Source organism: Betaproteobacteria bacterium, from assembly GCA_016194905.1.
In the GTDB taxonomy this organism is placed as follows: Bacteria; Pseudomonadota; Gammaproteobacteria; order Burkholderiales; family JACQAP01; genus JACQAP01.
This window is the reverse complement of the sequence record JACQAP010000005.1, coordinates 56,983-114,653: the sequence shown is the minus strand read 5'-3', so window position 1 is coordinate 114,653 and position 57,671 is coordinate 56,983. Positions and strand designations below refer to the sequence as shown.

Annotated in this window: 54 protein-coding genes and 3 pseudogenes (2 of these 57 only partly in view); 40 read left to right on the top strand and 17 right to left on the bottom strand. The window is 60.9% G+C overall.

Annotated features, from left to right (window positions below; all coding sequences use genetic code 11):
- The 5 genes from HY067_01735 to HY067_01715 all read left to right on the top strand — a co-directional run.
- A protein-coding gene (locus HY067_01735) for a bifunctional proline dehydrogenase/L-glutamate gamma-semialdehyde dehydrogenase (protein MBI3526669.1) crosses the window boundary here: on the top strand, positions 1 to 2,295 show its 3' portion. Its footprint begins 585 nt before the window's first position; 2,295 of the gene's 2,880 nt are visible here — the last part of the coding sequence; its start codon lies off the left edge, out of view; it ends in the stop codon at positions 2,293 to 2,295.
- A gap of 42 nt (positions 2,296 to 2,337) precedes the next feature.
- Positions 2,338 to 2,808, top strand: coding sequence for a YbaK/EbsC family protein (locus HY067_01730; protein ID MBI3526668.1), 471 nt, complete (start codon positions 2,338 to 2,340; stop codon positions 2,806 to 2,808).
- A 128-nt stretch (positions 2,809 to 2,936) separates the two neighbouring features.
- Positions 2,937 to 4,082, top strand: a complete 1,146-nt coding sequence (locus HY067_01725) for a mandelate racemase/muconate lactonizing enzyme family protein (GenBank protein MBI3526667.1) — start codon at positions 2,937 to 2,939, stop codon at positions 4,080 to 4,082.
- A 78-nt stretch (positions 4,083 to 4,160) separates the two neighbouring features.
- Complete coding sequence (locus tag HY067_01720; protein ID MBI3526666.1) at positions 4,161 to 4,433, top strand: high-potential iron-sulfur protein; 273 nt, start codon at positions 4,161 to 4,163, stop codon at positions 4,431 to 4,433.
- A gap of 106 nt (positions 4,434 to 4,539) precedes the next feature.
- A complete protein-coding gene (locus HY067_01715) occupies positions 4,540 to 5,058 on the top strand; it encodes a hypothetical protein (protein MBI3526665.1) in 519 nt (172 codons plus the stop codon).
- Between the two features lie 491 nt (positions 5,059 to 5,549).
- On the opposite strand, the gene HY067_01710 is transcribed toward HY067_01715, so the two are convergent.
- From HY067_01710 to HY067_01700, 3 genes are all read right to left on the bottom strand, one after another.
- Positions 5,550 to 5,801 carry a MerR family transcriptional regulator gene (locus HY067_01710; protein ID MBI3526664.1) on the bottom strand — a complete coding sequence of 84 codons (252 nt, stop codon included), beginning with the start codon at positions 5,799 to 5,801 and terminating at the stop codon, positions 5,550 to 5,552.
- Positions 5,802 to 5,917: 116 nt separating this feature from the next.
- On the bottom strand, positions 5,918 to 6,178 hold the full coding sequence (locus HY067_01705; GenBank protein ID MBI3526663.1) for a hypothetical protein: 261 nt from the start codon (positions 6,176 to 6,178) through the stop codon (positions 5,918 to 5,920).
- A gap of 325 nt (positions 6,179 to 6,503) precedes the next feature.
- Positions 6,504 to 7,343 (bottom strand): HDOD domain-containing protein, encoded by an 840-nt coding sequence (locus tag HY067_01700; protein MBI3526662.1) that lies wholly within the window; start codon positions 7,341 to 7,343, stop codon positions 6,504 to 6,506.
- Positions 7,344 to 7,766: 423 nt separating this feature from the next.
- On the opposite strand from HY067_01700, the gene HY067_01695 reads away from it, so the two are divergent.
- Together HY067_01695 and HY067_01690 are read left to right on the top strand one after the other, a co-directional pair.
- Positions 7,767 to 8,897, top strand: coding sequence for a polymer-forming cytoskeletal protein (locus HY067_01695; protein MBI3526661.1), 1,131 nt, complete (start codon positions 7,767 to 7,769; stop codon positions 8,895 to 8,897).
- 35 nt (positions 8,898 to 8,932) lie between these two features.
- Positions 8,933 to 9,643 (top strand): hypothetical protein, encoded by a 711-nt coding sequence (locus HY067_01690; GenBank protein MBI3526660.1) that lies wholly within the window; start codon positions 8,933 to 8,935, stop codon positions 9,641 to 9,643.
- A gap of 302 nt (positions 9,644 to 9,945) precedes the next feature.
- Here the strand turns inward: HY067_01690 and HY067_01685 are convergent, their stop codons facing one another.
- A complete protein-coding gene (locus tag HY067_01685; GenBank protein ID MBI3526659.1) occupies positions 9,946 to 10,413 on the bottom strand; it encodes a DUF4440 domain-containing protein in 468 nt (155 codons plus the stop codon).
- Between the two features lie 137 nt (positions 10,414 to 10,550).
- Positions 10,551 to 11,528 (bottom strand): hypothetical protein, encoded by a 978-nt coding sequence (locus HY067_01680; GenBank protein ID MBI3526658.1) that lies wholly within the window; start codon positions 11,526 to 11,528, stop codon positions 10,551 to 10,553.
- A gap of 280 nt (positions 11,529 to 11,808) precedes the next feature.
- Here HY067_01680 and HY067_01675 point away from each other — a divergent pair, with 280 nt between their 5' ends.
- The 4 genes from HY067_01675 to HY067_01660 all read left to right on the top strand — a co-directional run bounded on the left by HY067_01675 (position 11,809) and on the right by HY067_01660 (position 15,338).
- Positions 11,809 to 12,258 carry a nuclear transport factor 2 family protein gene (locus tag HY067_01675; GenBank protein MBI3526657.1) on the top strand — a complete coding sequence of 150 codons (450 nt, stop codon included), beginning with the start codon at positions 11,809 to 11,811 and terminating at the stop codon, positions 12,256 to 12,258.
- A gap of 46 nt (positions 12,259 to 12,304) precedes the next feature.
- On the top strand, positions 12,305 to 12,502 hold the full coding sequence (locus tag HY067_01670; GenBank protein MBI3526656.1) for a DsbA family protein: 198 nt from the start codon (positions 12,305 to 12,307) through the stop codon (positions 12,500 to 12,502).
- Positions 12,503 to 12,708: 206 nt separating this feature from the next.
- Positions 12,709 to 13,452 carry an EAL domain-containing protein gene (locus tag HY067_01665; GenBank protein MBI3526655.1) on the top strand — a complete coding sequence of 248 codons (744 nt, stop codon included), beginning with the start codon at positions 12,709 to 12,711 and terminating at the stop codon, positions 13,450 to 13,452.
- A 242-nt stretch (positions 13,453 to 13,694) separates the two neighbouring features.
- The gene (locus HY067_01660; protein MBI3526654.1) at positions 13,695 to 15,338 is read left to right on the top strand and encodes a hypothetical protein; all 1,644 of its coding nucleotides are present in this window, start codon (positions 13,695 to 13,697) and stop codon (positions 15,336 to 15,338) included.
- A gap of 95 nt (positions 15,339 to 15,433) precedes the next feature.
- Here HY067_01660 and HY067_01655 read toward each other — a convergent pair whose 3' ends face one another.
- From HY067_01655 to HY067_01645, 3 genes are read right to left on the bottom strand one after another with little or no spacing between them, the layout of a single operon-like run.
- On the bottom strand, positions 15,434 to 16,903 hold the full coding sequence (locus HY067_01655; protein ID MBI3526653.1) for an efflux transporter outer membrane subunit: 1,470 nt from the start codon (positions 16,901 to 16,903) through the stop codon (positions 15,434 to 15,436).
- Positions 16,904 to 16,914: 11 nt separating this feature from the next.
- Entirely contained in the window at positions 16,915 to 18,111 is a 1,197-nt protein-coding gene (locus HY067_01650) for an efflux RND transporter periplasmic adaptor subunit (protein MBI3526652.1), read from the bottom strand.
- Positions 18,112 to 18,134: 23 nt separating this feature from the next.
- Positions 18,135 to 21,431, bottom strand: a complete 3,297-nt coding sequence (locus HY067_01645; GenBank protein ID MBI3526651.1) for an efflux RND transporter permease subunit — start codon at positions 21,429 to 21,431, stop codon at positions 18,135 to 18,137.
- Between the two features lie 180 nt (positions 21,432 to 21,611).
- Here HY067_01645 and HY067_01640 point away from each other — a divergent pair, with 180 nt between their 5' ends.
- The 7 genes from HY067_01640 (at position 21,612) to HY067_01610 (ending at position 28,440) form a co-directional block, all read left to right on the top strand.
- Positions 21,612 to 22,238, top strand: coding sequence for a TetR/AcrR family transcriptional regulator (locus HY067_01640; GenBank protein MBI3526650.1), 627 nt, complete (start codon positions 21,612 to 21,614; stop codon positions 22,236 to 22,238).
- Between the two features lie 702 nt (positions 22,239 to 22,940).
- On the top strand, positions 22,941 to 23,744 hold the full coding sequence (locus HY067_01635; GenBank protein MBI3526649.1) for an EAL domain-containing protein: 804 nt from the start codon (positions 22,941 to 22,943) through the stop codon (positions 23,742 to 23,744).
- 167 nt (positions 23,745 to 23,911) lie between these two features.
- On the top strand, positions 23,912 to 24,070 hold the full coding sequence (locus HY067_01630; GenBank protein ID MBI3526648.1) for a hypothetical protein: 159 nt from the start codon (positions 23,912 to 23,914) through the stop codon (positions 24,068 to 24,070).
- A gap of 204 nt (positions 24,071 to 24,274) precedes the next feature.
- Positions 24,275 to 24,475, top strand: coding sequence for a type II toxin-antitoxin system VapB family antitoxin (locus HY067_01625; protein ID MBI3526647.1), 201 nt, complete (start codon positions 24,275 to 24,277; stop codon positions 24,473 to 24,475).
- Between the two features lie 347 nt (positions 24,476 to 24,822).
- A complete protein-coding gene (locus HY067_01620) occupies positions 24,823 to 26,343 on the top strand; it encodes a sugar ABC transporter ATP-binding protein (protein ID MBI3526646.1) in 1,521 nt (506 codons plus the stop codon).
- 55 nt (positions 26,344 to 26,398) lie between these two features.
- On the top strand, positions 26,399 to 27,394 hold the full coding sequence (locus tag HY067_01615) for an ABC transporter permease (protein MBI3526645.1): 996 nt from the start codon (positions 26,399 to 26,401) through the stop codon (positions 27,392 to 27,394).
- 101 nt (positions 27,395 to 27,495) lie between these two features.
- Complete coding sequence (locus HY067_01610) at positions 27,496 to 28,440, top strand: ABC transporter substrate-binding protein (GenBank protein ID MBI3526644.1); 945 nt, start codon at positions 27,496 to 27,498, stop codon at positions 28,438 to 28,440.
- A 358-nt stretch (positions 28,441 to 28,798) separates the two neighbouring features.
- Here the strand turns inward: HY067_01610 and HY067_01605 are convergent, their stop codons facing one another.
- From HY067_01605 to HY067_01590, 4 genes are all read right to left on the bottom strand, one after another.
- Positions 28,799 to 28,975 (bottom strand): hypothetical protein, encoded by a 177-nt coding sequence (locus HY067_01605; GenBank protein ID MBI3526643.1) that lies wholly within the window; start codon positions 28,973 to 28,975, stop codon positions 28,799 to 28,801.
- Between the two features lie 166 nt (positions 28,976 to 29,141).
- Positions 29,142 to 29,684, bottom strand: coding sequence for a hypothetical protein (locus HY067_01600; GenBank protein MBI3526642.1), 543 nt, complete (start codon positions 29,682 to 29,684; stop codon positions 29,142 to 29,144).
- Positions 29,685 to 29,773: 89 nt separating this feature from the next.
- Entirely contained in the window at positions 29,774 to 31,081 is a 1,308-nt protein-coding gene (locus HY067_01595) for an amidohydrolase (GenBank protein MBI3526641.1), read from the bottom strand.
- A 298-nt stretch (positions 31,082 to 31,379) separates the two neighbouring features.
- Positions 31,380 to 32,378, bottom strand: coding sequence for an NADP-dependent oxidoreductase (locus HY067_01590; GenBank protein MBI3526640.1), 999 nt, complete (start codon positions 32,376 to 32,378; stop codon positions 31,380 to 31,382).
- 132 nt (positions 32,379 to 32,510) lie between these two features.
- Between HY067_01590 and HY067_01585 the strand changes: the two genes are divergently transcribed.
- The 3 genes from HY067_01585 to HY067_01575 all read left to right on the top strand — a co-directional run bounded on the left by HY067_01585 (position 32,511) and on the right by HY067_01575 (position 34,417).
- Positions 32,511 to 32,837, top strand: coding sequence for a DUF1330 domain-containing protein (locus tag HY067_01585; GenBank protein ID MBI3526639.1), 327 nt, complete (start codon positions 32,511 to 32,513; stop codon positions 32,835 to 32,837).
- Between the two features lie 28 nt (positions 32,838 to 32,865).
- On the top strand, positions 32,866 to 33,801 hold the full coding sequence (locus HY067_01580; protein MBI3526638.1) for a 2-hydroxyacid dehydrogenase: 936 nt from the start codon (positions 32,866 to 32,868) through the stop codon (positions 33,799 to 33,801).
- Positions 33,802 to 34,045: 244 nt separating this feature from the next.
- Positions 34,046 to 34,417 (top strand): cupin domain-containing protein, encoded by a 372-nt coding sequence (locus HY067_01575; GenBank protein MBI3526637.1) that lies wholly within the window; start codon positions 34,046 to 34,048, stop codon positions 34,415 to 34,417.
- A 7-nt stretch (positions 34,418 to 34,424) separates the two neighbouring features.
- Here the strand turns inward: HY067_01575 and HY067_01570 are convergent, their stop codons facing one another.
- From HY067_01570 to HY067_01550, 5 genes are all read right to left on the bottom strand, one after another.
- Positions 34,425 to 34,985, bottom strand: a complete 561-nt coding sequence (locus HY067_01570; GenBank protein ID MBI3526636.1) for an outer membrane beta-barrel protein — start codon at positions 34,983 to 34,985, stop codon at positions 34,425 to 34,427.
- Positions 34,982 to 35,428 carry an SRPBCC family protein gene (locus HY067_01565; protein ID MBI3526635.1) on the bottom strand — a complete coding sequence of 149 codons (447 nt, stop codon included), beginning with the start codon at positions 35,426 to 35,428 and terminating at the stop codon, positions 34,982 to 34,984. The genes HY067_01570 and HY067_01565 overlap by 4 nt, the downstream gene beginning before the upstream one ends.
- A gap of 10 nt (positions 35,429 to 35,438) precedes the next feature.
- Complete coding sequence (locus tag HY067_01560; GenBank protein ID MBI3526634.1) at positions 35,439 to 35,879, bottom strand: SRPBCC family protein; 441 nt, start codon at positions 35,877 to 35,879, stop codon at positions 35,439 to 35,441.
- Positions 35,880 to 36,112: 233 nt separating this feature from the next.
- Positions 36,113 to 36,943, bottom strand: a complete 831-nt coding sequence (locus HY067_01555; protein ID MBI3526633.1) for a phosphoenolpyruvate hydrolase family protein — start codon at positions 36,941 to 36,943, stop codon at positions 36,113 to 36,115.
- Between the two features lie 18 nt (positions 36,944 to 36,961).
- Complete coding sequence (locus HY067_01550) at positions 36,962 to 38,155, bottom strand: Tm-1-like ATP-binding domain-containing protein (protein MBI3526632.1); 1,194 nt, start codon at positions 38,153 to 38,155, stop codon at positions 36,962 to 36,964.
- 181 nt (positions 38,156 to 38,336) lie between these two features.
- Here HY067_01550 and HY067_01545 point away from each other — a divergent pair, with 181 nt between their 5' ends.
- The 19 genes and pseudogenes from HY067_01545 to HY067_01455 form a co-directional block, all read left to right on the top strand.
- The gene (locus tag HY067_01545) at positions 38,337 to 39,086 is read left to right on the top strand and encodes a TetR/AcrR family transcriptional regulator (protein MBI3526631.1); all 750 of its coding nucleotides are present in this window, start codon (positions 38,337 to 38,339) and stop codon (positions 39,084 to 39,086) included.
- Positions 39,087 to 39,211: 125 nt separating this feature from the next.
- Positions 39,212 to 40,525, top strand: coding sequence for an extracellular solute-binding protein (locus tag HY067_01540; GenBank protein ID MBI3526630.1), 1,314 nt, complete (start codon positions 39,212 to 39,214; stop codon positions 40,523 to 40,525).
- A gap of 122 nt (positions 40,526 to 40,647) precedes the next feature.
- Complete coding sequence (locus tag HY067_01535) at positions 40,648 to 41,541, top strand: sugar ABC transporter permease (GenBank protein ID MBI3526629.1); 894 nt, start codon at positions 40,648 to 40,650, stop codon at positions 41,539 to 41,541.
- A 1-nt stretch (position 41,542) separates the two neighbouring features.
- Entirely contained in the window at positions 41,543 to 42,502 is a 960-nt protein-coding gene (locus tag HY067_01530; protein MBI3526628.1) for a carbohydrate ABC transporter permease, read from the top strand.
- Between the two features lie 118 nt (positions 42,503 to 42,620).
- Entirely contained in the window at positions 42,621 to 42,812 is a 192-nt protein-coding gene (locus HY067_01525) for a hypothetical protein (GenBank protein ID MBI3526627.1), read from the top strand.
- Positions 42,812 to 43,966: a Gfo/Idh/MocA family oxidoreductase gene (locus HY067_01520; protein MBI3526626.1), complete on the top strand. Its 1,155-nt coding sequence runs from the start codon at positions 42,812 to 42,814 to the stop codon at positions 43,964 to 43,966. The genes HY067_01525 and HY067_01520 overlap by 1 nt, the downstream gene beginning before the upstream one ends.
- 23 nt (positions 43,967 to 43,989) lie before the next feature.
- Positions 43,990 to 45,099 (top strand): annotated as a pseudogene (locus tag HY067_01515) (ABC transporter ATP-binding protein).
- A 5-nt stretch (positions 45,100 to 45,104) separates the two neighbouring features.
- On the top strand, positions 45,105 to 46,205 hold the full coding sequence (locus HY067_01510; protein ID MBI3526625.1) for an ABC transporter ATP-binding protein: 1,101 nt from the start codon (positions 45,105 to 45,107) through the stop codon (positions 46,203 to 46,205).
- Positions 46,198 to 47,472: an amidohydrolase family protein gene (locus tag HY067_01505; GenBank protein ID MBI3526624.1), complete on the top strand. Its 1,275-nt coding sequence runs from the start codon at positions 46,198 to 46,200 to the stop codon at positions 47,470 to 47,472. Before HY067_01510 ends, HY067_01505 begins: the two co-directional genes overlap by 8 nt.
- 361 nt (positions 47,473 to 47,833) lie before the next feature.
- Positions 47,834 to 48,040: a type II toxin-antitoxin system VapB family antitoxin gene (locus tag HY067_01500; protein ID MBI3526623.1), complete on the top strand. Its 207-nt coding sequence runs from the start codon at positions 47,834 to 47,836 to the stop codon at positions 48,038 to 48,040.
- A 238-nt stretch (positions 48,041 to 48,278) separates the two neighbouring features.
- Positions 48,279 to 50,266, top strand: a pseudogene (locus tag HY067_01495) (SAM-dependent DNA methyltransferase).
- Positions 50,263 to 51,471, top strand: a complete 1,209-nt coding sequence (locus tag HY067_01490) for a restriction endonuclease subunit S (protein ID MBI3526622.1) — start codon at positions 50,263 to 50,265, stop codon at positions 51,469 to 51,471. The pseudogene HY067_01495 and the gene HY067_01490 overlap by 4 nt, the downstream one beginning before the upstream one ends.
- A complete protein-coding gene (locus HY067_01485) occupies positions 51,468 to 52,610 on the top strand; it encodes an ImmA/IrrE family metallo-endopeptidase (GenBank protein ID MBI3526621.1) in 1,143 nt (380 codons plus the stop codon). Before HY067_01490 ends, HY067_01485 begins: the two co-directional genes overlap by 4 nt.
- Positions 52,610 to 53,104 carry a DUF4411 family protein gene (locus tag HY067_01480; protein ID MBI3526620.1) on the top strand — a complete coding sequence of 165 codons (495 nt, stop codon included), beginning with the start codon at positions 52,610 to 52,612 and terminating at the stop codon, positions 53,102 to 53,104. Before HY067_01485 ends, HY067_01480 begins: the two co-directional genes overlap by 1 nt.
- Positions 53,101 to 56,118, top strand: a complete 3,018-nt coding sequence (locus tag HY067_01475; protein ID MBI3526619.1) for a type I restriction endonuclease subunit R — start codon at positions 53,101 to 53,103, stop codon at positions 56,116 to 56,118. The genes HY067_01480 and HY067_01475 overlap by 4 nt, the downstream gene beginning before the upstream one ends.
- Before the next feature lie 329 nt (positions 56,119 to 56,447).
- Positions 56,448 to 56,663: a hypothetical protein gene (locus HY067_01470; GenBank protein ID MBI3526618.1), complete on the top strand. Its 216-nt coding sequence runs from the start codon at positions 56,448 to 56,450 to the stop codon at positions 56,661 to 56,663.
- A 12-nt stretch (positions 56,664 to 56,675) separates the two neighbouring features.
- The gene (locus HY067_01465; GenBank protein ID MBI3526617.1) at positions 56,676 to 57,029 is read left to right on the top strand and encodes a type II toxin-antitoxin system RelE/ParE family toxin; all 354 of its coding nucleotides are present in this window, start codon (positions 56,676 to 56,678) and stop codon (positions 57,027 to 57,029) included.
- A complete protein-coding gene (locus HY067_01460; GenBank protein ID MBI3526616.1) occupies positions 57,026 to 57,379 on the top strand; it encodes a helix-turn-helix transcriptional regulator in 354 nt (117 codons plus the stop codon). The genes HY067_01465 and HY067_01460 overlap by 4 nt, the downstream gene beginning before the upstream one ends.
- 31 nt (positions 57,380 to 57,410) lie before the next feature.
- A pseudogene (locus HY067_01455) lies at positions 57,411 to 57,671 on the top strand (type I restriction endonuclease subunit R); it runs 2,657 nt beyond the window's last position.

Below are 57,671 nucleotides of genomic sequence, written 5' to 3'. Positions count from 1 at the left end.
CGCTCGCGCCAGCGTGCGATGAAGGCGCTGCGGAAACTGATGCCACGCGTGCTCGAGCTGCGCGCCTGCCTTACCCTGGACATGGAGCAGGCCGAACTGAAGCCGCTGGTGCTGGAGACATTCCGCGAGCTGGCGGCGACTTACCTGGAACCGGGATGGATGCCGGCGATCGCCCTGCAGGCTTATCTTCCCGATACCCAGAAGGACCTCGAACAGCTCATCGGCTTCGCCCGATCGAATCGGCGCCGTATCGGCGTTCGCTTGGTGAAAGGTGCGTACTGGGATACCGAACTCGCGATCGCGCGTCAGCGCTGCTGGCCGCCGCCGGTCTTCGAGGACAAGGCACAAACGGACACACAGTACGAACGGCTGACCGACCTGCTGCTCGACCACGCCGACATCGTTTTTCCGGCGATAGCGGGACACAACGTCAGAGGCCTCGCCTATGCGATCGCGGGGGCGCGCATACGCGGGCTGCCGGCATCCGCCTGGGAAATACAGATGCTGCACGGCATGGCCGCACCGCTTGCCGGCGCGATCGCGCACAGCGGCGTTCAGTTGCGGATGTATCTGCCTGTTGGCGACCTGATTTCCGGCATCGCTTATCTCGTTCGCCGGTTGATGGAAAACATGGCGAATACTTCGGTACTCCGGCAAACCTACGCGGAGGGCCGGGACCTGCACCTGCTGCTCGCCCCGCCGGCGGCCTCCCCGGCCGGGGAAGGTCGTGCGCCAGCGAACGGTTTCGTCAACATGCCGCAGCTGGATTTCAGCCGGCACGATCTGTGTGCAGGCTTTGCGCATGCACTGGATGTCGTGCGCGGACAGCTGGGACGAGACCATCCGCTGGCAATCCACGGCGCCGCTTCCGCGGGTCGATTCGAACCGGCGATCAACCCCGCGGACCCGACCGAGATGCTGGGACGCGTCGAAGCGGCGACCGAAGTACACGCGGAGCAGGCGGTCGCCAACGCCCGCGCCGCGTTTGCCGAATGGCGCGATGTACCGACAGCGCAAAGGGTCGAACTTTGCCTGCGCGCGGCGGGCATCATGCTCAGACGGCGCGAGGAGCTTGCCGTGTGGCAGGTGCTTGAGGTTGGCAAGAACTGGCGCGAGGCGGATGCCGACGTTGCCGAGGCAATAGACTATCTGCGCTACTACGCGCGTGAAATGGCGGCACTCGACGGCTGGAAGCCGACCGCCACCTATCCCGCCGAGATCGACCAACTCCGTTACGAGTCATGCGGCGTGGCGGCGATCATCGCGCCATGGAATTTCCCACTTGCCCTCCTTACCGGCATGACCGCCGCCGCGCTGGTCGCCGGTAATACCGCGATCATGAAGCCTGCGGGTCCCGCGCGCCTGGTTGCCTGTCAGCTTCTCGAGATACTGCGCGAAGCCGGTTTTCCGCCGCAGGTGTGTCAATTGCTCCCCGGCAACGGCGAGACGGTCGGCCGCCGGCTGGTCGAGCACTACGACGTCGCCATCGTCGCCTTCACCGGCTCGCGCGACGTGGGCGCAACGATCCTGAAGCAGACAGCCGGACTCTGTCTCGGTCAGCGGCAGCTGAAACGTGTCGCATGTGAAATGGGTGGGAAGAATGCGATCATCGTCGACAGCGATGCCGATTTCGACGAGGCGGTGCCGCAGACGCTGCAATCCGCGTTCGGATACCAGGGGCAGAAGTGCTCGGCCGCCTCTCGAGTGATCGTGGTGGGAAACCGCCACGACCTTTTCGTGAAGAGGCTTGCCGAGGCGCTCCATGCTTACAGTTACGGGCCGCCGGAAGATCCGCAGCATGTGTTCGGCCCGGTGATCAGTGCAATGGCGCGGCAGAAGATCGAAAGTTACGTTGAAGTCGGCCGGATCGAGGGCCGCTTGTTCTACCGCGGCAAGGTGCCCGATCTCGGTTTCTACGTCGCGCCGGCGATCTTCACCGGCATCGAACCGCATCACCGCCTCGCACGCGAAGAAATCTTCGGTCCGGTGCTGGCGGTGTTGCGTGCCGCCAGCTTTGAACAGGCCCTGGAGATGGCGCTCGACAGCGACTACGCGCTCACGGGTGGCGTGTTCTCCCGCCTGCCTGCGCACATCGAGCTGGCACGCAAGCGTTTCCGGGTCGGCAATCTCTACATCAACCGCCGGATCACTGGTGCGCTGGTTGCGGCACAGCCCTTCGGCGGCATCGGTCACTCAGGCACCGGTATTCAGGCTGGCGGACCGGACTATCTGAAGCAGTTTTTATGGACCCGCGTCGTGAGTGAAAACACGCTCCGCCATGGGTATGTGCCATGACCGGGCGGTTGATGCGGAGCTTGTTTTCCGAAGGAGGGCACTATGAGTATCTCCCCTAAACTGATGGAGTACATGCACCGGTACCACGTCGAATACGAGGTCTTCAGCCATCCCCGCACCGCGAGCAGCATGGAAACGGTGCGCGTGGCGCATATACCGGGCGAGCGCTTGGCCAAGTCGGTAATCCTGGAGGACGACAAAGGTTACGTGATGGCGGTTGTGCCGGCGAATGCGCGTGTTCATCTCGGCGAACTCAGCAAGCAAATGCACCGCAAACTGAGGCTCGCGGGCGAACTGGAGGTAAATCGCCTGTTCGACGACTGCGCTCCGGGGGCGATTCCTCCGGTCGGGCCCGCTTACGGCGTGGAGACCATCGTGGAAGAAACCCTGCAAACGCAGCCGGACATCTTTATCGAGGCTGGAGACCACACCGAGCTGATCCACTTGAGCCTGGAGCAGTTCATGGAAATGATGACCGGAGTGCGTCACGGTCATTTCCTGAGCCACTACTGACCTGGCGTCGCGGCGGGTTTTCCCGCCGCGATCCCACCTGTCCACGAGGTTGCTCGGGACTTCGTGGACAATTGCAGCGGCGTTTCCCGCCTCCGGGCAGGGGCGTACCAAATAACAGGACCGTAAGAATGAAAATCACCGACGTCAAAATCCACGTCCTCAAGAGCCCGCTCGCCGAGCCGTTTGCGTTTTCCCAGGGCTGGGTCAGGCAACGCTCCGCAACGCTGGTCGAAGTGCTCACCGACCAGGGCATCACCGGCTGGGGCGAAGCCTTCGCCCAGGGGCTGGAACCGCCCGAGATCGCGGCCACCGTCATCGACAAGGCGCTGAAGCCCCTGGTCATCGGCGCAGATCCGCTCGACATCGAAGTGCTCTGGCACCGCATGTACCACATGACCCGCGACTACGGGCGCAAGGGCTCTGTCGTCGCGGCCATCAGTGCGGTGGACATCGCGCTCTGGGACATCGCCGGCAAATTTCATGAGTCGCCCGTCTACAAATTGTTGGGCGGTGCTTTTCGTACGCGCGTGCAGCCGTACGCGACCGGCTTCTATCGCATCAAGGGGCAGGGCGAAGCGAAGCGGCTCGGTGAAGAAGCCGTCCGTCACTTCGAAGCGAGTTTCTCGTTGATGAAAGTGAAGCTGGGCTATGGCGTCGATGACGATATCGCCTGCATGAAAGAAATCGGCCGCGCGATCCAGGGCAGGCCGATCACGCTTATGGTCGACACCAACCACGCCTACGGACGTGCCGAGGCGCTGAAGCTCGGTCGCGCGCTCGACGAATATGACCTGCGGTGGTACGAAGAGCCGGTCGTTCCGGAAGATGTGCAGGGCTACGTCGAAATGCGGCAGAAGCTGTCCATGCCGATCGCCGGCGGCGAAAACGAGCACACGCTCTATGGTTTTCGCGAGTTCATCGGTGCCGGTGCCGTGGATGTCGCGCAGCCGGATCTCGGTTCCTGCGGCGGCATCTCCGCCGGTCGTCACATCATCGCGCTGGCGCAGTCGCACGGGGTGCAAATCAATCCGCACGTCTGGGGCTCGGCGATCGCACAAGCGGCGTCGTTGCAATTCATCGCCGCAGTACCGGTTGCGCATCATTCATTGTTCGCCATGGAACCGGTCCTCGAGTACGACTGTTCCTCGCATCCTTTCCGCCAGCACCTGATCACCAGGCCGATCCAGCAAGTCGGTGGATGGGTCGAGATCCCGTCCGGTCCGGGTCTGGGCGTCGAAGTGGACCGTACCATGCTGGAGAAATTCCACGTCTGACCGGGTGGCGGGAAGCGCGGGGCTATAATCGTTTGCGCATTCGAATGCGGGTCAGCTTCTGTCTGATCGGAGGTGGGGATGAAAGAGAAGCCAATAGTACCGGCACGGCGCGCGCTGCTGAAGGCCGCGGTCGCCTGCGCGGGCGTCGCGATGGCGCCGGCTGTTGCCCAGCAAAAGCCGGGCATGCGCATTCGTACGCGGGAAGAAGTCGGCTATCGCGACGAACCCTATCTCGGCCGCACCTGTTCCAGGTGCGTGCTCTACCAGGGCGATGGCAAGTGCATCATCCTCAGCGAGCTGGTGAATCCGAACGGATGGTGCACGCAGTGGGTGCCGAACACGATGGGCTGATGCCCACGGTGAGGTTATTGGTGACCAGTAGTCGGTGAGTGGCGAAAGACAAAAATGAGGGTGTTCCGTTCGACCAATCACCAATCACCAGTTACTAATCACCGTTATGAGTGAAGAACGCTCGTTCGAACGAATAACCAAGTCCGACCTGAAGAGGCTCGCGCGTATCGCAAGTGCCGAGCGCGAGGATTTTTTCGAGCGTCATCCCGAATGGGCGATGCTCTACCGCAGGCGCATGGTTTGCGCCGCGCTCTGCAAGGATCCGGCGCTGCACTTCGTCAATGGTTCAACCGGCGTCGACGTGTTCGATGTCTGGACTTTCTACGCAGAACATTCAGAAGCGCCTTTTCCGTTCCAGCAACTGGCCAAGGCGGATTTCGGTAAATCGAAGTTCGGTCGCGATGCGGCAAATCCCGAAGCCTATCAGGGCAGGCGGATCGAACTCAGGGGCCGCTCGCTCGACTGCAAGCCAGGCGACGACCCAATTGAAGTGCTGCAACGCTATCTGCGGTCGGGCGAGACGCCGTCGGCCCGAGAACTGCGGGACAAGGCGGTGGTGCTGCTCGAACCGGAACAGTTTCTCGGCTACGTCGTCTGGCCATCGTTGGCCATGCCGATCGGCTGAATTCCTGCGCTGGAAATGACCCGGCCCCGAACGCAGAGCGGGTTGCTCCGCACTCGGGGCCGTCGTCTTTTTTATAAACCAGTTGGCGAAGTGGGCAGATCGTGCCTCTTCGTCGGCTGGTTACTCCTCCCCCGGCTGTGTTGCCAGAAGTCTCCTTTGCGTCGAACCGGTGTTGGCCGATCCGGCAACTATCCAATCCGGTAAATCGAAACCTTCCCTTGCGGTCAGGTCAACCGCGGCGGGCATTCGCGTTGCCATAGAAGCAGAACGCATAGCTGTCGCCGGGTATCGGTTGCAACACGCCACGGCGATGCATTCGTGAGAATCGATGATGTCGCTTATGACATCGTCTTCCCGTTTGAATCTGCACTGGGGCAGGTCAACACCGAACAATCTGCACGAATCCTGGCTTCATCATCTGCTTGCCCGGAAACCGTACAGTGGCGCGCAGACTAACTGTCTGCGGGTGGAACAGTCAATCTTGCAGTGCGTCAAGAAGGATTGTTGGCTCCGGAGAGGGCGGAGACGATTGGAGAACCGGTCGCATAGGGATTCGCATCGCATTGATGAATCAGTTCTTCGAGGACAGCGCGAACCGCAACCAAATGCAACCGTTCCAGGGCCTCTTTCGGGTACTGGCGATAACCGGTGTTCGGTTTAGGGAGTACTTGGAGCAATCCGAAGTTCTGGCAGCAGCGAATGGTTTCCACGCCGACTTTGGCGTGCTTCGCCAGGTTGCCGATGGTAAAGCTTTCCTAGTGAGTGCCATGAAGAGCGGCGCACCGATTGACGGTGCGCCGCTGTTTTTACTGCACTTTCGGCCTCAGTGATCGCTCACCGAAGGCCTGTTGCCATTACCTTAGCTACGGCCGAATTCGATCACCCCTTTGCCAACTGTCACGGCGACCTTCGTATCGCCCTTGCTGCTATCGCGGCCGGAATCGGCGACATTGCCCGATTGCGTTGCGACGGCGCCGACGATCTTCACGTTGGGCACGCCTGCCCGGCCATAGACATTGGCGACGTTGTCGATCTGGTAGGTGCCCACGCCGGTTTCAGCAAAGGCGCCAGTCGTGGCAACGGCCAAGCCCGCAGCGATGATGAGTTTGGTTGCGTTCATGGTGTTTTCCTTCCAATTAAGAATAACTGATCTTGTCTTGCGATAGCCCGTCAGTCTTGGCGGGGTGGACGAAAACCCTTTCGTCCGTCGTATGGGTAGCATTAGACGCCATTGCGGCATCGCACAATAGACCAGCGATGACTATATTATCTATTCCAGGAAGGAATGTAAGAAATAGGGGCTAGGGGATAGGGACTAGGGTAAAAGCAGGGGCTAGGGACTAATAGGGGCTAGGGGGGGAACAAAGGCAGGGCCGAGGTCGGAGTACCGAATGGGAGCTTAAAGCACGGAGCTTTTACTAGCCCCTAGTCCCTAGCCCCTGATGTTAATGATCTATCTTCTCCGCCTTGGCCATCAATTCTTCCTCGCTGATCCCGAGAACATCCAGCGCAAAGCCCCCCCCTTGCGACCATTCCCTGCATTTCGGCCCAATATTATGCCGGGTATAGATCCATTCGGCGGCCAGGACCAGCGCCACCAGCGTGCAGATCCCGTCCGCCACGGACCCACCTTGCAGCAGCGGGTAATCGTGGTGGTTCTGGATCGCCAGGCAGGTCTCTTCGGGCAGCAGCCAGCTCTGTGCGAGCCGCGCGCCCAGGCTCGCGTGGTCGACGCCGAACTCGTCTATTTCGTCCGCCGTGATTGCGCGGCCGCTATCCAGGTGGCTCACCTTCATGAAATTCGCATAGCCCGAAAATTGACCGATCATCAGCGGGATGCCGCAGTCGCGGAACAAGGCGAACGTATAAGCCTCGTCCCGGTTCGTAATGCCCAGCGGCCGTGCCAGTTGCGCGGTGACTTCGGCGATGCCCGAGGAGGCCTGCCAGAAGCCGTCCATGGCGGCGTTGTCGCCGACGGGGAAGACCTGTCGCAGCAGCAGACCGGTGACGATTTCGACAGTGTTGCGCAATCCCATCAACTGCAGCGCCTGGTTTACCGAGGTCGCCTTCGTGCGCAGCCCGAAGAAAGGCGAGTTGACCGTTTTCAGCATGGCCGCCGACAGGCCCACGTCAGTGCTGATCAGCTTCGAGGCCTTGTTGTAGTCGGGCTCGTCCTCACGCATCTCCTTGAGCAGCTTCGTGAGAATCGCGGGGCACGGCGGAATGCCGATCTCGCGAACGATCTTGTCGGCTTCCCTGTCGATTTCACGGACGGTCTGTTCCAAAACATTTCCCCTTTTTTGTGGTCGAAGGCTGCAGGGCGCGACGTTAATCGCGGTATCGGCACTTCATCGGAGAAACTTGAGCGGTCCGCATGCGTTGCCGGCACGCACACGGCATAATGGAAACAGTACGAATTGAGAGTGTCGCCGGATTGAGTCATCCGCTCCGGCCCCGAATCGCCGCCTTGTAAAACCGTGACGAACGTAACGATCGTGAAGACGTGACCGGGTAAGAGCAGCACTCGGGATTCTTCACCATACCCCGATGAGGGGGTGTTCAGTGAACAGCGAAACAAAAAGCCGCGGCAGGATTTTGTGAAATCAGAAATCAATAATATCGAAAGGCTTTTCCGATCGTTACGACCGTCACGTCGTCACGCCATCACGTTCATTCTGTTACTCCTGCCTCCGGCCATCGGCCACGCAGTGGAAGGGCAGCGTCCGGGCGCACACGAAACCGTCATCGCCGGCGACTACTTCGGTACCGGTACCAATGCGTCGCCCGGCAGCACAGTGGAAGGCGATGCCTTCGTCGCGGGCGGGCAGGTGGATTTGAACAAGCCCGTCAATGGCGATGCGTTGCTTGCCGGTGGCGGCGTATCCATATCCGAGCGAGTGGGCGGTGATCTCTATGCAACCGGCGGCAGCGTAGTGATCGATGCGCCGATCGCGGGGAATGCCCGCCTCGCCGGCGGGCATGTCGAGATCACCAGGCGCGGTCAGGTGTCCGGCAAGACCACACTGGTCGGCGGTCGCGTGACGGTGATGGGCAAAGCCGGCCGCCAGCTCGCCGTATTCGGCGAGCATGTCACGCTCGACGGTGAGGTCGCCGGCAACGTCACCATCGCATCGCGCACGCTGTCCATCGGACCGAATGCGCGCGTATCGGGCAAGCTGACTTACCGCGGTTCCGTGCCGGCGCAGATCGATCCCGCTGCCGTCATCATCGGCGGCATCAATTATCTGAGTTTCGATTTCGAAGACGAAACCTACCGGCCCGTCGCCAGAGTGGTGGCCTGGGTCGGCGTCATCGCGTTCACGGTCGGATTGTTTCTGATCGGCATCCTGGTGATCATCGTGGCGCCGGAGTCGACCGCGCACACGAGCAAGCTAGGGCGGGCCCGACCGATTTCCTCGCTCGCCATGGGACTGGTGACGATCCTTTGCGCGCCGATCGCGATCGTGCTGCTGATGCTCACCATCGTCGGCATTCCTTTCGCGTTCATGCTGCTGCTGGCCTGGCCGATTATCCTGATCCTCGGTTATCTGGCCGGCGTCATGGCGGTGAGCGACGCGATTGCCGGACCGAGCGCAGGCGCGAAAGGGCGGCGCATCTTCCTGCTCGCCATGGGGCTGGGCGTGATGCTTCTGTTCGCGCGCGTGCCGTTCGCCGGCTGGTTCATCGGCATGCTGCTGCTGGTCATGGGTGTCGGTGCGATGGCGCTGAATGCGATGGGCGTGAGCGTGCCGGTCAAGATCAGGAAAGAAACGCGCGTTGTCCCCATCGGCGAAACCGAACCTGTCTTGCGCCGGGAGCCGACTTTCCGCGTGGACTGAAACTGCAAACACCAAGAAAACCCTATGGAGGAATGATGACAACAACAAGAGGAATTTCCGGCGGTGTGGTCTTGCTCCTTGCCGTAATGGTCGCCGATTGTGCGACACCGAAGAAGGTGGCGGAACCCGTGGTCGAGAAAGACATCAGCCGCGTGATCACGCTCAGCGACGGCACCACCTGTGTCGAACCCGCCGGACTCGCCGAGACCCGGCAGTCTCCGGCTGCGGTGCAGCTCACGGAATTGTTCGAATCCGATGCGAAAGCCGACGAAGCGCTGACCAAGGCGAAGGAATTCAAGCTCAAGCACGAAGACGTCGAGGCGGTGTACTTCGATGCCTGCCGCGCCTACTCGAACGCTGCGATCAAGAAGGAAGCATTCGAGAAGGACAGGAGGATCTATCTCGAATTGCGGCGGCAACTCGTCGCGCAGGGCGTGAAGGAATGGCAGGACAAGAAGGAGGGCATCGCCGATCCGGGCAAGCTCTGCCTGGTCACGCTTCCCGACACCGATCCCGACCATCGCAGCTTCACGCGTGTCATTCCCGCGAATTCCTCCGTCAACGATTGCGCGCAGCTGGCAAGCAAGAGCGGCAGCAGCGAAATCCTGCTCGGCTGCACCAAGGGGCATTGGGAAAACACGTGGGCGAAGCGACCGATCGCAGTAGGCCCGACTGGTACGAAGACCCGGAATCTTTCCGTAAAAGGGTCGTCCTACGCTCCCGATCCGGATTGCGGCTGGAACTAGCTGGCGAAGGGACGACCGGAGCCGATGGATATCCCGGTTCCACCAGTCTCATAACGTAGAGAGCATTGCACCCCCAAGTATGGCCAGGATCACGATGATCCAGGGGCTGACGCGCCAGACGACGAGAAGCAGGAACGACACCAGGGCCAGCATCGATCGTACGCTGCGCTTCTGTCGCAGCGTCTCCCATCCAGGCCGCGAGGGCTCCCGGAATTCCCGCCCGCAGGATCCCGAGCGACATGCCCACCTGGCTGCTGGCCGGTCCGGAATTCCCCGTCACGGCGTGATCCGGCATGGTTGCGTCAACGGAAACGCAGGGCGTTCTCCGGCGCATGCGTGGCGGAGAGGAATATTTTCCAGCCGCTGGCGGTGTTCCACAGGTCGTAGGTCACGGCGACCCGCTCCAGGATCGAACCGTCCGCGCGATAGCGGACTGAAATTCCGCTTGCCAGTGCCGTCTGCGTGTCGATCAGGCGCACCTCCAGCGATTCCCATTCGCTGCGTTGGTAGCCGCGGGCGACGAAGCTGCGCAAATAGCCGTCGAAGAAGGTTTCCTGGTCTGCGCGGGTGGCGCGGATCACCGGGCCGCCTTTACTCACGCGCATTGCCGGCTCGAAGTAGAAATCCGCCACCGCGTGAGCGTCGTGGCGGCTCCAGGCCTGCTCATAGGCCTCGAGCGTCTGGCGCACCGCATCTTCGTCGCCTGCGGCTGCATTGGCGCTGAACGCAGCGGCCGCCATGCAGAACACGATGCTCCGGATCGTCGTCATTCGACCTCCTCGATTTCCATGGGTCCCCGAACCATTCGCGCCAGTTTCCTATTGCGCGAGCGGAAGTCCGCCGTTTCGTCGCCGCGCACGGGCGACACAGCCCGCGCCGGCCTCATTGTCCGGCGTTCACACACCGCTTACTTCGCGCGCTTGTAATCCTTCGGCGGCGCAAACAGCGAATCGTGCAGCGCTTCCATCCTGTGCGACTTCACTTCCGACATGAACGTGAACAGCGGCTTGTCGCCGATGTCTTTCATCGTCTCGTCCATCGAGCAGGCCTCGCCGGCGAAGTTCCACTTCACGTTCATCAGGATCGGCTGACCCTTCACCTTGTCCAGTTTTTTCGCTCCGGCAAGGAACACGGCACGATCCGTGGGACTGACATTCGGAGACAGATAGCTGCTGATCATCCTGCCCACCTCGGGCGGCAACACCACCATCCTGTCCGTATCGCTGTCGATGCCGAGAATTTTGTCGTGCGCGCGGGCGTAGGCTTTTTCCAGTGCCATCGCGTCTTTCATCGTCGGCGTGACCGGCGTCGTCCACAGGTCGATGCTGACCGTACTGGTGGATTTGCGCGAGGCGTTGTCCCTGAACGTGACCAGCCACTTCACTTCGTACTGCTCGGTGTCGAAGCCGTTGATGCTGCGCTGCTGTCCGGTCGGTTCGACGGAGAAAGTCGTGTTGCCAATCTTCAGCCTGCATTCCGCGTCCCGGTCCTCATCCGCTGATTTTCTCTCCGGCGACTTTCTCGGGATCGGGCCGGGACAGCCCTTCAGCGGACATTCGACGTACTGCTTGTTCTTCGCGTCCAGTGTCCATGCCAGCTTCCGTTCCAGCCGCTCGATGCGCGCGTCGGCGTTGGCGCTACCCAGCAAGCGCGTAATGGTGCCGGCGCTGCCGGCCGTCGATTCGCTGCGCTGCATGTTGGACCGGGTGTAAGTGCGAGTCGTGCTCTCGAACACCGGAAAGCCCTTGATCCCCGCGTTGACCAGATGCGTTTCCATCACCGCCGTGGGATTGATGGGCGTCGGATCCGGATCCTTTGGGGCAAGGCCAGAACAACCGGCCAGAACCAGCGCGATGGCGACACCGCTCGCCCTACTGCGAAACATGAACTTCTCCGTGCCGAAACGATTGGATTGACAGATCGCGCAAGTGTAACCGGAGTTCCGGCAGGAGCGAATCGGCGCCTTTGCACGAATCCTCCGAGGGCTGCGAGCCCGGGGGAATCGCCTACAATGCAAGACGAAGGGGCGCCCACGGGATTCCGGAGATGCCGGGTAAAATGAAAACCCCCGTACGAAGTAAGCGAAGAATTACGCAGTAGAGCTCTTGACCCGGCCTGGCATTTTATTCACTGCCGGCCACCAACAACAACGAGGAGATGACAACATGTTCAACCTTATCCGTGCACTCACCAACTTCTTCATCCTTCGCGCCGCCGCTGACAGCGGCGCGAAGGAATGCAGCGGCACCATCACCGTCGACGAAGCGCTGAAGGCGGAAGAAGCGCGCTTCAAGGCGCAGATGAGCGGCGACGGCGCCGCCATGAACAAGCTGTTCGGCGACGACCTGGTTTACATTCACTCGAGCACTGTGGTCGACACCAAGAAGAGCTTCATCGAATCCATCACCTCCGGGAATGTGAAGTACCGCAGCATGCACCAGGGCGAATCGAAGGTCCGCACCTACGGCGCAATCGCCATCGTCAGCGGCAGCGCGAAGTTCGAGGTTACGGTGAAGGGCGAAAACCGCACGCTGGATCTTCTCTACCACGCCATCTGGGCCAAACGCATTGCGGGCGCGCAATTCGTGTCGTGGCAGGCGACGAAAAAGGCCTGAAAGGCCGTGACGGTCGCGGCCAAGGGCCGCGTTCGGCGACCTGCAGTTGTGGGGCAAGCGCTATGGCATGCCCTTCACCCCGACTCCGCATTTCCCGGTCAACTCGCTGATGGCGTTGCGCGGCGCGGTGGCGATGCAGATGCGCATGCCGCGGGAATTCCTGCGCTATGTGGACCTGATGTTCAAGGCGATATGGGAAGCTCACCGTGACTTCAACCGGCGGGACGAAATCGCCGCGGCGTAGCGGAAGTCGCGTCTGTTCCGATCGGCGGCGCGGCGATGGTGCCGCACGGTTTTCCCCGTATGATTCAGGATATCGGTCTGCCGCCGTCGGTGGATTGGGCGAACAACCGGCAGCGGAGGGCTGCGCTGAAAGCTCTCCCGAATCGAATGGATGTTCGCGATGCACGCTTGATCCCGAAAGCCTGATACTTGGACGCAACTGCCAATATGGATGCGGAACCGGAGACACAAAAGGATATCGCCGATCGCCTGATCTCGGCGTTGCAGAAGGACGAATTCGTCCTCTACACCCAGACTATCGTTCCGCTCGGAGCGCCGCAGAAACAGAGGCCGTTCCAGGAGATCTTCGTCCGTTTCAAGGAAGAGGACGCCATGTTGCTTCCGCCGGGAACGTTTTTTCCCGTTCTCGAAGAGTGCCACCTGCTGCCTTATCTCGACCGCTGGGTGGTCAACCGCCTGGCTCGCTGGGTACGCGGCGCATTGCGCGTCAAGGCGGATTGGGAAGTCCCGCGCAGCAATGTCAATCTCTCCGGCGAGACGCTCCTCGATGCGGAATTCGGGCCCTACGTGCGCAAGTACGTTGTCGACTCGTTCCTGGCCAAAGGGGCGATCGGGTTCGAGATTACATGGGACACCGCGCTGAAGAACGCGACGGGGCTGCGGCGCCTGATGGGAGAACTCCGGCATCACGGTTGCAGCTTTACCCTTTCCGCCATTGATGGGAGCGACGAATCCCTTGCAGCGATGAATGCCTTCACACCGAATTTCGTCAAGATGAGCGCGACGTCCGTCGACCCGGCCAAGATGCCTGAAATCCAGCGCCGCAGCTATCTGGCCGGAAGCAAGACCATCGTGGAACATGTGGAAAACGACCAGGTTCTGGAGCACCTGCGCCGATCGAAAATCGATTTTGCCCAGGGATTCCAGATCTCCCCTGTGGAGCCGCTGTAGGGTTGACACGAGGTTCGAGGGATGAGGTTCGAGTGAAAGCACTAAACCTTAGGCGCTCTAGAATCCAACTCGGCTCTGTTTTCCTCGTAACACCCGCAGGACCGTAGGTGGTGGCTGGTTGTTCGTGTCTGGCAGGTTTTTACCTTTCCTCTTTCCTCTCACCTCTATACTTTGCCCTTGATCTCGTCCGATCCTCGGCTATAAACAGAATTTGGGATTGGTAGTTCTTCTGGGGGGAAACCATGAGCAACCCGTACCTTGCGGCGGCGGTTGCCGCTCTCGTGATTCTTTTCGCGCCCAGGCCTGCTGCGGCCCACGATGACGACGTATCCTCTGGTAAATCTAACGAGGTAATCGGCAAGGTTCATTTTCCCGTTTCCTGTAACGAGGCCGCACAGCGCGAGTTCGACCGCGCGGTGGCGCTCTACCACTCGTTCTGGTTCGATCCGGCCAACGAGTCCTACAAGAAAGTCCTTGAACTCGATCCCACCTGCGGCATGGCCGATTGGGGATTGGCCCTCTCGGCGCTGGGCAATCCGTTTGCCTGGCCGGCACCGGCGAAGGCGATGCAGGCCGGCTCGGGATACATCGAAAAAGCGCAGCAGGTCGGTGCCCGCAGCGAGCGCGAGAAAGGCTTCATCGATGCGCTCGCCGCCTTGTTTGCGAACTGGCAAGACGCCGAGCACAGGCCGCGTGCGCTCGCATGGGAGCAGTCGACGGCGAAAGTCGCGGCCGCCAATCCCGACGAAATCGAAACGCAGATCTTCTATGCCCTCGCCTTGATCGCCAATGCGCAGCCCACCGACAAGACTTTTGCCAACCAGCTGAAGGCCGGCGCCATCCTGCAACCCCTGTTCGAAAGCCGCACCGACCATCCGGGCGTCGCGCATTACCTGATCCATGCCTACGACTACACCGGGTTGGTGGACAAGGGCCTGCCCGCGGCGAGACGTTACGCTTCCATCGCGCCGTCTGCACCGCACGCGCTGCACATGCCGGCGCACATCTTTACCCGGCTCGGGCTCTGGGAAGATTCGATCGAGACCAACAGCGCCTCCGCCAAAGCCGCGAAAGCCGAAATGCATACGCCATCGTTGAGCCTCGGTTCCTACAACGCCTTGCACGCGATGGATTACATGATGTACGCGTATCTCCAGCGCTCGCAGGACAAAGCGGCGCAGCGGCTCATGGACGAAGTGTCGGAAATCCAGAAGCTCGACGCCGCCAATTTCCCGGCAGCCTATGCCCTGGCTGCGATCCCGGCACGGTATGCGCTCGAGCGCCGGCGCTGGGAAGAGGCGGCGCAACTCGAGTTGCGGCCGAAGGACATGCCTTGGAAACAATTCCCCCACGCCGAAGCTGTGAATGTCTATGCCCGTGCGCTCGGTGCCGCGCGTAGCGGCAAGCGTGACGTCGCAGCGGCGCATATCGAGCGGCTGAAACAACTCCAGGCAGAACTGCAGAAGATGAAACTGGGATACTGGGCGCAACAAACCGAGATTCAGATTACCGCCGCTTCAGCCTGGCTGGCCTTTGCCGACGGCAAGAACGACGAGGCACTGGCTGCCATGCAAAAAGCCGTCGAGCTGGAGACGAACAGCGACAAGCATCCCGTCACACCCGGCCCGCTGGTGCCGGCGCGAGAACTGTTGGGAGAGATGTTGCTGGAAATGGACAAGCCGCACGCGGCCCTCGCCGAATTCTCGCGCGAAACGGCAACCGAACCCAATCGCTACCGCGCCATTGCCAACGCTACCCGCGCTGCCGAACTCTCTGGCGACAGGCAGATGGCCCGCGCGCTTGCCGATCAACTGCTGCAACTGACCGCGAAGCGCGATACCGAACGACCGGAGCTGTTGCAGGCACAGCTGCTGCTCAGTATGTAGCGGAACTACAAGGTTCGAGGCACGAGGGCCGAGGGAAAGATCGTTTCACTGAGTCCTAAGTCCCTTTTTTCCTACTCCTCACCTCTACTTCGTGATCAGTTCGCCGCGGCGCGCGGCTCCATTACCGTGCCGCGGTTTGCTTCCTGCCAGCCGCCGCCGAGGGCCTTGATCAAGCCTACGCTCGCCACCAGGCGCTGGCCGTCGATCTGGGTGGCGAGGCGTTGGGTGGCGAGCCGGGTGCGTTCGGCATCGACGAACTCCAGGAAAATCACCAGGCCGGCTTCGTATCGTGTTGCGGAGATCTCGGCAGTTTGCTGTGCGGAGGCCAGTGCGCGTGCCTGTGCGCCGGCCTGCTCCGCGAGTATTCTCAAGCCGGAGAGCGCGTCTTCCACATCCCCGAATGCGCTGAGTACGCGGCTGCGGTATTGCGCCAGATTCTCCTCGTAGGCGGCCTTGGCCAGATCGACGTTGCCCTTGATGCGTCCGCCATCGAAGATCGGCAGCGAGACACCCGCACCGAGGAATCCGGCGGTGCTGCCGGACTTCAGCAGGTCGCCTAGTTCCGTGCTGTCGAAGCCGAGCGCGCCGGTCAGCCGGATGCTCGGGAAATACGCGGCCTTGGCGACGCCGATCTCGGCGTTGCGCGCGGCCAGCAGCCGTTCCGCCTGCGCCACGTCGGGACGGCGCACCAGGAGTTCGGAAGGCAGCCCCGCCGGGATGGCCGGCGGCGCGAGGTTCAGCGGATTCTCGGCAAGCGCGAAATCGGCGGGTGGTTTGCCGATCAGCACCGCGATCGCGTGCTCGATCTCGGCGCGGCGCCGGCTGACGCCGATCGATTCAGATTCCGCCGAGGCGACTTCGGTTTGTGCGCGCGTGACGTCGAGTTCGGTACCGATGCCGCCCTCGTAGCGGACGCGGATCAGGTCCAGCGCCTGGCGGCGGATGCCGATGGCACGGCGCAGCACGTCGCGTTCGGCGTCGAGCGAGCGCAGCGCGAAATAGTTCTGCGCGATGTCGGCCTGCAGGGTCAGCAGTACCGTGAAGTAATCGTCGGCGCTCGCGTCCAGGCGGGCGTCCGCGGCTTCGACCGCACGGCGCACGCGGCCCCAAATGTCGATTTCGTAGGAGGCATCGAGCGGCAACCGGAAATGGTTCGCCGTATAGCCGATCACCGGCGTGTTCGGCTGCACCGGACGGTTTTCCGAGTAACGATCGCGCGAGACGGCCGGATCGAGCGTCACCTTCGGATAGAAGTCCGCCTCCGACACCCGCGCGATCGCGCGCGCCTGCATAACGCGCGCCGCGGCCGCCCGCAGATTCGGGTTCTGGATCTTTGCCTGGTCTTCCAGCTCGTTCAGTTTCGTGTCGCCGAACACTTCCCACCATGTGGCCGGCAATGCTTTCGCACTATTTACATCCTGCTGGCTGGATTCCTTCCACGCCTTGGGCGTGCCGGTTTCGGGGCGCTTGTAATCCGGCCCGACCGCGGCGCAGCCGGCCAGCGCCAGCAGCAGCACCGGTACCGCGAGCCGGCGCGGGCCCAAGTAACTGCATGCGCGAGACATGTCCTGGCCGTTCATTTTTTCTGTTCCGGTGCAATCGCCTTGACGACCACGCCTTCGCGAAGGAAGTCGGGCGGATTGGTGACGATCTGTTCCTTCTCGTCGAGGCCGGCGATGATCTCGACCTGCTGGCCGAAATCGCGGCCCAGGGTCACCTTGCGCATGTGCACGACGTCGTTCGCCACTGCGGCGACCTGCGGGCCGTCGGCGCGCATGATCAGGGTGTTCGACGGAAGGATGATGGTGGGCTGGGTCTGGTTCACCTTGAAACGCACTTGCGCGTACATGCCGGCCAGCAATTCGCCCTTGTCGTTGGGCACCTGCACTTCGGTCAGCAGCGTCTTCGACTGCGCGTCGAGCGCGCCGGCGGTGCGCGCGACCTTTGCGGGGAAGGCCTTGCCCGGAAACTCCTGCAGCATCACGTCCACCGGTGCGCCGGCCTGGATCAGGCGCATGGAATTCTGCGGCACGTTGACGTACAGGCGCAGGGTGCCGGTCTTGGCGAGCTTGTACATCCAGCGCGCCGGATCGTTGGCGCCGGCGTTGATCAACTGGCCGACCTCCACGTTGCGCGCGGTGATGGTGCCGGAAAAGGGCGCGACCACGCGCTGGAACAGTTTCATTTCCTCCAGGCGTTGCACGTTGGCTTCACTCGCCGCGTAGTCCGCCTTGCGCGCTTCGTATGCGCCGATTTTCTCGTCGACTTCCTGCTGGGACACGCCTTTGCGGGTGAGCAGCGCCTGCCAGCGTTCGGCGGTCGTGCGGTCCAGTTCCAGGTGCGCTTTCACCTGCGCGAGGTTGGCCACTGATTGCTTAAGCTCGTGGTCCACTTCCGGCGTCTCGATCTCGGCCAGCAACTCGCCCTCCGCGACTTTGGCACCGATGTCCACGCGCCAGCGCTTCACGTAGCCGTTGGTGCGCGCGTAGATTGGCGTTTCCTGGTAGGGGAGCAGCGTGCCCGGCAGGTTCACTTCGGTGGCGGCGTTGCCGCGCATCGCCGGGATGACCGACACGGTCGGATGGTTGTCCTTCGCCACATCCGCTACTGCTTTCTGCGTCTGCAGCCGCGGGATCAGGCCGATGCCGAACAAACCGGTCAGTACCAGCACTCCCGCGACCACCGCGATGGCGACAGTGCGATAACTGGTGCTGCCGGCCGGCCGGCGGTGCGCCAGGGCTTTCGTGATTTCTTCAGTGGAGTCGTTTTCCATGGCTAAACCTCTATGTCGAATGATCAACCGGCCTGGGGCGCAGTGTTCAACTGCGGCTCGGGCGCGTGGTGCAGGCGTTCGCGGATCAGCGTGAACACCGTGGGTACGAAAAACAGCGTGGACAGGGTCGCGAAAATCAGACCGCCGATGACGGCGCGGCCGAGCGGCGCATTCTGCTCGCCGCCTTCGCCCAGGCCCAGCGACATCGGCACCATGCCGATGATCATCGCCGAGGCGGTCATCAGCACCGGCCGCAGCCGCGTGAATCCGGCGGCGAGCGCGGCATCGTGCGCGGACTTGCCGGCGCGCAGCTGCTCGTTGGCGAAGGTGACGATCAGGATGGAGTTCGCAGTCGCCACCCCCAGGCACATGATCGCGCCCATGAGCGAGGGCACGCTGAACGTCGTATGCGTCATGAACAGCATCCAGGCGATGCCGCACAAGGCGCCAGGCAGCGCGGTGATGATGATGAAAGGGTCGGTCCACGACTGGAAGTTCACCACCATCAGGAAATAGATCAGCAGCGCGGCGAAGACCATACCGTAGCCCATGCGCGTAAAAGCGGTGTTCATGCTGTCCACCTGGCCGCGCACCGTGAGCTTGGTGCCCGGGGGCAGTTTCGGCTCGACGGGTTTGCCGTCCGGACCCTTTGCCTGCGCCGGCTTCGCGCACATCCACGAGGTCAGCATGCCAGGATCTTTCGGGCAGAGCGCGCTCTTCCACAGCGGCGGCTTGGCCGGCAGGTAGTCGGCGAGGACCTTGTCGATCTCGTCGGACACGGAACCCAGGTCGCGGCCTTGTACGTTGGCGAAAACGTCGAACACCGGCTGGATGTCGTAATGGCTCACCACGGCCGGTGCTTCGCGCCGGTCCACCGTCGCCACGTTGGAGAGCATCTGCATGTTCACCGATCCGCGGCCGGGCAACTGCGTGTTCATCATGTCTTCGATTGAGTCCAGCCTGTACTGCGGCGTCTGTACCGCGATCGGGTAGGTGACCCCGGTCTTCGGATCCGGCCACAGGTTGAAGTTCACGATCGAGCTCGAAGACAGCGCCACCAAAAGATTATTGGCGACGTCGCGCTGGGTGAGTCCCAACTCGGCGGCGCGCGAGCGGTCCACGGTCACCTGCAATGCCGGGGCATTCAGGATCTGGTGCAGATGCACGTCCACGGCGCCGGGGATGGCCTTCAACTTCTGTTCGATTTCGCGGGCGATGCCGTAGAGCTTCGGGTTGTAGCCGGCAATCTGCACGTCCACCGGCGAAGGCAGGCCGAAGTTCAGGATCTGGTTGACGATGTCCGCCGGCTGGAAGAAGAAAGTGACGTCGGGAAAGCGCTTCGGCAGTTCGGCGCGCAGCAGCTCCACGTATTCGGACGTGGACTTGTGCCGCTCGGGCTTGAACGAGATCAGGATTTCGCCGTCCGCGGCACTGATGGCCGGGGTGTCCACGAAGGCCATGTTCACCGGTTGGGGCTGGCCGATGTTGTCCATCGACAACGCGATGTCCTCGGGCGGGATGATCTCGCGGATGGCTTTCTGCACCCGGGTGAAGACCTCCTCGGTTTCCTCCAGGCGCGTGCCCGGCGAAGCGTTCACGTGCATGCGGATCTGGCCGGCATCCACCTGCGGGAAGAAATCGCGGCCGATGAAGGGCACCACGGCCAGGCTGGCCAGGCCGACCACGCCGAACACCGCGAACAGCGCGACGCGGTTGTTGAGGCCCCAGTCGAGCGAGCGCACGTAGCGTCCGCGCAGACCGTCGTAGCCCGCCTCGAAACCGCGATGGATGCGCGAGAACACGCCGCGGCCTTGGGGTCGGTTAGGTGAATCGCCGCCGTGTTTTTCCCCGCGCAGGAGATACTTGGCCATCACCGGCACAAGCGTGCGTGACAGCACGTAGGAGGCGAGCATCGCGTACACGACCGCAAGCGCGAGCGGCGTGAACAGGAACTGGGCCGGGCCGGTGAGGAACACCACCGAGACGAACACAATACAGATCGCCAGGGTGGCGACGAAGGCGGGCACCGCGATCTGTTGCGCGCCGTCGATGATGGCCTGCTCGAGCGGCTTGCCCATTTCCACGTGGCGGTGGATGTTCTCGATCGCCACCGTGGCATCGTCCACCAGTATGCCGACCGCGAGCGCCAGCCCGCCGAGCGTCATGATGTTGAGCGTCTCGCCGGTCAGCGACAGGATGATGAGCGAGGTCAGGATCGACAGCGGGATCGACACCGTCACGATCATCGTGCTGCGCCAACTGCCGAGGAACAGCAGGATCATGACGGCGGTCAGCAGCGCGGCGATCAGCCCTTCGAGCACCACGCCGTCCACCGCAGCCTTCACGAACGAAGACTGGTCGAACAATTCCTTCATCTCGATGTCGGGATAGGTGGCGCGCAGCGCGGGCAGCGCGTCCTTGATTCCCTGCACCACGTCCAGCGTCGAGGCGCCGCCGGTCTTCAGGACGGTGAGCAACGCGCCGCGCCGGCCTTCGCTGCGCACCACGTTGGTCTGCACGCCGAAGCCGTCGCGCACGTTGGCCACGTCGCGCACGTACACCATCGAGCCGTTGACGTTCTTGATGGGCACGTCGTTCATGGCCGCGATGTTCTCGGGGTTGCTGTTCAACCCGACCATGTATTCCTTGGTGCCGATCTTGGCGCTGCCGGTGGGCAGGCTGAGGTTCTGCGCGGCGAACGCGTTGGTGACGTCCATCGGGTTGAGGCCTCTGGCGTTCAGGGCCTGCGGATCGAGGTCCACCATGATCTGGCGCGGCTTGCCGCCGAAAGGCAGCGGCAGACGCGAACCCTTCACCGGAGCGATGGCTTGGCGCACGCGATACAGGCCGAAGTCGTAGAGCTGAGCTTCGGAGAGCTTGTTGCTGGCCAGCAGCAACTGGATGATCGGCACGCTGGAAGCGTCGTACTGCAGGATCAGCGGCGGGATCGTGCCCGGCGGCATGCGGCGCAGGATGGTCTGCGACATGGCGGTGGCCTGGGCCACGGCGTTGGCGATGTCGACTCCCGGCTGGAAGAAGATCTTGATCAGCGCCGCGCCGTTCACCGTCTGCGACTCGATCGACTTGACGTCGTTGACGGCGGAGGAAACCGTGAATTCGCTGAACGTCGTGATGTATTTCTCGAACTGGGCCGGCGGCAGGCCGCTGTATTGCCAGATGATGCTGACCACCGGGATGTTGATCTTGGGAAAGATGTCGGTCGCCATGTTGCGGATGGCGACGATGCCGAGGATCAGGATGAGCAGCGCCATCACCACGAAGGTGTAGGGGCGGCGCAGGGCAAGGGTGACTATCCACATGGTTGGGACGCCTTTCGAACTGGTTTCGCCGCCGGGAGCGATCGTGCTCGTGGCGGCGGGAGCGGGTGATATGATGGCGCCTGGTTAACGAGACGCCACGGTTCAGAAGCCCATCTTAAAACGAGACGGACCGTTTTGTAAAATACACTTCGTTACAATCGACCCAGGAAGAGCCGGACTATGCCCAAATCCGCCACGACTGAAATCCTCGACGACGACGCCAAAGCGTTACGCGGCAGGCCGCGCAGTACGGAATGCCACGGCGCGATCCTCGATGCGGTGCTGCAGCTCATGCAGAAGGACGGCTACAACGCCGTCACCATCGAAGGCGTCGCCCGCCATGCCGGCGTCGGCAAGCAGACCATCTATAGATGGTGGGGGTCGCGCGCCGAGCTCATCCTCGAGGCCTTCGCCAACCATGCCGCCGACCTGGTGCCGACCCCGGATCGCGGATCGCTGCGCGAGGACCTGGACGTGTTCATGAATGCCGGATTCAAGCGCCTCTCCAAGGACTACGGCGCGATCATGCGCGGCCTCATGGCGGACGCGGTACTCGATGCCGACTTCAACAAGATCCTCCGCGTGGCCTTCATCTCCAAGCGCCGCGCCGCCACCCGGGAGATCCTGCAGCGCGGGGTCGAACGCGGCGAGATCACCAAGGGTGCCGACCTGGAACTCATGACCGACATGCTGTTCGGACCGGTTTGGTTCCGGCTGCTGGTGCAGCATGCCAAGCTGGATGCCGGCTTCGCCCGCCAGCTCGTCCAGGCGGTCATTACCGCTTTCGAGCCGAAGCGCGGGCGTTAATTCCGTCGCGAGCGCGCGCTCGGCCAAGGTCTTCACGAAATTCACGATCCTCACGATATTTATGGGCGAACGCCCGGTTATGGTCGACGACCGGTTATGGCGCAGCCGGTTATGGTCGAAGACCGGTATCCCCTGGAATCCTGTGGAATCCCTTGCGGAATCCCCTTGTGGGGCACGACATTCACGGCCAGCCTAATCAGGCTGGCATGTTAGGCAGGAAGGATTCAAGGGAATCAGCGCCGCGATGACATAACATTCATGCCGAGAAGGAACGAATAGCAGGGGACGAGTAACGCCCGCGGGATTCCGAAGGATTCCAGGGGATACCGGTCTTCGACCATAACCGGCTGCGCCATAACCGGCCTTCGACCACAAGTGCTGAGGACTGAGTAAGGGCCCAAGGACATCGGTCTTGCTTCACGCTTTTGCCCGGTCCGGACGTCTGCGTCTCAAGTCCTGCAATTCCCGCCTTTACTCAGTCCTCAGCACTCAGTCCTGGTTTTACCACGTCACGTTCCTTCTGACACTCCACGGCACTTACTACCGGCATCACGAGGGCGTTCGATCGGCCTCTGACCCGTAGTCCCGGCCGCAGGCCTTTCTGTGCCGGCGGAAAATTTTTTCGCACTTTCATTTACTTCGCATATTGTGTAGCCGTTAAAGACTGGCGCCCGGCCCGCCTGCGCATCGGTGGCATGGGGCTTGCCAATTCAGAAGCTTCGCATCCACACGCTGGAAACCGACAACCGCGACACCCGACAAATGCACAGTGAATCCGATCCCCAGAAGGACATTGCCGACCGGCTCTTGTCGGCGCTGCAGGAGGACGAATTCGTCCTCTACTGCCAATCCATCGTCTCGTTCGTTCCGGAAGCCGATGGCCGGGCGTTCAACGAGATCTTCGTCCGCTTCCAGGAGGAGGATGCCAAGCTGTTGCCCCCGGGCACGTTCTTTCCCGTGCTCGAAGAGGTCGGCATGCTGCCTTACCTCGACCGCTGGGTGGTCAACCGCCTTGCCCGCTTTGTCCGCGCCGGGTTGAAGATCAACCCGGACTGGGACGTCCCGCGTTACATCGTCAACCTGTCGGACGAGACGCTCGCCGATGAGGAATTCGGGGAGTACGTGCTCCAGTATGCCGATGATTCTTACCTGTCCTGCGGGGTGCTCGGCTTCGACATTTCATGCGACAGCGCCCAGGCCAACCGGGAATCGCTGCTGCAACTCATGGAAGAACTCCGGCCGCATGGCTGCAGCCTGACGGTGGCCGGTTTCGACGGCAGCGATGCCTCGCTGGCGGAGCTGAAAGCCCTCGAGCCCGATTTCGTCAAGATCAGCGCCACCGCCGTCGACCCGGCAAGGGTGCCCGAGATCAACCGCATGTGCCATGAGTTGGGCGCGCAAACCATTGCCGAGCACGTGGAAAACAGCCGGGTGCTGGATCATCTGCGCCGCTGCAAGATCGATTTCGGCCAAGGGTTTGGGTTGGCGAAGGTGGAGCCGCTCTAGCTTCAGGGCCGAAGTACGAGGGCCGAGGTCCGAGTCGGGATTGATTTAAGGCACCGAATCTTTGTGCATCTACTCGAACCTCGAACCTCGGCCCTCGTACCTGCCTTTACCCCGTCACGGCCTTCACGACAGCCAACCCGACCCAGAAGCCAAGATGGATTCCCGACGTGGGCGCGACAGCCGTATGTGTCCTTGAAGAACATTCATCCCGGCGAAATCCTGCTCGAGGAATTCTTGGCGCCGATGGACATTCCGATTACGACCTGGAAGAAGCACGCAAACAACTGGGCCGGAAGATCGATGCCATCGAACGGGTGGTCGCCTGACTACCAGTAACCGCTGTTACGACAATCACGTAGTCACATTTATGGCCGCAGCCCGGTTATGACCGAAGGTCGGTATCCTCTGGAACCCTTTAGGGATCCCTTGGGAATCTTCGGAATCCCGCAGGCACCTCACCTCGCTGAAGGCATCGCGGTACACAGCCGGCTGTGTAGAATGGATGGGTGAGTCTGAAAGGAGGCTGGCAAATGGCTACGAATCTGGAACTGGATGACAAGCTCATCGAGACGGCGCGCAAGCTAGGCGGTCACAAGACCAAACGTGAGGCCGTCAGCCGCGCACTGGAAGAGTATGTCCAGTGGCTCAAGCAACAGGCAATCGTCTCTGAATTCGGCAAGATAGATTACGACCCCAAGTACGATAACAAAATGCAACGCAAAGTTGCGTGAAAGGCCTGGTCGATACCTCGGTCGTGTTTTCTTTCACATCATGTTCGAGGTCCGAAGTACGAGTGAAAGCACGTCTTACTGAGTCCTGAGTCCAGTGTTCTAAATCCCGCTTTTCCCTCAGTCCCGAGTCCCGCTCTTACTTGTGTTACGGTACTTGCGACATTCACGGCATAGCAATCGCTATGCTCACTGGGTAGAATCCCTGACCTGCTAGCCGTCCGCCGGTATTGTGATTTTCTTCTCCAGTGCCATACTGTGTTTACCGAACATTATGCACACTGCAGTCCTGAGTTCCGAGAGTTCCCTGAGAGTTTCGTAAACGAGTTGACCATTTCAGAGGCCAGTCTGTGATCCCCCTTGTCTCGATCCAGCACCTGAGCAAGTCCTTTCCGGGCGTGCGTGCCCTGAATAGCTGTCGCTTTGACCTGGTGGCCGGTGAAGTGCATGCCCTGATGGGGGAGAACGGCGCGGGTAAATCGACCCTCATGAAAGTGCTTGCGGGGGTGTACCAGAAAGACGAGGGTGAGATTCGCATTGATGGGCAATTGGTGGATATTCCAAGCCCGCATGCAGCGCAGGCCCTTGGCATCGGCATCATCCATCAGGAACTCAACCTGATGAACCACCGCAGCGTGGCGCAGAACATATTCATCGGACGCGAGCCTCGGGGGCGATTGGGCGTGTTCATCGACACGCAGAAGATGGATCAGGACACCCGGAAAATTTTCGAACGCCTGCACCTGAATCTGGACCCGCGTACCCCCGTGGGTGACCTGACTGTGGCCAGGCAGCAGATGGTGGAAATTGCCAAGGCCTTGTCGTTTGAATCTCGGGTCCTCATCATGGATGAGCCCACCGCAGCCTTGAACAATGCCGAAATCGATGATCTGTTTCGCATCATCCGCCAGCTAAAAAGCCAGGGTGTCGGTATTGTCTACATCTCGCACAAGATGGATGAGCTGAAAAAAATTTCGGACCGCGTGACGGTGATGCGGGACGGCCAGTACATTGGCACGGTGCCCACCGCGAGCACCAGCATGGACACCATCATCAGCATGATGGTGGGGCGACCTCTGTTTGAAAGCGAAGGCCCGGTTGCGCCCGCCATGGACCATGAGGTGGTGCTGGAGGTGCGCAATCTGAACCGCGGCCGGACCATCAAGGATGTGAACTTTGTGGTGCGCAGAGGCGAGATTTTGAGTTTCGCCGGGCTGATGGGGGCAGGGCGCACGGAAGTGGCGCGCGCCGTATTTGGCGCGGACAAAATGGACTCTGGTGAAATCCGGGTTCGGGGCGAAAAGGTATCCATCCATAGCCCGGCGGATGCTGTGCAGCGGGGTATTGGCTACCTCTCGGAAGACCGCAAGCACTTTGGCCTGGCCACGGGCATGGATGTGGAGTCCAACATCGTTCTGGCCAGCATGCGGCGGTTTTTGTCGCTGGGTTTTTTCCTCAAGCGCCCGGCCATCCGTGACACTGCTGCAAACTTAGTCAAACGACTGGGGATCAAGACACCATCGGTGTCGCAAAAGGTGTCCCTGCTGTCGGGTGGAAACCAGCAAAAGATCGTGATTGCCAAATGGCTGGTACGGGATTGCGAAATTCTTTTTTTTGATGAACCCACACGCGGCATCGATGTGGGAGCCAAAAGCGAGATTTACAAGTTGCTGAATGCGCTGGCCGAGCAAGGGCGCGCCATTGTCATGATTTCGTCCGAGCTGCCCGAGGTACTGCGCTTGAGCCACCGCATTCTGGTGATGTGCGAAGGCCGCGTTACCGGTGAAATGCCAGCCTTGGGTGCCACCCAGGAGCAGATCATGCAACTGGCTACCCAGCGCGAATCCATGGTGAGTGCCGCTGCGCACTGATGGCCTGTACCCTGTCAATCGCTAATTCGAAAAACGCATGAACGGAACATCACCCATGTCTGGTTCCACTGCATTGCGGCGACTTAAGGACGCTGTCTTCAGCCCCAGCACCCGGCAAAAACTGCTGGCGTTTGCCAGCCTGATGGGGTTGATGCTTTTCTTTAGCATGGCGTCCCCCAGTTTTATGCAAACCGACAACATGGTGGGCATCTTGCAATCCACAGCGGTCAATGGTGTCCTGGCTATTGCCTGTACTTTTGTCATCATCACTGGTGGGATTGATTTGTCGGTAGGCACGCTCATGACATTTTGCGCGGTCATGGCGGGCGTGTTCCTGACCTACTGGGGTTTGCCGTTTTATGTGGGCGTTGCGGCAGCCATTTTCTTTGGCGCGTTTTCGGGATTTGTCTCGGGCGCGCTGATTGCCAAGCTGAAAATCCCGCCATTCATCGCCACGCTGGGCATGATGCTGCTGCTCAAGGGTTTGTCGCTGGTGATCTCGGGTACCAAGCCGATCTATTTCAATGACACGCCCGAGTTCCCCGGCATTTCGCAGGATTCGCTCATTGGCTATTTTCTGCCCGACCTGCCCATTCCCAACGCGGTGCTGATTCTGTTTGTGGTGGCGGTTGTGTCCAGTTTGATACTGAATAAAACGGTGCTGGGCAGCTACACCTTTGCCCTGGGCAGCAACGAAGAAGCCGTGCGGCTCTCGGGCGTGAACGTCGATCGCTGGAAAATTATCATTTACTCGTTCAGTGGTGCCATTTGTGGCGTTGCGGGTCTGCTGATCGCCTCGCGTCTCAATTCAGCGCAGCCGGCGTTGGGGCAGGGCTACGAGCTCGAAGCCATCGCCGCCGTGGTCATCGGTGGCACCTCGCTCAGTGGTGGCGCGGGAACGATATTGGGGACCATCATCGGCGCCTTCATCATGAGTGTACTGACCAATGGCCTGCGCATTCTGTCAGTCGCGCAGGAGTGGCAAACTGTAGTGACCGGCGTGATAATCATCTTGGCCGTCTACGCCGACATTCTGCGCAAACGCAAATAGTTTTTGTCCATTTCTTGAAAAGGAGATTCGTTGCCGGCTACGCGTCCGTTTCGTGATCTTTTAATAGCCAAATAAGTAACTTCGTGAGGAGACATAAAATGATTTCGAAGAGAAAAATATTGAGCATGGCCATCGGCCTCGGTCTGTCCGTCGGACTCGCCGGACCAGGTTTTGCAGCCGAGGAGACCTACATTCCCCTGATATCCAAAGGCTTTCAGCACCAGTTCTGGCAAGCCGTGAAGGCGGGCGCGGAACAGGCCGCCAAGGATTACAAAGTGAAGGTGACCTTTGAAGGCCCTGAGACCGAAGCCATGGTCGACAAACAGATCGACATGCTCTCGGCGGCGCTGGCCAAAAAGCCCAAGGCACTGGGTTTTGCCGCGCTGGACAGCAAGGCTGCGATCCCGCTGCTGAAGAAAGCCCAGGCGGCCAAAATTCCGGTCGTGGCTTTTGACTCCGGCGTGGACAGCGACATTCCTGTGACCACCGCTACGACAGACAACCTTGCAGCGGCGGGCTTGGCCGCCGACAAAATGGCCGAGCTGATTGGCAAGGCCGGTGAAGTGGCAGTAGTCGTGCACGACCAGACCAGCCGTACCGGCATTGACCGTCGCGATGGTTTTTTGAACCGCATCAAATCGACCTACCCGAACATCAAGGTGGTGAGTGTTCAATATGGCGGTGGCGATCAGTTGAAGTCGACTGAAATCACCAAGTCCATTTTGCAGGCGAACCCCAATATCAAGGGTATGTTTGGTGCCAATGAAGGTTCCGCTATCGGGGTGCTGAATGGTGCCAAGGAAATGAAACGCAAAATTGTGATCATCGGTTACGACTCTGGCAAGCAGCAGAAGGCTGCGATCAGCGACGGTTCCATGGCCGGTGCCATTACCCAAAACCCGGTGGGTATTGGTTACAAAACCGTTGAGGCCGCGGTCAAAGCGCTCAAAGGCGAGAAGTTGCCCAAAATCATTGATACCGGCTTCTACTGGTACGACAAGACGAACATCAAAGATCCCAAGATCGCCGCGGTTCTTTACGACTGATCGTGAACGGATGAAGGGCTCTGCAACTCTTGTTGGGCCCTTCATTTTTTCCCTGTATGCGTATTCACTGTGAAGAAATAGCATCATCCCTCAGCAATCACGCGGTGATAGTTGGGCACGTCGTCCCGGTTTATCTGACCGTGCAGCGGGTGTGATCCGCCCTATGCTTGCTATCAGGCGGCACCGTTATTCAGCAGGTGGATTCAACATCTAACTGCACCACTTGATCGCGGGTAGGACACGGCGGGTGTTTGGCAGTGTGAGAAGTGCGACCCACCCACCTACCGGGAGCAACCCACCACGCCCTATGTGCGGCTTAAGCCGGAAGAGCGCTACGAGATCGGGGCGTATACGCACGTCAGGCGTCCAGAACCAACTGCGTTTGGGTCACGACTGCACATAGCTTCCCTTCCTCCGACGTAATCTTTGTTTGCCAAACCATTACGCGATTCGCGGTCACTTCGCTTAGCTGCACGCCCATGAGTCCTGGAAACAGCGGCTCGAGCAGTTCTTGAATTGAAGCGGCACTATTCAAGTTGTCTCCTTCAATATAATGCCTAACGGAGAAGGCTCAGCCTAACCCAACGGACTGTCGCGCGGGAGGCGATAGCCGCGGTGGATCGAACTCGTTGAGGTATCCATGCGGCCCTTGCATCAGCTCCAGTTCAACTTGACGATGCCCAGGCGGCGTCTGCCCGCCGTTACTTCTTCTCGCCACCATTTTTCTGAGCGTGGTGTGCCTTGCACTCCGGCGACAATTGGGCTTCGTGTTTCTTCATGCATTCCGCCATGCGTCCTTCGCCCGGCTGAACGTCCTTGCAGAAGCGTTCCATGTCTTTCATGCAGGGATGATGGCTTTCCGCTTCAGAGATTTTCGCGCGACAGCCGCCGGAAAGTTTGTCATTGTGCTCGGCCAGGCAACGCATGATGCGCCCCTGTCCTGGTTGCACCCCCTTGCAGAGAGTCTCGGCATCTGTCTTGCACGCTTCTGCGAATTCCTTGACTTCCTCACGGGCCTCGGCAATTCGCTCCCGGCACCCCGGCGACAGTTCCGACTCGTGTTGTTTCAGGCAGGCTGCTATACGCCCGCCTCCCGCCTGAACGCCCTTGCACAGCTTTTGCACGTCCGTCCGACATGCTCCGGGCCTTTCCTTCTCTTCCGCCTGCGCTGCGGACATTATGAAAAGTCCGCCGATGACGAGCAGATACGCGCCGAGGATTCGCTTCATGATCGATGCCTCCATAAATTGGTCGGCCAATCACCGACAGGAGCTAAACGGTCGCCCCGCCCGCAACGTTGACGACCGGGGGGCAAATACAGCGCCGGACAGCGCTAGGGCTTCTGCGTCAGGAAATCCACCGCCAACGCCGCGAGCGACCGTGCGCCCTGCAGCAGCCCCGATTCATCGATGGTGAAACGAGGCGAATGATTCGGCGCGGCCTTGGCCATGTCCTGGTCCTTGGGCGTGATGCCGACGAAGTAGAACATGCCCGGCACCTGTTGCTGGAAGTAGGAGAAATCCTCGGCGACCATCACACGCTGGTTCATCCTCGATCCGCCCTCGCCGCCGATGCGCTTCAGGGTCGGCAGCATCTTTTCCGTCAGCGCCGGATCGTTGACGGTCACCGGGACGGCCTTGTCGATTCTGACCTCGGCCTGCGCATTGTTCGCATCGGCAATGGATTCCGCAATGTGTTTGATGCGCGCATGGACGTCCTGGCGCATCTCTTCGTCGAAGGTGCGGATGGTGCCGGTCATCTCGACCTGGTCGGGAATGATGTTCTTGCGCGTGCCGCCATGGATGGTGGCGACGGTGACGACAGCCGGTTCCTTGGAGACGTCGATTTGTCTCGCGACGATGTTCTGCAATCCACCGATGATCTGAGCCGAAGTGACGACCGGGTCGATGCCCGACCACGGCCAGGCACCGTGCGTCTGCTTGCCTTTCACGGAGATGTAGAGCCAGTCCGCGCTCGCCATCAGCGGGCCGGCGCGGTAGGTGATCATGCCTGCGGGAATCCCGGAGATCACGTGCAGGCCGAAGATCGCATCGGGTTTCGGGTTCTCCAGCGCGCCGTCCTTGATCACCAGCGGCGCGCCGCCTTCTTCCCCGGGAGGCGGGCCTTCCTCGGCCGGCTGGAAAATGAATTTGACGCTGCCGGGGAGCTGGTCGCGCACGCTCGCCAGCACCTCCGCCACGCCCATGAGGATAGCCATGTGGGCATCGTGACCGCAGGCATGCATCACGCCGACCTGCTGGCCGATGTATTCAGTTTTCACTGTGGACTTGAACGGCACGTCCACTTCCTCGACGACGGGCAGCGCGTCCATGTCGGAGCGCAACGCGACGACCCGTCCCGGCTTGCCGCCCTTGAGCAGCCCGACCACTCCGGTATGGGCGACCCCGGTCCGCACTTCCATGCCGAGCTTGCGCAAATGCGCCGCGATCAGCTCGCCGGTGCGGATTTCCCGGTTCGACAACTCGGGATGCTCATGAATGTCGCGCCGCCAGGCGATCACCTTGGGTTCGATGGCGCGGATGCGCTGATCCACCACGGTCGCGAGGTCGCCGGCTTGCGCCGGGGACAGCGAAATCGAGAGGCCAAGAACGAGCATGCTGCACGGAATGAGGCGATTCATCGTTGCGCTCCGGAACAGGAAATGGGTCGTGCAATGATAAGCTAACCGCGCTGCTGTTTCCGCTGTTGCTCTGGCTGTTCGGTGGCCGTTAGAAAAACTCAACCTCAACGCAAAGACGCAAAGAGCGCAAAAGACGCAAAGGGAACCGGAACAAACTAGAGCGGGCAGCAGAATCAGCCAGTGGTGCATCAAGTGCCAGCAGAAATCGCACCCAATTTCTCTTTGCCACGCCTCGTTTTTCTTTGCGTCCTTTGCGCCTTTGCGTCGAGGTGTTGATCTGGACTCAGGTATGAACAACTCAGGCGAGCTTGACGAGTTGCTTGCCGAGGTTCTGTCCCTTGAGCAGTCCCATGAACGCCTTCGGCGCATTCTGCAGGCCATCGGCGACGGTTTCGTGGTATTGGATTTTGCCCTGCGAAACCCATTTCGCCAATTGCGATACGGCTCTGATGTACAAGTCCTGCCGGTCGAAGACGATGAAGCCCTGCAGCCTGACCCGGTTCACCAGCAGGGCACGCATCATCTTCGTGCCGTAGGCCTCGGTCGCGTTGTAGTCGGAGATCATGCCGCACAGCGCCACGCGCGAAAAAGGATTCAGCACCCGGAACGCGGCGTCCATGACTTCGCCGCCGACGTTCTCGAAATAATTGTCCACGCCGTTCGGACACGCTGCCTTCAGGTCGTCGATGAGCTTGCCCGCCTTGTAGTCGACGCAGGCATCGAAGCCGAGTTCCTTGACGGCGTATTCGCATTTCTTCGCGCCGCCGGCAATGCCCACCGCGCGGCAGCCCTGCAGTTTCGCAAGCTGTCCAACCACGCCGCCGACCGCGCCGCTTGCAGCGGATACCAGAACGGTTTCACCAGCCTTGGGTGCGCAATACTCCAGCAGGCCGATCCACGCCGTTGCACCCGGCATGCCGCAGACGCCCAGATAGGCCGACAAAGGCACGAGCTTGGGATCCACCACGGTCAACCCGTCGCCGTTGGAGAGGGCGTAAAGCTGCCAGCCGAGGGCACCCACGACATGGTCGCCGACCTTGAATTTGGGATTATTCGACTCGACGACCTGGCCGACCGTGCCGCCGACCATGACTTCGCCGATCTCGACGTATTTGCTGTAGGACTTCACCGCGTTCATGCGCCCGCGCATGTACGGGTCGAGCGACAGCCACAGGTTTTTCACCAGGACTTCGCCGGGTCCGGGTTTCGGTACATCCGTCTCGACGATTTTGAAATTCGATTCCTCGACCGGGCCGGTGGGGCGGCTCGCGAGCACCACCTGGATGTTCTTTGCCATACTGTCCTCCTATGAAAGAATAGCTTGTGGCGTGCCATTCTACCGGAGCGCTTCTTCCTACCGGGGCGCCGCTCCCTACCGTCGCGTCGCTCATACCGTCGCGTCGCTCCATATTTCCTTGCGGAGTTTGCGATGATCTATGCGTTGAACGTTTTCAATCTGATTCCCGGCAAGGAGGACGACTACCGGGACTACAGCGTCAAGGCGGGAAAGATCATTTACCGGCTGGGTGGGAAGGTGGTCAGTGCCGGCGAAGGGCCGCTGCGCGAGTTGCACGGGGATCGCACGCGCCGGCAGATGATCGTGGTCGAATTCCCCAGCGTCGAGGTTTTCGAGCAGTTCATCGACGAGGCGGAGACCCAGAACATCCACCCCCTGCGCGAGGACTCGACAACGGACTACATCTGGACGCTGTACGAACCCTGGGACCTGAGGAAATGGGTAAACTCCGGCCGGTGAAATCACCGACGACAGGGACAGCAAAACCATGAAACCCGATCTGCTGCTGATCTGCCCGCTGTTCCCCGCCACCATGACGCAACTCGACGCGGCGTACACGGTGCACCGCTATTACCAGGCCGCCGACCGGGAAGCGTTCGTGACTGGCCTTGCGGACCGCGTGACCGCGGTGGCGACCGCCGGTCACGAGGGCATGCCCGTGGCGCTGATGAAAAGGTTCCCAAAACTGAAGATCATTTCCTGCTTCGGCGTCGGCGTCGACGGCATCGACGTGCCGGCTGCACGAAAACTCGGCATCGCGGTGACCAATACACCGGAGGTGCTCACGGAATGCGTCGCCGACAATGCGCTGGTATTGCTGCTCGCCACGATGCGGCGCACGGTGTTCAACGACAAATTCGTCCGCGCCGGAAACTGGCTCAAAGGCGGTGCGCCGCTGGCGGAAAAAGTCTCGGGTAGTCGCTTGGGCATCATCGGACTCGGGCGCATCGGCAAGGCCATCGCGAAACGCGCGGAAGCATTCGGCATGAAGGTCGCCTATCACAGCCGCAACCGCCAGCCCGGCGTTGCGTATGACTATTACGCCAAGCCGGTCGACCTGGCGCGCGACGTCAGAATTCTGATCGTCGCCTGCCCGGGCGGCAAGGAAACGGAGCACATCGTCAGCCGTGAAGTGATCGACGCGCTCGGCAAGGATGGCTATCTGGTCAACGTTTCGCGCGGATCGACCGTCGATGAGCCCGCAATGGTCGACGCGCTGGTCAATGGCCGTCTTGCCGGGGCCGGCCTCGATGTATTCGTCGCCGAGCCCAAAGTTCCCGATGCGCTGCTCAAGCTCGACAATGTCGTGCTGCAGCCGCATGTTTCGAGCGGCACGCATTGGACGCGCGCCGCCATGGGTCAGCTTGTTGTCGACAATCTCGCAGCCTACTTTGCAGGCAAGCCGTTGCTGACCCAGGTTTAGTGTCCTGTTCCGCTGATTCGTGGCTGAAAACCCGACGAGAATCGGCGCCATGCTGTGTTACGAGTCCTCGCCGTGGGGCCCGCCACTGTCGAGGACTCGCGCCTTGCCTGACACCGATTTCGCGGGTTTTCCGATCGAAGTTGGATTGCTGTCATGTGGACATAAAGAATTGACTTCCATGGTTTGTGAGTTGCCCCACGAATCAGCGGAATAGGACACTGGCGAAAAAAACCGGAGGACGATCATGACCGCACGCACACCCGACTGGAAAGCCGAAAGCGAATTGAAACCGCGTTCGTCGCGCTACGTCAGGATGGATGCGCTGCCGTGGCGGCCGACGCCTTTCGCCGGTGTGGAAATCAAAGTCCTGCTGGAAGACAAGGACACCGGGTTGATGACCAGCATCACGCGCATGGCGCCCGGTGCGGTGCTGCCGCTTCACGAGCATGCGGACGTCGAGCAGACCTATGTACTGGAAGGACGTTTGGTCGATGACGAGGGTGAAGTCAAAGCCGGGGAGTATGTATGGCGGCCGGCAGGAAGCACCCACGTCGCAACGGCACCCGAGGGTGCTTTGCTGCTGGGAATGTTCCTGCGGCCGAACCGTTTTTTGTAACTGTGGATCAGAACTGGTAGAACGCACTGATCGTCATCATGTGCGCGTTATCCAACTGGTCGATGTCGATCTTTTCGTACTCGGCGCGCACACCCACGCCGGCCACCGTAAACCAGATGCCGACGCCGTATACCGGCGCAGTGCCGTCGTAATCGTTGCGGATGCCGCCGATGTTCTTCTGCAGCTTGTAATTCATCCCGCCCACTCGACCGAACAGGTCGACGGGGCCGATTCCCATCCCCGCCAGGACGCCGTAGTCGAGGCCGCGAGCCTTGTATTCCACTGGCACGCCAGTTGTCGAGCCGTCCGGTTTCCCGAGGTCACGATAACCCACTTCATCTGCGAATTTCAGAAGTGGAATGAAGTCGAGGTGATAGCCGACAAAGGCCTTGCCGGCTTTGGCCGACTCGTCGAACGACACTCCGCCAGGATTCCCGGCACTGTCCTCGATGTTCGATTTACCAATCCCGCCGCCGATATAAATTCCGCTGTCGGCATGGGCCGCCATGACAGGGAGACCCGCGGCGAAAACCAGTGAGGCGAGGATGATCGGTTTGCGATGGTTCATGACGGACTCCTGAAGATGTCATTGAGGATCTCGAAGGCCTTGCCGAACGTGTCATTGCCAACGGCATTCACCACCTCGGCCTCGTCATCGTTGGTGACTTTGAATTCCGCAGTCCAGATTCCAACGGTTTTGTCGCCGACAGTGACCGGGTAGAGCGTGAGCTGCGCGACATAGCCCTCGACCGGCAGTGGTGATGTGAGGATGCAGTAGCGGAAGCTGTGTTCGACGTCAGACAGCTCGAGCAGCCGCTCGCGGATGGTGCCGCCGCCACCAGCGATGTCGAAGTTGCGCACGCAGCCGATGCGATCGCTCGGCAACCCGCCTTCGATGTGGCTGCGCGAAAACTTCGGATGCCATTCGGGCAGGTTGTTGAAGTCGCGCACCTTGGCCCAGACTTTTTCCACCCGGGCGTCGATCACCGCACTGACGAATATCTTGGTCATGATGTTCTCCTCAGCGGGCCAGCAGTTTGTCGATCGCCGCGAAACCGGCCACGAAGACGTTGTCACCGATGTCGTCGGCGGTCACCTGCGGTGGTCCCGAAGTCACGTCGAACACCGCCCACCACTCGGCGAAGGTTCGGTTTTCCATGGTAATCGGCGTGAAGCGCATCGCCGCCATGTAGTTCGCCACCGGCATCGGTGAAACCAGAATGTTGTAGGTGAACGTTCGTGTGTCATCCGCCAGCGAGAGCAACTGTTCGCGCAACAGGCCGCCGTCGCTCTTTCTGGTGAAGCGGCGCACGCAGCCAACGCGATCGGCCGGCAGGCCGCCTTCGATCTCGCTGGTGGCGATGGCCGGATGCCACTTGGGCAGTCCGTTGAAGTCGCGGACCAGCTTCCAGACCTTGTCTGCGGTCGCGTTGATGATTGCGCTGCGATAGACCTTGATCATTTTCTCTCCTCCTTCTTGAACTGAAATCTAGTTCTTGAACCACGGAGGACACGGAGGACACGGAGGAAAGACAAGAGCAAGGAAAATGCTCGGGCCGGAACGTTTCAGTGGCTGATGACCCGTGATAGCAAAAGCGGGCGGCGCGGATCTGCGAATACTCATACTGTTCTTAGCCCTGATTCGCTCTTCCTCATTTTTTCCTCCGTATCCTCCGTGTCCTCCGTGGTTCATCCTTAGAACTTGATGTTCTTGAACTTGCGGGTCTGTTCGGTGAGTGCGGTTTCGGTCGGCAGGCGTTCCATGCTGCTGGCGCCGTAGAAGCCGTGGCAGTGCTTCGAGCGCTTGAGGACGTAGTCGGCATTCTCCGGCGAGGCGATCGGTCCGCCATGGCAGAGCACGATCACGTCCCTGCGGACTTTCATGGCCGCTTCGGCGATCGCGTCGATTTCCCCGACGCAGGTGTCCAGGTTCTTCGCGCTGGAGGCGCCGATGCTGCCGCCGACAGTCACGCCCATGTGCGCGACCACGATATCCGCGCCGGCCGCGGTCATGGCCTTCGATTCTTCCGCGTTGAATACGTACGGAGTGGTCAGCAGATCCTGTTCGTGCGCCTGCCGGATCATGTCCACTTCGAGTCCGTAGCCCATGCCGGTTTCTTCGAAGCTCGCGCGCATCACGCCATCGAACAGGCCGATGGTCGGAAAGTTCTGCACGCCGGAGAAACCCATGTGCTTCAACTCGGCGAGAAATTGCGGCATCAGCACAAAGGGATCAGTGCCGTTCACGCCGGCCAGCACCGGCGTCTTCTTGACCACCGGCAATACCTCGCGGGCCATTTCCTTGACGATCTCGTTGGCGTTGCCGTAGGCGAGCAGGCCTGCTGCGGAGCCGCGCCCCGCCATGCGGTAGCGCCCGGAGTTGTAGATGATGATCAGGTCGATGCCGCCGGCTTCTTCGCACTTGGCGGATAGCCCGGTGCCGGCGCCGCCGCCGACGATCGGCACGCGGCGCGCCACCATATCCAGAAACTTCTCCAGGATTTTCCTTCTTTCGATTGCGGGCATCGGTTCGATTCCTTTTTCCTATGCGGTTATCTCCCGGAAGTTCTGCACCAATGCGGTGGAAAACGCCGGGTCGTTGATATGGAAGGGCAGACGCGTCAGGCGGCGCGATGCGGTTTGCTGCAATGACTTTTCAAGCGCGTCGAATAGCGCGGCATCGGCCTCGCGATCGTAAAATGTCTGGCCGGGCGCATCCAGTGCCGACACGCCTTTCTCGGGAATCAGAAAGCGGACCGGGCCCGCACAAACATTCAGCTTTTCCGCGATCCATTGGCCGATCTCCCGACATTCTTCGGCTGTGGTGCGCATGAGCGTGACGTTCGGGTTGTGCTTGTAGAGCTTGCGGCCGCGGAAACGCTCCGGCACGGTTTCCATCGCCCAGAAGTTCACCATGTCGAGCGCGCCGACCGAACCGACATAGGGAATCCGGCTGCGGGCGATGGCTCCGAGCCGGTCGGGTCCGGCGGACAGTACGCCGCCGACAAGGTGATCGCAGATCTCGGTCGTAGTGACATCGATGACACCGACCAGCATGCCGCTGTCGGCGAGTTTTTCCATCGACTGGCCGCCGGTGCCTGTTGCGTGAAATACGAAGCAGTCGAATTCCTTGTCGAGCTGCGAAACGATCTGCGTCACGCAGGCCGTGGTGACGCCGAACATCGTCAGACCGATCGCAGTCCTGACCTTCGCATCCGGCAGCGTGTGCATCGCCATTCCGGCCATCGCGTGCGCGGCATTGCCGAGCACGACCCGGCTGATCCGGTTCAACCCCGCGACATCGGTAACCGAATACATCATGGTGATGTCGGTTGCGCCGACAAATTGCCCGACGTCGCCGGCGGCGAGCGTGGAAACCATCAGCTTCGGAACGCCCACCGGCAGCCGGCGCATGCCGGCCGTGACGATCGACGTGCCGCCGCCGCCACCCAGGCCGATCACGCCGGCGATGTCGTCCCGCCGGCTGATGTATTGCGCGAAGGCCTCGCCCATGGCTTCGACCGCCATGCCGCGATCGTCGCCGCCAAGCACGAATCGCGCGCCTCGCGGGTGACACGCGGCGACATCGGCTGCGGCAACGTCGACCGCAATCTGGGGCGTTTTGATGCCGACGTTCACGACGATCGCAGGCGCGCCCGCCGCCTCGACCAGCGACTTGACGTACCGCAATTCCTCGCCTTTGGTATCGGCCGTGCCGACGACATACACGCGCTTCATGGCGTTGCGTGATGGATGAACGGGGGCGGAGAAAGTCGCGCGGCCGCCGATATGCCCACTGCGGCATTCATTGAACTTCCTCCCGCTAGGTGACCGGACTCGCTTTCGCTTGTGCGTCGCAGCGCGAAAAAAAAACGGCGAGTCGACTGTTTTTGTTGTAAGACGCTGGTATCGTAGTGAGATGCTAGTCTCAGGTCAAGAACGGCGTCCCAAGATTCATTCGGATGGCAAGGCGCGGGCCGACAGGGGGCCGCGTGCGCGGATGCGCAAGATCATGCTGGATGCGGCCATGCGCCTGATGCAGGATGGTCTGATTCCATCGGTCAGCGACGTGGCGGGAGCGGCGCAGGTTTCGCGGGCGACGGCTTATCGTTACTTCCCGTCCCAGTCGGCCCTGATTCAGGCTGCAGTGGACGAGGCGCTGGGGCCGATCCTGGCGTGGACATCTGACTCCGGGGATGCGGAGGTCCGGATCACCGAACTGGTGACCTTTGCCTATCCGCGCATGGAGAGTTACGAAGCCACGCTGAAGGCGGCGTTGCGGCTTGCGCTGGATCAGTGGGCGCGCCGGCATGCCGGCTTGTTCGGCGATGAAGCGCCGATGGTGCGCGGGCATCGCATCGGTCTGCTGAATTCCGCGGTACAGCCGTTGAAGGGCCAGTTGGGCCGGCCCGGTTTCGAACGGCTCACGCAAGCGCTCTCGCTGGTGTTCGGAACCGAAGCCTTCGTTGTGCTGAAGGACATCTGGGGTCTGGACCGCAAGCGTGCCGAGGAGGTGGCGTTGTGGACGTGCCACGCGTTGATCCAGGCGGCGGTTGCCGAAGAGGGCAAGACCGTGGCGCGAGTTCCGGCGGCCGCGGGAAAAAGGAAGAATGGCGTGCATACTTCAGGCGCGTTGTTGAAAAGGAAGGCCCGGATAAAGTTAAAGTAGAAACGGCAGTTTGTTGGAACACGGCGACAAGACCGTGGCAGGGTTCGGTGTCGAGGAGCGGCCGGCTGTTTGCGATCCGGGACGGATGGCCGCAATAGCAAAAGACCAATACGGAGGAGCAAACGATGAGCAAGAAAAAATGGTCCGGCCTGCTGGCCGGCGCTGTTTTCGCTCTGGCCTGCAGTTCGGCGCTGGCAGCGGAAAAACTGACCATCCTCTGGGCCCAATGGGACCCGGCGAACTACCTGCAGGAACTGGTCAAGGATTACGAAAAGCAAACCGGCACCAAGGTCGTGATCGAAACGGTGCCATGGCCCGATTTTCAGACTAAGGCTTTCACCGAGTTCAACGCGAAGGGCGATGCCTACGATTTGGTGGTCGGCGATTCCCAGTGGCTCGGTGCAGGCTCGTCCGGCGGCCACTATGTGGATCTGACCAACTTCGTCGTGAAGAACGGGCTTGACAAGAGCATGGCGCCCGCCACGGTTGCGGGTTACGCCGAGTATCCGCCCAGGAGCAAGAAGTACTGGGCAGTGCCTCTGGAAGGCGATGCGACCGGTTGGGCCTATCGCAAGGACTGGTTCGAAGATCCGAAGGAAATGGCCGCCTTCAAGAAGAAGTACGGCTATGACCTGGGAGTGCCGAAGACCTGGGCGCATCTGCACGACATCGCCGAATTCTTCCATCGCCCGGGCGAGAAGCGCTACGGCATCGCGATTTATACCGACAATACATACGATGCCCTTGCAATGGGCTACGAGAACGTGCTGTTCGGCTACGGCGGCGACCTGGGCGATTACTCGACGTACAAAGTGCGCGGCATGGTCAATTCCAAAGAAGCCATCGCAGCCCTGAAGTTCTACAAGGAACTTTACGGATTCACGCCTCCGGGCTGGGGCAAGGTGTTCTTCATGGAAGACAACCAGGCGATCACCGAAGGCCTGGCGGCGATGAGCATGAACTTCTTCGCTTTCTTCCCGGCACTGACGAATCCGGCGACCAACAAGAACGCCAAAGTCACCGGTTATTTCGCTAATCCGGAAGGTCCCACGGGCAAGCGCTTCGCAGCACTCGGCGGCCAGGGCATCTCGATCATCAAATACTCGAAGAAGCAGGCCGAGGCGACGAAGTTCCTGGAGTGGTTCATCAAGGACGACGTGCAAAAGAAGTGGGCCGAGCTGGGCGGCTACACCTGCAATGCCAGCGTGTTGAAATCCGAAGCCTTCCAGAAGGCGACGCCCTACAACAAGGCGTTCTACGAAACCATGTTCATGGTGAAGGATTTCTGGGCCACGGAAGAATATGCGGAACTGCTTGACCAGATGAACAAGCGTCTGCATCCGTTCATTGTCGGCAACAAGGGCACAGCGGAAGAAGCTCTGAACGGCCTTGCCAACGACTGGGAAACGACATTCAAGAAGTACAAGCGCTACAAGTAAGGAGTCCGTCCGGCGGAGGCACTGCCCTCCGCCGGCCTTGTTTGCGCGCGGGAGCCACGGGCACAAAAAAACTGAAGGTCGTTCTGCGGGGACGAATCTTCGCGATGAGGGGAAGGGCGTAAATGATTGCGAGTCTCGATCCTAAGTCTGCGGCGGCAAGACGGGGTTTGAGCGACGTCGCCATACGCAATCTGTTCATCATCCCGACGATCGTGTTTTTGATCGTCTTCAACATCTTTCCGCTGATCTATTCGCTCGGTTATTCGTTCACCGATTTTCGCGCCTCAAGCAACCAGCCCGCGAATTTCATCGGACTCGACAATTACCGGGAACTGCTCGGCGACGAGCACATCTGGAACAACTTTTCTGTCACCGCAAAATATGTGCTGGTATCGGTAGGCGGCCAGGTGCTGGTCGGGTTCGGCGTGGCGCTGCTGCTGAATCGCAGGATTCCCGGCAAAGGGCTGCTCACCACACTGCTGCTGTTACCGATGATGATGTCGATGGCCGTGATAGGCCTGTTCTGGCAACTGCTCTACAGCCCCTCTTGGGGAATTATCAACTACATCCTCGGTCTCGAGGATTTTGCCTGGCTCTCCGATCCCGGTTGGGCGCTCTACGCCGTGGCGCTGACGGACATTTGGATGTGGTCGCCGTTCGTGATGCTGTTATGCCTCGCCGGCTTGTCCGCGATTCCGCAGCATCTGTATGAAGCGGCCGCGATCGATCGCGCCACCAAGTGGTATACGTTCACGCGCATCACGCTGCCGCTGGTGAGTCCGCTGCTGCTGGTCGCAATCATCTTCCGGACGATGGAAGCGTTCAAGACATTCGACCTGGCTTTCATCATGACCAGTCTGGATTCCACCGAGCTGATCGCCATCCGGCTCTACAAGCTCGCTTTTCAGGAGTGGCAGACTGGCCGCTCCTGCGCGCTTGCCTACATCGTGCTGATCATGGTGCTGGCGATAACCAATATTTACGTGAAGTACCTCAACCAGGTGAAGGACCGCTAGCATGGCCGCCGTCCAGTCGAAGCGACACAAGCTCACCAACCGCCTGCTCATCGCACTCGTGTTCGTGGTCCTGTTCCTCTACCTAATTCCGTTGTACTGGATCAGTTCCACCGCATTCAAGCCGCGAAGCGCCGCCACCACCGTGCCGCCCACGGTCTTCTTCCGGCCTGAAATCACACCGTTCGTGAAGCTGTTCACCTCGCGCGTACAGATGCGCGGCGAAGTCGAGCCGGAGGTGTACGAGAAGGCGCCCTGGTACGAGAAGCGGGTATACGACGGTGGCGAGCGCATCATCAAGGACGCCGATGGCAATTTCGAAAGTTCCGGCTACCTGAGCCGCTTTCTGAACAGCGTCATCATCGCGGTGATCAGCACGTTTCTCGCGGTGGCGATGGGCACCTTGACGGCTTACGGCTTCTCGCGTTTCAGGATGCCGGGGGAGCAGGACTGGTTGTTCTTCATCCTGTCGACGCGCATGCTGCCGCCGGTGGTCGTGGCGATCCCGATGTTTCTGATGTATCGCACCGTCGGCCTGGTCGATACGCATATTGGTCTGATCATCCTGTATACCGCATTCAATCTGTCGTTCTCGGTCTGGCTGATGAAAGGATTCATCGACGAAATTCCAATCGAATACGAAGAGGCTGCGCTGGTCGACGGCTACACGCGCATGCAGGCCTTCTTCAGGATCGTGCTGCCGCAGGCGGCGACAGGCATCGCGGCGACCGCGGTGTTCTGTTTTATCACGGCCTGGAATGAGTACGCTTTCGCCTTGATGATGACCAATCGCAGGGCACAGACCGCCCCGCCTTATATCCCGTCCCAACTTGGCTCGGGGTTGACGGACTGGACTGTCATTGCAGCCGGCACCTTCCTGTTCCTGGTACCGGTGGCGGTGTTCACGTTCCTGTTGAGGAAGCATCTGCTGAGAGGCGTGACGTTCGGGGCGATCAGAAAATGACGGGTGAGGCGAAAGGCGTGAGGCGAGAGGCGAACATCCAGCGACGTCGGCGGGTGTTCTTGCCAGTCACTTGTCACCAGTCACCAGTCACCGCGCGCGCGTCTTACGGGAGCGCGCAATGAACTTCCGCGAGCTGAGCAGCCGGGTATTGGAACCCACATCGATCTTCCTGATGATTTTCGGGATCGTCGCGCTGTGCCAGCCGTGGATCGAGGTGCTGCATCGCTACGGCGTCACCATTACGCTGGCCGGGCTGATCGGGTTTTCGGTGTTTTCGAAGATCAAGCCTTTGCCGAAGGAAGACCCGTGATGCGGTTGAGGATGGGCATGGTCGGTGGAGGGCTGGACGCGATGGCGGGCGAATTGCACCGTCATGCCGCCGCGCTGGACAGCCGCGTGGAACTGGTGGCGGGCGCGTTGTCTTCGACTCCCGAACGCTCGCGGGCTGCCGCGAAAGCCTGGGGTCTGGCGCGAGGCTACGGAACCTGGCAGGAAATGCTGGACGCCGAGGAGAAGCTCCCGGCGGCGGAACGCATCGAATTCGTCACGGTGGCGACGCCTAATCATTTGCACGTGCCGGTGTCGGCGGCATTTGCCGAAAGCGGATTTCACGTGGCCTGCGACAAGCCGATCGGCCTCTCGCTGGAAGAGGCCAGGCATTTATGCCGCGTGGTGGAGAAGAGCGGCATCGTGTTCCTGCTGACCCACAACTACACCGGCTATCCGATGGTGAAGCAGGCGCGCCACATGATCGCCGGCGGCGAACTGGGCGACCTGGTCAAGGTGGTCGTCGACTACCCGCAGGGTTGGTTGCTGCAGCCGATCGAGAAACAAGGCCACAAAGGCGCCGCGTGGCGCACGGATCCGTCGAAGTCCGGCGCGGCGGGTTGCCTGGCCGACATCGGATCGCATGCCCAGCACATGATGCACACGGTGACCGGGCTGGAGGTCGAGGAATTGTGCGCGGACTTTGGGCACCTGCACGACCGCAAGGTCGACGACGACATCAGCATTCTGCTGCGCTTCCGCGGCGGCGCGCGGGGCATGCTGTCGGCCTCCCAGGTCATGGCGGGCGAGGAGGGCGGGCCGAATTTCCGCATCTACGGGACGCGCGGCGCGCTCGAATGGAAACAACTGGAACCCGAATCGCTGATTCACCGGCAGCCGGGCCAACCCGTGCGGACGCTGCGGCGCGGTGAGCCGTATCTGTGCGACGCCGCGAAGCGCGCCAGCCGACTTCCGCCCGGCCACCCGGAAGGCTACTACGAAGCGTTCGGCAATCTGTACCGGAACTTCGCCGACGCGATCATCGCCCGCCGCCAGGGTGCCCGCGTGGAGCAGGATTTTCCGACGGCCATCGACGGCGCGCGAACCATGGCCTTCATCGAGACCGCTCTGGAGAGCAATGCCGCCGGCGGCAAGTGGATGCGCGTGAAGGACCACGCGCACCAGCGCACCCGTTAACCATCACCAATCACCGTTTCCAGATGGCCGATATCGTATTGAGAGACGTCGAGAAATATTTCGGCGACAACTACATCATCAGGAAGCTCAACCTGGAGATCAGGGACCGCGAATTCGTGGTCCTGCTGGGTCCGTCCGGTTGCGGCAAGACCACCACCTTGCGTGCCGTCGCGGGCCTGGAGGAGATCGATACAGGCGACATCCTGATCGACGGCAAGCCGGTGCAGGCGCTGCACGCGGCCGACCGGGACATTGCATTCGTGTTCCAGTTGTATGCGCTCTATCCCCATCTGAGCGCCTATGAAAACATCGCTTTTCCGCTGCGGGCGATGAGCGAATCGAAAGAAACGCTGGACAGCCGCGTGCGCGAAGTGGCCAAGGCGCTCAGGATCGAGCACCTGCTCGGCAAGCGGCCCGGCGCGCTGTCGGGCGGCGACCTGCAGCGGGTGGCCATCGGCCGCGCGCTGGTGCGGCGGCCCAAGGCGCTGCTGATGGATGAACCGATCGGCGCACTCGATGCCAAGCTGCGCGAGGAAATGCGCAGCGAGCTCAAGCGTCTGCACATCGAGAACGGGGCGACCACCGTCTATGTGACGCACGACCAGGTGGAAGCCATGTCCATGGCCGACCGGATCGCGATCATGAACGACGGCGTGCTGCAGTAGGTGGGCACGCCAACCGAGGTGTACCAGCACCCGGAGAACCTGTTCGTCGCCCAGTTCATCGGCAGTCCGATCATGAACGTCGTCAACGGCGCGGCGCGGCCGGGAGACGGCAGCACCAGGGTGATACTGGGCGACAACGACGCCATCCTGGACTTTCCGCAGAAGCTCCATCGCCTGGTCGTGGAAAAGAAGCATGCGGAGGACGAACTCGCCATCGGCGTGCGTCCGGAAGGCGTGCTGGTGGCGCGCAGCCAGACCGCCGGCTACATCCCGGTGGAAGCGCACATCATCGAGCCGCTCGGTCCCTTCGACATCGTCGACCTCAAGGTCGGCAGGCAGATGCTGCGCGCGCGGACGCCATCCGGTTACGTGGCGAGGGCCGGCGACGTCGTCTGGGCGAAACTGGATGAAACCCAGACCCATTTCTTCAGTACCCGCACCGGGGAATCGCTGCATATCCGCCTATAGCAGACATGGCCCACGTCAGACTCGACAACATCAGCAAGAAATTCGGCAGCCACACGGCGCTGAGCGGCCTCGACCTGGACATCGCCAGCGGCGAGTTCTTCGTGCTGCTCGGGCCGACCGGCGCGGGCAAGACGACGACGCTGCGGCTCATTGCAGGGCTGGACAATCCCAACGGCGGCAGCATCGCGATCGACGGTCACGACGTGATGAGCTGGAGCGCGGCCGAGCGCGACGTGGCGCTCGTGTTCCAGTACTACTCGCTGTATCCGCACTACACCGTGCGCCAGAACCTGGAGTTCCCTCTGAAATCGAAAGTGCGGCGCCTGTCGCAGCCTGACATCGACCAGCGCGTGGCCAAGGCGTCCAAGACGCTGCGCATCGAGCATCTGCTCGAACGCAAGACCGACCGCCTGTCGGGCGGCGAAATGCAGCGGGTGTCGATCGGCCGCGCGATCGTGCGCGAACCGAAGGTGTTCCTGATGGACGAACCGTTGTCCAACCTGGATGCCAAGTTGCGCGAGCTCCTGCGCGCCGAACTGAAGGACTTGCAGATGAAGCTCGGCGCCACCTTCCTCTATGTAACCCACGACCAGGTGGAAGCGATGTCCATGGGCGACAAGGTGGGCGTGCTCAACCAGGGCCGCATCATCCAGGCCGGCACCCCGCAGCAGATCTACAATCAGCCGCACGACACTTTCGTCGCCACTTTCGTCGGCTCCCCGGCGATGAATCTGATGCAGGCCAACGTGACAGACGGCCGCGCGGTGGTGGTGCCCGGCAAGCTGGAAGTGCCGGTGGACCAGGGGGCTGGCGGCCGGGCGGCGACGCTGTCCGGGCCGGCGACGCTGGGCGTGCGTTCGGAAGACATCATCGTCGGTCCGAACGAAACAGTTGAAGCGCGGGTACATGGGGTGGAGAATCAGGGAGTGGAGAAAGTGGTGACCCTGCGGATGGACGAATGCCTGCTCAAGGCCACCGTTCCGGCGCGGCTGGAACTGGGCATCGATACGACCGTGAGGTTTTCATTCAAACAGGAAAAGCTGCATTTTTTCGACACCGGCAGCGGAAACAACCTGTACTACGGCGAGGAGAAGAGAAATGGCTAAGATTCTGTTCAAGAACGTCAATGTGCTGGACTGCACTGGCGCGCCGCCGTACGCGGGCCAGGTGCTGGTAGAGGGCAACCGCATCAAGGCCGTCGCGCCACAAGGCTCGACGATTCCGGCCGAGGGTGCGCGGGCGGTGGATGGCGGCGGGGCGACGCTGATGCCGGGTCTGATCGAATCGCATTCCCACATCACTTTTCTGGATACGCCCGATCTTGAGGGACTCGGTTTCGTTCCGCCCGAGGAGCACATGCTGCGCACGGTGAAGAACGCAAAGAAAATGCTCGACCAGGGATTTACCGCCTGTAACAGCGCGGCGTCCGCCAAGCCGCGGCTCGACGTGGTACTGCGCAACGCGATCAATGCCGGCGACTTTCCCGGCCCGCGCACCCTGGCGGCGAGCCCGGAGATGACGGTGACGGCGGGACTGGGCGATGTGCGGCTACTGCACATGCACCGTGAAACCTTCGCGGTCATTTGCGACGGCGCCGAGGAATTCCGCAAGATGGCGCGTTTGATGGTGCGCGAAGGCGTGGACACCCTGAAAATCAACCCGTCCGGCGACGAATTCATTCCCCATGCGCGCGCTCACCATACCGTGATGAACGAAGCCGAGATCGCGGCGGTTTGCGACGTCGGCCATGCGCACGGCAAGCGCATCGCTGCTCACGCGCGCAGCGCCGAATCGGTGAAGCTGTGCCTGAAGCACGGTGTCGCGGTGATCTATCACGCGACGCTGGTGGACGACGAAGCGACCGCCGCCCTGGAGAAAGCCAAAGACTGGTGCTTCGTCGCGCCGACGCTGGGCATCAACTACACCACGCTGAACGAGGCCGCGAAGTGGGGTATCACCACGCAAGTCGCGGAGAGCATGGGCATGCGCATCGAGCTCGATACCGGCATCAAGAACATGAAGGAACTCAAGAAGCGCGGCGTGCGCGTTCTGCCCGGCGGCGACTACGGTTTCGCATGGAATCCGATCGGCACCAATGCCCGCGACATCGAGCACTTCGTTAATCTACTGGGCTTCTCGCCGATGGATGCCATCCTGTCGGCCACCAAGCTGGGCGGCGAAATCATGAAAGCGGGCAACGAAATGGGCCAAGTCCGGCCGGGTTTCCTTGCCGACATGATCCTGGTGGATGGCAACCCGGTCGCCAATGTGAAGTTGCTTCAGGACGCAAACAAACTGCTGATGATCATGAAAGACGGCCAGTTTCACAAGGAACCGCAGTTCGCCTCGCAGTCGCAGCGGCAGATCGCGTAAGAGACAAACAAAAAGAAAAAACAATAAACCTTCTTTGGGAGGGTGGGCGCCCGCTTGCGGGCGTTTTTTTTGCCCTGACGGGAAGAACAAAAGCGCTCACCGCTGAGGACGCGGATACCCTTGCGAAGCGTGGAGTACCCTTTCAGGACGCAGAGGGAAAGCGACAAAGGCGTGACGGGTGAAAAGCCGTGCTGCGTACTGCCCGACTTCGCTGCAGACCGGATTTGTCCATACGTGCTGGGTTGCTGGGAAAGGCCGTGACTGACGCGAAAGCGTACCCTTTTAGACCGGTGCCCCCGTCACGGCGGCTATACTATCGGCGGACTTGTATACGATTTTCGTACACATCCGGAGGTGCATGGTGAGAACAAGAATCGTGCTCGACGAAAAACTCGTCAGGGAAGCCATGAAGCTCGCCAACGTCAAGACCAGGCGCGAGGTCGTTGACCTTGCGCTGCGGCGTTACGTCCACAGCGGAAAACAGAAAAAACTCCTCGATCTTCAGGAATCCGGCGGCGTTCGCAAGGGCTACGACTACAAGCAGGCGCGCTCTGGCGAAAGCCGCTGAACGGCGCGTCTGACGCAAGAAGAAGCCTTGCGCCTGGCGGTCTGAAATGCTGAAAAATGTGCTGAAGACCGCTGTCAGGCCGGCACCGCAATTACCCTTCACACTTCACGTCTTCACCCTTCATTCCTATTTGGGCGGTAGTCACCCTGATGTCGGGTGGGTAGAATCCGTCAAGCTAGCAGGTTAGTGAGGCACCAACGGGACGTAAGGATCTGGGATCGAATAAGAACATCTAACTATGACGACGCCCGACCACAATTATTTTTCCAATCTAATCTGGCAGATTGCCGACCTCCTGCGTGGCCCCTATCGGCCTCCGCAGTACGAGCGCGTCATGCTGCCGATGACAGTGCTGCGCCGGTTCGACTGCGTGCTCGCCTCATCGAAAGCCAAGGTCATGGTGGAACACGCGAAGCTCAAAGGTGGCAAGGTCGAAGGCGAGGCCTTGGACCAGCGGCTGAACAAGGCCGCCGGGCAACGCTTCCATAACCACTCCCCCCTCGACTTCGAGAAGCTGAAGGGCGACCCCGACAACATCGAGAAGCACCTTGTCAGTTACATCAAAGGCTTCTCGAAGAACGTGCGAGACATCTTCGACTTCTTCGAGTTCGAGAACGAGATCGAGCGGATGCGCGAGGCGAACATCCTCTATCTCGTCGTCTCCAAGTTCTGCGACGTGGACTTGCACCCGAAGGCGGTGCCGAACGAGCAGATGGGGCTTATCTTCGAGAACCTCATCCGGCGTTTCAATGAACTGGCCAACGAGACCGCAGGCGACCACTTCACGCCGCGCGAGGTCATCCGGCTGATGGTGAACATCTTGTTCATCAATGACGACAAGCTACTCGCCACGCCCGGCACCGTGCGCAAGCTCCTCGACCCGGCCTGCGGCACTGGCGGCATGCTGGCGGAGGCGCAGAACTACCTGCGCGAGCACCACGGCGCGGCGAAACTCTACGTCTACGGACAGGACTATAACAAGCGTGCTTTCGCCACCGCGGCTTCCGACATGCTGATGAAGCAGGTTGACCACAACGGCGGCGGCAATAATGTTCGCTACGGCGACAGCTTCATCGAGGACCAGTTCGCGGGCGAGACCTTCGACTACTTCCTCACCAATCCACCTTTCGGCGTGGACTGGAAGAAGCAGCAAAAGGAGATTCAGCGGGAACACGACAAGAGCGGCTTCGATGGCCGCTTCGGCGCAGGGCTGCCGCGCGTGAACGACGGCGCGCTGCTCTTCCTGCAGCACATGGTCGACAAGTTCGAGCCCGTGCGCCCGGCGGAACACAAGCACGGCTCGCCATCGTCTTCAGCGGCTCGCCGCTTTTCACCGGTGGCGCGGGCTCGGGCGAAAGCGACATCCGCAAGTGGATCATCGAGAACGACTGGCTAGAGGCCATCATCGCCCTGCCGGAGCAGATGTTCTACAACACCGGCATCGGCACCTACGTCTGGATCGTCGCCAACCGCAAGGAGAAGCGGCGCAAGGGCAAGATCCAGCTCCTCGATGCGCGCGACGTGTGGACGGCAGGCGGCAGCGAAGACAACAAGCGCAGCCTCGGCGACAAGCGCCGGCACATCACCGGGAGCCAGATTGCGGAGATCGTGAAACTCTACGGCCGGCAGACCGACGGCGAGACCTCCAGGACCTTCGACAACACCGACTTCGGCTACACCCGCGTGACCGTCGAGCGGCCCCTGCGCCTGTGCTACCAGATGACCGTTGACGACAAGGCCCGCTTCCTCGACGCCTGCCCGCACCTGCTCGATGACGTGCAGGCGATCGACAAGGCGCTGGGCCGCGAGCCGCAGCGCGACTGGAATGCGGTGTGGAGCCGCATCGAGGACCTGCTGCACGAGCGCAAGTCGCGCTGGAAGGCAACCGAGCAGAAGCTCTTCCGCGGCGTCTTCACACAGAAGGACCCAGACGCCGAGCTGGTCGCCAGGGGCGGGCGCGACGACGGGTACGAGCCGGACGCCGACCTGCGCGATTTCGAGAACGTGCCGCTCAAGGACGACATCGACGCCTACTTCGAGCGCGAGGTGCGCCCGCATGTGCCCGACGCCTGGATGGACCGCAGCAAGGACAAGGTGGGCTACGAGATCAACTTCAACCGCCACTTCTACAAGTACACGCCGCCGAGACCGCTGGAGGAGATCGATGCGGAGCTGAAGAAGGCGGAGGAGGACATCATGCGGTTGCTGCGGGAGGTGACGGAGTGAGCCAGTCATCGGACTGGCTCGACGCGCTACCGCGCCATTGGGAGCGCAAGAAATTGAAGTACGTCGCTTCCTTGCGGAGTGGCGAAGCCATTACCACCGATGACATCGCTGAAACAGGCGAGTACGCGGTCTTCGGTGGCAACGGACTCCGGGGTTACACGACCGCATATACCCACTGCGGTCGCCACGTTCTCATTGGCCGTCAGGGAGCGTTGTGCGGGAATATCAACTATGCGACAGGATGCTTCTGGGCATCTGAACATGCGGTTGTGGCTACGATAAAAGCAGACGCCGATGTGACTTGGCTCGGCGAAGTGCTGCGGTCAATGAACTTGAATCAGTACTCGCAATCGGCCGCCCAGCCGGGCCTTGCGGTCGACGTAATTGCTAACCTCGAACTTCCCGTGCCGCCGTATCGGGAGCAGCGTGCCATCGCCGACTACCTCGACCGCGAGACGGCGCGGTTGGATGCGCTGGTGGCGGCGAAGGAGCGGGTGCTCGTGCTGTTGGCCGAGAAGCGCCGGGCGCTCATCACTCGCGCCGTCACCCGCGGCCCCGACCCCCGTGCCCCCCTCCGCGACTCCGGCGTCCCCTGGCTCGGCGAGATTCCGGCGCATTGGGAGATAGAGCGTTCGAGATGGCTGTTCAAAGAACGCGATCAGCGGTCCGAAACGGGCGAGGAAGAGCTCCTTACGGTGTCGCATCTCACAGGGGTCACTCTCCGCTCTGAGAAAGACGTCAACATGTTCGAGGCGGAGACAACTGAAGGATACAAGATCTGCTTCTCGGGGGACCTCGTCATCAACACGCTGTGGGCATGGATGGGTGCGATGGGCGTGTCGCCCGTAAACGGCATCGTCAGCCCAGCGTACAACGTGTACCAGCCCGGGACGCGACTTGAACCGGCCTACGTGGACCTGATGGTTCGCTTGCCTGTCTTCGCTCAGGAAGTCACCCGATACTCAAAAGGTGTCTGGTCGTCGCGGCTCAGGCTCTATCCCGAGGGCTTCTTTGAAGTCTTTCTTCCGGTGCCTCCGTTGGTGGAACAGCGAGAGATCGTCTCCAGCGTGGCTAGAGAACTCACAAAGCTGGACGGACTGCGCTCTGCGACAGAACGCACCATCGCTCTGCTGAAAGAGCGCCGGGCCGCCCTCATTGCGGCTGCTGTGACGGGCAAGCTCGACGTGGGAGAATTCGCGGCATGACGCGCGTCGCCATCCAACCTAAAATGTTGCGCTGGGCCTGGGAGCGAGCTGGCATGGACCCGGGCGACCTGGCCTACCGCATTCCGCAGCTTCCGACTTGGGTGCGTCGCGAGAAGCAGCCGACGCTGAAGCAGCTCGAAGGCTTCGCCAAGGCCACGCATACGCCGATTGGATACCTCTTCCTTCCAGAACCCCCGGTCGAGCGTGTGCCGATTCCGGATTTCCGCACCGTCGCCAACGAGCGCATCGATCACCCGAGCCCCGACCTGCTCGATACGCTGTACATCTGCCAGCAGCGCCAGGAGTGGTACCGGGACTTTGCCCGGTCCATGGGAGAGGTGCCATTGGCGTTCGTCGGCTCCGTGCGGGTGGCGGACGACGTGGTCCGAACAGCGGCGCTGATCCGTCACGCGCTCGCGTTTGACATCGACGAGCGGCGCCAGATGCCGACTTGGACCGACGCGCTGCGCCGGTTCATCGGGCAAGCGGACGCGCTGGGTGTGCTCGTCATGGTGAGTGGAGTGGTGGGCAGCAACAATAGGCGCAAGCTTGATCCCCAGGAGTTTCGCGGGTTCGCACTGGCTGATGACCTCGCCCCGCTCGTCTTTATCAACGGCGCGGACAGCAAGGCGGCGCAGATGTTCACGTTGGCCCACGAGCTGGTGCACATATGGCTCGGCCAGTCCGCCCTCTCCGATGCGCAGGCCGCATCGGTGCCCGAACACGAGGTTGAGCGCTGGTGCAACCAGGTTGCCGCCGAGCTGCTCGTGCCGCTGGAGGTTCTCCGCGCCCAGTACGACCGCCGCGCCGAACTGCGCGCCGAATTGGACCGACTGGCGCGACGGTTCAAGGTGAGCACACTGGTTATCTTGCGCAGAATCCACGACGCCGGCGGTCTGAAAGGTGAGGCGTACTGGCGAGCTTACGAGGAAGAGCTTGCCCGCCTGCGCGCACTCCCGAAGGGAAGCGGCGGCGATTTCTACCTGACCATCGGCGCCAGGACGAGCAAGCGCTTCGCCCGGGCCTTGGTGGTCAGCACGCTGGAAGGTCAGACTAGATATATCGATGCATTTCGCCTCCTTGGCTTCTCGAAGCTCGCGACTTTCCGCGAGCTTGGCCATAGCCTGGGAGTCGCCTGATGGCGTACCTGCTCGATGCCGACGTGTTCATTGCTGCGAAGAACCTCCACTATGGACTCGACTTCTGTCCGGCCTTCTGGGATTGGCTGATCGTCACGAATACAGCCGATCAAGTGTTCAGCATCGAAAAGGTAGGCGACGAAATCGCGGCTGGCGGCGATGATCTCTCGACGTGGGCTGGCGCGCGCGGGCCAGGCTTCTTTCTGAAACCCGACTCGAAAGTATTGCCAGCTCTCGGCTCGGTCAGTACATGGGTCACCGGTCAAGGCTACGAGCCCGCTGCAGTGAACACGTTTCTCCAGGTGGCCGACTACTACCTCATCGCTCATGCGTTGGCTCATGGCTACATCGTCGTCACCCATGAGAAGGCGGCTCCTCAGGCAAAGAAAGTCAAGATTCCCAACGTCTGCATCGGGCTTGGCGTCAAGTGCATGACACCATACGAAATGCTCCGGTTTGAGCGCGCACGCTTTGTACTGGGGCCGCAATCATGAATCGAACGAACGAGGCGGCGTTCGAGACCGTCATCGAGGCGCACCTGCTTCAGAATGGCTACGTGCGGATCGCGCCCGAGGGCTTCGACCGCGAGCGCGCGATCTTCCCCGAGACGGTGCTCGCTTTCATCCGCGAGACGCAACCGAAGGAGTGGGCGAAGCTGGAGGCGTTGCACGGGGACAAGACCGGGGAGCAAATCCTCGGCGACCTGTGCAAGTGGATGGACGCCAACGGTGCGCTCGCGACCCTGCGCCACGGCTTCAAGTGCTATGGGCGGACGCTGCATGCGGCGTTCTTCAAGGCAGCGCACGACCTGAACCCGGAGCTGGAGGCTCGCTACGCTGCGAACCGCCTTGGGCTGACCCGACAGCTTCACTTCTCGCCGCGCTCCGAGAAATCCCTCGATGTCACGCTGAGCCTGAACGGTATTCCAGTAGCCACGGTGGAACTGAAGAATCCGCTCACGGGCCAGCGCGTTGAGGATGCCCGTCGGCAGTACAAGCAGGACCGCGATCCGCGCGAGCCGATCTTCGAGTTCAAACGCCGCACCCTGGTCCACTTCGCGGCGGATACCGAGTCGGTGCTGATGACGACCCGCTTGGCGGGTACCGCGACGCACTTTCTTCCGTTCAACAAGGGTTGCGACGGCGGCGCCGGCAACCCGCCCGATCCGGCTGGGCGGACCTACCGCACGGCCTATTTGTGGGAAGAGGTGCTGCAGCGGGACAGCTTGCTCGATCTCCTTGCACGCTTCATCCACTTGCAGATCGACGAGAAGCGTGACGACCAGGGCCGCAAGGTCAAGACGGAGTCGATGATCTTCCCCCGTTACCACCAACTTCAGGCGGTGCGCATGCTGGTGGACGCCGCCCGTAGCGAGGGTGTGGGGCACAACTACCTCGTCGAGCACTCGGCGGGCAGCGGCAAGAGCAACACGATCGGTTGGCTGACGCATCGGCTGGCGTCCCTGCACGACGCGGCAAACCAACGGGTATTCGACAGCGTGATCGTGGTGACCGACCGGGTAGTGCTCGACCAGCAGCTTCAGGACACCATCTACCAGTTCGAACACAAGCGTGGCGTCGTGCAGCGAATCGACGAGAGTTCGCGGCAGCTCGCCGAGGCGCTCGAGAATGCCGTTCCCGTGATCATCACGACACTGCAGAAGTTCCCCTTCGTGTCCCGCCAGTTGCTGAAGATGGCGGAGGAGCGCGGGACGACAGGAACTGGGACGCTCGCCACCAGGCGTTGCGCAGTGATCATCGACGAAGCCCACAGTTCGCAGGGTGGCGAGACGGCGACCGACCTCAAGGAGGTACTGGGCGGCGAGGGCTTGCGGGAAGAGGCCAGTAAGCGCGCGGCCGAGGAAGGCCGGGAAGACATGGAAGAGCTCTTCCGCAGCATGGCCAAGCGTGGCAAGCAGTCGAACTTGAGCTTCTTCGCCTTTACCGCCACGCCCAAGCACAAGACACTCGCGGTGTTCGGCCGCGATGGACGGCCCGCTCACCGCTACACGATGCGGCAGGCGATCGAGGAGGAGTTCATCCTCGACGTGCTGAAGAACTACACGACTTACGCGACCTATTTCAAGCTGCTCAAGGCCTGCGAGGACGATCCCAACGTCGAACGCAAGAAGGCCGCACAGGCGTTGGCGCGCTTCATGAAGCTGCACCCGCACAACATCGCGCAAAAGACCGAGGTGATGGTCGAGCACTTCCAGGCCGTCACTCGGCACAAGATCGGTGGGCGAGCGAAGGCGATGGTGGTGACCGGCTCGCGCCTCGAGGCTGTGCGCTACAAGCAGAGCTTCGATCGCTACATCCGGGAGAAGGGCTACGCCATCAAGTCGCTGGTGGCCTTTTCGGGCACGGTGCTGGACGATAAGCTCGACGGCGTCAGCTACACGGAACAGGGCATGAATCACGGCATCGCCGAGAAGGAGCTCCCCGAGAAGTTCGCGACCCAGGAGTACCAGGTCTTGCTTGTCGCAGAGAAGTACCAGACGGGGTTTGATCAGTCGCTCCTGCACACGATGTTCGTGGACAAACGGCTTGCCGGGATCCAGGCCGTGCAGACACTGTCGCGCCTGAACCGCATTCACCCGTTCAAGGAAGACACATTCGTCCTCGACTTCGTGAACGACCGCGAAGAAATTCGCGAGGCCTTTGCAACGTACTACGAAGGCGCCGAGATAGGGGAGGAAGTTGATCCGGCTCGTATGTATGCGATCAAGGGTGAACTGGATGCATCGGGCGTTTATCTCGACGAGGAAGTCGAACGTTTTTGCGCCGTCTACTTCATGCCGAAACAACGGCAGAGTCCGTCAGACCATCAAGCGATGAACACGGCTTTGGATCCTGCGGTGTCACGCTTTACCGTGCGACAGAAGACCAGCGAGGAAGAAGCTGAGTTGTGGAGAGGCAAGGTACAAGCCTTTCGGAACCTCTATGGCTTTTTGAGTCAGGTGATTCCCTATCAGGATTCGGACCTTGAGCGGTTGTACGTCTTCCTGCGTCATCTCGCGGCGAAGCTGCCCAGGCGAATGAGTGGCCCCGCCTATCAGTTCGATGAAGAAGTGCAGCTTGAGTATTACCGCTTGCAGAAAATTAGTGAGGGCTCAATCAGTCTTTCCAAAGAGTATGCGCGACCGCTGGACGGACCGACTGAAGTCGGCAGTGGCCTCGCAGCACGTGAGCCGGTACTGCTCTCACGCCTGATAGATCTGGTTAACGAGCGCTTTGGCACGGATTTTAATCAAGCTGATCAATTATTCTTTGATCAGATCGTCGAGGCGGCGATAACGGACGAAGGTCTCAAGCAGGCCGCGATCGTGAACCCCGAGGATAAGTTCGCGCTCGTGTTCAAGAATCTTCTCGAAACGCTCTTTGTCGAACGCATGGATCAGAACGAGGAGATCTTCATTCGCTATATGAACGACATTGCGTTTCAGAAGACGGTGACAGCATGGATGGCTGCGGAGTCGTATCGGAGGTTGCGAGACAAGTCGCGGTGAGACTAGGCAAAAGATTAAGGGGAACGTACTCAAAGTGGGGTTTTCCCTGCCCATATTGGATATGAATCCGGTCCCGCTTCACCGAGCATCCGGGACTGAAAGCAGGGGAGCCGTTATCTCCTTGCCCACGAAAAGGATTGCCTGATCATGGGAACCGTCTACCAGATCGGATGCCGCGCCTGCGGCTATAGCGCCCACGTCTCCGGCGGAAGGGATTTCGGGATGGATATCACTTTGTTCACCTGCGTCTGCGGCGATTGCCGCGCGTTAGCACCCAACTAAACCTTAACAACGTGCGGATCGGGACCAACTTCGCGGCGTTTCCCCCCTTGAAGGAGCAAAAGACGATTGGTGAGTATCTCGACATGAAAGAACAAGAAGCTCTCGCAGTAAAGGAAACGCTGAACCAACAAATCGCCACCCTCACCGCCTATCGAAAATCGCTGATTCACGAGTGCGTCACCGGCCAGCGGCGGGTGACGGAGGCGGACTTGGCGGCCGCGAAGCGGACGGAGGCACCTCAGGCAAGGCAACATCAAATTTGATGTTTACTTAAAATGGAGTTCACCGTAGAATACTATGAGACTGTGGCGGGGAGGTGTCCCGTACGCGAGTTTCTCGATGAGCTGGAGGCGAGCGATCCGGACGACTTTGCGGCGGTCTTCGCTGGCCTGGGAAAGCTACGAAGCCGACAGGCTCATCGCGAACCGTTGACCAAGGCGTTGGGCGACGGATTGTTTGAATTGCGCCACGTCGGCAATTTGAACACGCGCGTGCTGTGGTTCTTTATGAAAGGCCGGCGCATCGTCGCCGTTCACGGCATCCGCAGCAAAGGCCAGGCCATCGCAGCTCGCGACCTCGGCACGGCCCGGGAGCGGATGCGCGACTGGCAGGAGAGAATGAAATTATGAAGAAAACTAATTTTGACCTTCACCTCGAAGAGCAACTCCGTGATCCGGATTTTGCGGAGCGGTTCAAGCGGGCGGGCGAGGCGTGGGATGTGGCGCTGCAGATCGCCGCGCTGCGCGAGCAGGCGGGACTTTCGCAAAAGGAACTCGCGCGGCGGCTTAAGACGTCGCAGCAGCAGATCAGCCGGCTCGAATCGCCCGATTACGAAGGCCATTCTCTGGCCAACCTGCGACGCGTCGCCGAAGCGCTGCACGCGCGCGTGCGGGTGGTGTTCGAGCCGGATGAAAAGAGCGTCAAGCGGGTGGCGCAGCCCACCGCCCCTTACCGCGTCAAACGCGCTTCCGCGAAGTAATCATTCGGGACTGCGGCCAGGCGGACTGAACATGGCGCGCAAGAAGGCTCCTGAGCTCACATTCCAGCAGCACATCGCGGATTTTCTCGTCCGCGAGCACAAGTATGGCGTGCTCGAACAGGCCGACATCACCGACACCGAGCATTACATCGCTGAAGATCAACTCTGGGCCTTTCTCAAGGCCACGCAGAACGACACGCTCAAGAAGCTCACTGACGAATATGGCACGGATGCGCGGGATGAGGTATTCAAGGCCCTGCGCAAGGAACTGGAGCACACGCCGTTGTGGATG

Bases quoted from the DNA above. Each gene is read 5' to 3' on its own strand.
- HY067_01730 (MBI3526668.1), top strand. From the start codon at position 2,338: ATGAGTATCTCCCCTAAACTGATGGAGTACATGCACCGGTACCACGTC.
- HY067_01725 (MBI3526667.1), top strand. From the start codon at position 2,937: ATGAAAATCACCGACGTCAAAATCCACGTCCTCAAGAGCCCGCTCGCC.
- HY067_01720 (MBI3526666.1), top strand. From the start codon at position 4,161: ATGAAAGAGAAGCCAATAGTACCGGCACGGCGCGCGCTGCTGAAGGCC.
- HY067_01715 (MBI3526665.1), top strand. From the start codon at position 4,540: ATGAGTGAAGAACGCTCGTTCGAACGAATAACCAAGTCCGACCTGAAG.
- HY067_01705 (MBI3526663.1), bottom strand. From the start codon at position 6,178: ATGAACGCAACCAAACTCATCATCGCTGCGGGCTTGGCCGTTGCCACG.
- HY067_01690 (MBI3526660.1), top strand. From the start codon at position 8,933: ATGACAACAACAAGAGGAATTTCCGGCGGTGTGGTCTTGCTCCTTGCC.
- HY067_01685 (MBI3526659.1), bottom strand. From the start codon at position 10,413: ATGACGACGATCCGGAGCATCGTGTTCTGCATGGCGGCCGCTGCGTTC.
- HY067_01680 (MBI3526658.1), bottom strand. From the start codon at position 11,528: ATGTTTCGCAGTAGGGCGAGCGGTGTCGCCATCGCGCTGGTTCTGGCC.
- HY067_01675 (MBI3526657.1), top strand. From the start codon at position 11,809: ATGTTCAACCTTATCCGTGCACTCACCAACTTCTTCATCCTTCGCGCC.
- HY067_01665 (MBI3526655.1), top strand. From the start codon at position 12,709: ATGGATGCGGAACCGGAGACACAAAAGGATATCGCCGATCGCCTGATC.
- HY067_01660 (MBI3526654.1), top strand. From the start codon at position 13,695: ATGAGCAACCCGTACCTTGCGGCGGCGGTTGCCGCTCTCGTGATTCTT.
- HY067_01655 (MBI3526653.1), bottom strand. From the start codon at position 16,903: ATGTCTCGCGCATGCAGTTACTTGGGCCCGCGCCGGCTCGCGGTACCG.
- HY067_01650 (MBI3526652.1), bottom strand. From the start codon at position 18,111: ATGGAAAACGACTCCACTGAAGAAATCACGAAAGCCCTGGCGCACCGC.
- HY067_01645 (MBI3526651.1), bottom strand. From the start codon at position 21,431: ATGTGGATAGTCACCCTTGCCCTGCGCCGCCCCTACACCTTCGTGGTG.
- HY067_01640 (MBI3526650.1), top strand. From the start codon at position 21,612: ATGCCCAAATCCGCCACGACTGAAATCCTCGACGACGACGCCAAAGCG.
- HY067_01625 (MBI3526647.1), top strand. From the start codon at position 24,275: ATGGCTACGAATCTGGAACTGGATGACAAGCTCATCGAGACGGCGCGC.
- HY067_01615 (MBI3526645.1), top strand. From the start codon at position 26,399: ATGTCTGGTTCCACTGCATTGCGGCGACTTAAGGACGCTGTCTTCAGC.
- HY067_01600 (MBI3526642.1), bottom strand. From the start codon at position 29,684: ATGGAGGCATCGATCATGAAGCGAATCCTCGGCGCGTATCTGCTCGTC.
- HY067_01595 (MBI3526641.1), bottom strand. From the start codon at position 31,081: ATGAATCGCCTCATTCCGTGCAGCATGCTCGTTCTTGGCCTCTCGATT.
- HY067_01590 (MBI3526640.1), bottom strand. From the start codon at position 32,378: ATGGCAAAGAACATCCAGGTGGTGCTCGCGAGCCGCCCCACCGGCCCG.
- HY067_01585 (MBI3526639.1), top strand. From the start codon at position 32,511: ATGATCTATGCGTTGAACGTTTTCAATCTGATTCCCGGCAAGGAGGAC.
- HY067_01580 (MBI3526638.1), top strand. From the start codon at position 32,866: ATGAAACCCGATCTGCTGCTGATCTGCCCGCTGTTCCCCGCCACCATG.
- HY067_01575 (MBI3526637.1), top strand. From the start codon at position 34,046: ATGACCGCACGCACACCCGACTGGAAAGCCGAAAGCGAATTGAAACCG.
- HY067_01570 (MBI3526636.1), bottom strand. From the start codon at position 34,985: ATGAACCATCGCAAACCGATCATCCTCGCCTCACTGGTTTTCGCCGCG.
- HY067_01565 (MBI3526635.1), bottom strand. From the start codon at position 35,428: ATGACCAAGATATTCGTCAGTGCGGTGATCGACGCCCGGGTGGAAAAA.
- HY067_01560 (MBI3526634.1), bottom strand. From the start codon at position 35,879: ATGATCAAGGTCTATCGCAGCGCAATCATCAACGCGACCGCAGACAAG.
- HY067_01555 (MBI3526633.1), bottom strand. From the start codon at position 36,943: ATGCCCGCAATCGAAAGAAGGAAAATCCTGGAGAAGTTTCTGGATATG.
- HY067_01550 (MBI3526632.1), bottom strand. From the start codon at position 38,155: ATGAAGCGCGTGTATGTCGTCGGCACGGCCGATACCAAAGGCGAGGAA.
- HY067_01545 (MBI3526631.1), top strand. From the start codon at position 38,337: ATGCTAGTCTCAGGTCAAGAACGGCGTCCCAAGATTCATTCGGATGGC.
- HY067_01540 (MBI3526630.1), top strand. From the start codon at position 39,212: ATGAGCAAGAAAAAATGGTCCGGCCTGCTGGCCGGCGCTGTTTTCGCT.
- HY067_01535 (MBI3526629.1), top strand. From the start codon at position 40,648: ATGATTGCGAGTCTCGATCCTAAGTCTGCGGCGGCAAGACGGGGTTTG.
- HY067_01530 (MBI3526628.1), top strand. From the start codon at position 41,543: ATGGCCGCCGTCCAGTCGAAGCGACACAAGCTCACCAACCGCCTGCTC.
- HY067_01525 (MBI3526627.1), top strand. From the start codon at position 42,621: ATGAACTTCCGCGAGCTGAGCAGCCGGGTATTGGAACCCACATCGATC.
- HY067_01520 (MBI3526626.1), top strand. From the start codon at position 42,812: ATGCGGTTGAGGATGGGCATGGTCGGTGGAGGGCTGGACGCGATGGCG.
- HY067_01510 (MBI3526625.1), top strand. From the start codon at position 45,105: ATGGCCCACGTCAGACTCGACAACATCAGCAAGAAATTCGGCAGCCAC.
- HY067_01505 (MBI3526624.1), top strand. From the start codon at position 46,198: ATGGCTAAGATTCTGTTCAAGAACGTCAATGTGCTGGACTGCACTGGC.
- HY067_01485 (MBI3526621.1), top strand. From the start codon at position 51,468: ATGACGCGCGTCGCCATCCAACCTAAAATGTTGCGCTGGGCCTGGGAG.
- HY067_01480 (MBI3526620.1), top strand. From the start codon at position 52,610: ATGGCGTACCTGCTCGATGCCGACGTGTTCATTGCTGCGAAGAACCTC.
- HY067_01475 (MBI3526619.1), top strand. From the start codon at position 53,101: ATGAATCGAACGAACGAGGCGGCGTTCGAGACCGTCATCGAGGCGCAC.
- HY067_01465 (MBI3526617.1), top strand. From the start codon at position 56,676: ATGGAGTTCACCGTAGAATACTATGAGACTGTGGCGGGGAGGTGTCCC.
- HY067_01460 (MBI3526616.1), top strand. From the start codon at position 57,026: ATGAAGAAAACTAATTTTGACCTTCACCTCGAAGAGCAACTCCGTGAT.